This is a genomic window from Streptomyces regalis, from assembly GCF_001509475.1.
In the GTDB taxonomy this organism is placed as follows: domain Bacteria; phylum Actinomycetota; class Actinomycetes; order Streptomycetales; family Streptomycetaceae; genus Streptomyces; species Streptomyces regalis.
Window position 1 is genome coordinate 1 of sequence record NZ_LLZG01000417.1, and the last position, 57,033, is coordinate 57,033.

The window sequence follows — 57,033 nt, forward strand, 5'->3', positions numbered from 1 at the left end:
TCCGGCGTTTGAGGACGAGGCCCGTTCAGGGCCGAAGCGGGGGTCTGGGGGCGGCAGCCCCCAGGGACGGGACGGGTAGGGGCGGCGGGGGCGAGAAACTACGTCAGGTCCGCCACCGGCAGCCGGCGGAACTCGATCGTCTCGTACGGCCCCGACTCCCCCGTCTCGTACAGGATCCCGACCGTCCGCCGCCCGAGCGGCACAAGGTCGGAGTACGCCGCCCGCTGCTGAGACAGCGTCAGCGCCTTCGTGAAGGTCGCTCCCCCGTCCCCACTACGCCACACGGCCATCGACTGACGGGCGGTCGGGACGGACGGACCCGAGAAGAGCAACGGGGCTCCGGAGCCGGGGAGTTGGAGGACGCTGCCCTCCACCACCGGGACGTCGTTCAGCGTCGGCTGGACGGTGTACGGGTGGTCCAGGGTCTCGCCGCCGTCACTCGAGTGACTGTCGAGCCGGTTCCCCGCGCTCGTGCCGAGCTGATCGCGGGAGTTGAAGTACACCCTGCCGTCGGCGAGTTCGGCGGCCGTGGACTCGTTGGCGTTGCTGACACCGTCGTACGAATCGTCCACGAAGCCCAGCTGCCACGTACGCCCGCCGTCGTCGCTGTAGATGGCGTGGGCGCCGTAGTACTTCGGCTCCTGCCCGGTGTCGGCGGACCCGGCCGCGGGGGCCACCGAGTGGTTCGACGGGACCACCAGCCGCCCCGCGTACGGGCCCCGCCGGAGCGCGATCGCGTGGCCCGGGCCCGTCGCGTACCACCGCCAGTTCGGCGGCTTCACCGCACCCGTGATGTCCCGCGGCGAGCTGAAGTGGCGGCCGTCGTCCAGGCTCCGCTGGACGAACACCCGGCGGCTCTCCGCCGGCGACGCCTCCCCCCGCATTATCTGCGCCTCCGTCACATCCCCGCCGTTGTAGGAGGTGACCAGCACGACCGCGCCGGTGAGCGGATCCACCACGGGGGCCGGGTTGCCCCGCGTGTCCCCTTCCCCGGCGGCGACCACCGTCACCGGCCCCCAGGTGCAGCCGCCGTCGTGCGAGCGTCTGAGGACGACATCGATGTCACCGGTGTCCCCCGCACTGTTGTGCCGGCCTTCGGCGAAGGCCAGCACCGTGCCTCGCGAGGTCGTGATCGTCGCCGGGATGCGGTAGGTGTCGTAGCCGTCCTCGCCCGAGACGTACGGGACGGACGAGGTGCAGGCGGTGCCCGCCGAGGCGGTCCCGGCGGTGGTGAGCGGTGTGGTCAGGAGTACTGCGGTGGCCAGGACTGTGCGGCTCAGGATGGTCATCGAGCTCCTTTGACGGAGGGTCAGACATTGACCTGTCCGTCACAGGTTCCCCGGTGTCACCATCCCTGACTCATACGCCACGATGACCAACTGCGCCCTGTCCCGCGCCCCCAGCTTGCCCATGATGCGGCTCACGTGCGTTTTCGCCGTCAGTGGGCTCAGTCCCAACGCCTCGGCGACTTCCGTGTTGTTGAGGCCGCGTGCGACCAAAGTCAGCACTTCGCGTTCACGTTCGGACAGGCATTCGGGCCCGCCCGTCGTGGGTGCGCAGGGGCTGCGCAGGAACCGCTCGATCAGCCGTGCCGTAGGGCCAGGCGACAGCAACGCCTCCCCTGCCGCCACCGTACGGATGGCGTCGAGGAGTTCGGCCGGGCGAGTGTCCTTGACGAGGAATCCGGAGGCGCCGGCGCGCAACGCGTCCACGATGTTCTCGTCGGTGTCGTAGGTGGTCAGGACCAGGACCCGCACCCCGGCCAGGTCCTCGTCGGCCGCGATGAGGCGGGTCGCCTCAATGCCGTCGAGGTCGGGCATGCGGATGTCCATCACGACGAGGTCGGCGCGTGAGCTCCGGGCCAGTTCCGCGGCCTCCCGGCCGGTGGCCGCCTGACCGACGACCTCCATGTCCGGGGCCGACTCGACCAGCATGGCGAACGCCTCGCGTACGAGGGTCTGGTCGTCGGCGAGCAGTACGCGGATCATCGGTTCTCCTCCCGGCCGGTTCCGATCGGGAGTACGGCACTGACCTCGAACCCGCCCCCCGCACGCGGTCCGGCGCCGAGTGTGCCACCCACGCTGCGCGCCCGCTCCCGCATGCCGACGAGCCCGAAGCCGGAGGTCCCGCCGGGGCCGGGCCCCGTGCCGTCGTCGGTCACCGACACGCGCAGGGCGCCCTGCCCCTCGTACAGCTCCACGCGGACCGTCGGTTCCGGCCCCGCGTGCCGCACGGCGTTCGTCAGCGCCTCCTGCACGATCCGGTACGCGGCGGCCCCCACGGCGGGCGGCGCCTGACGCACCCGTACCTCCGACTCGACCCGGGCTCCCGCCAGCCGGGCGGCCTCCACCAGGTCGGGCAGCCCGTCGAGGCCGGGCAGCGGGCCGCGTGTCTCGCCCGCGGCGCCCTGTTCGCGCAGTACCTCCAGCGTCGTACGCAGCTCACCGCGCGCCGTGCGGCAGGTCTCGGCGATGTCGTCGAGGGACTTGGCGATCGTCTCGCGGTCCAGCCGCTCCGGGTCGGCCGCAAGGACATGTGCGGCCACCGACGTCTGCACGCCGATCAGGGTGATGCTGTGGGCCAGCAGATCGTGCAGGTCGCGGGCGATGCGCAGGCGTTCCTCGGCGACCCTTCGGCGGGCCTCTTCCTCGCGGGTGCGTTCGGCGCGTACGGCGCGTTCGACGATGGCGGCGACGTACTGCCGGTAGTAGCGCACGTCGATGCCGATGAAGAGCACGGCGATGATCCAGCCCGAGACGCGCAGGAGCTCGAAGGCCTGGTGGGTGTTGACGGTGAGCATCACGCTCATGGAGAGACCGAGCACGGTGGCACCGGTCAGGATCGTGCGCAGCGGGCGCTGGGTGACGGCGACCGTGTAGAGCGCAACGTAGCCGGCCGGGACCGGCGCGATGTGGTTGTTGTCGAGACCGTGGTACGGCACGGTCGCCGCGACCACCGCGGCGAGCACGAGCAGCGGATGGCGCCGCCGCCACACCAACGGGACGAAACAGCCCAGCAGCAGCGTCCAGCCGAGGGCGTCGGGGCGGCGGCCGTCGTCGGTGAGCAGCGCGGAGAGCACGGCGAAGACCGCGAGCGCCCCGGCGAGCAGGGCGTCGTTGCGGGTGCCGTGCGGGGCGGTGCGGGGGTCGCGGTTGATCGCCGCCATGATCCGCTCGCCGAGGCGGGGACGCGCCGCTGTCGTGGTTTCCTGCACGAGCTCATCTTCCGTGAGCGGGGCGCCCCTCGGGGAGAGAGGGGCGCCGGTCGGGTCAGTGGGCGGATACGGCCACGCGCTCCGGTTCCTTCGGCGGAACGGGCGGTTCGGGCGCCCGGGAGAGTCGGCCCGGCCACCACACCCGCCGCCCCAGCGCCACGCTCGCGCTGGTGACCAGGTAGGTGCGGACCAGGAAGGTGTCCAGCAGCACCCCGACCGCGATGACGAATCCGAGTTCGACGAGCTGCACCAGCGGCATGTTGGTGAGCACCGCGAAGGTCGCCGCGAGGACGAGTCCGGCGGAGGCGATGACCCCGCCCGTGGTCCGCAGCGCGGTGAGCGCGGCGGCGACGGGTTCGGCGCCGTTCAGGCACTCCTCGCGCATGCGGTGCATCAGGAAGATGCCGTAGTCGACGCCGAGGGCCACCAGGAACACGAAGGACAGCAGGCCGAGACCGGGATCGGTGCCCTCGAAGCCGAACACCGGCCCGAAGACGAGCCCGCCGATGCCGAGCGCCGCACCCCACACCGCGACCACGGCGGCGACCAGCAGCAGCGGCGCGACGAGCGACCTGAGCAGGGCGACCAGGATCAGCAGCACGGACAGCAGCACGATCGGTACGACGACCATGCGGTCGCGGCCACTGGTGTCCTTCAGATCGAGCTGTTCGGCACTGGTCCCGCCGACATAGGAGCCGTCGAGCCGGTCGCGCAGGGACTCGATGGTGGCGGTCTCGCCCGCGGACTGGGGCGGGGAGTCGGCGATGACGGCGAGCTCGGTCCAGCCGTCCCCGCTGCGGCCGCGCTCGGCGCTGTCGACGCCCCGGGTCTGCCGCACCTCGGTCAGGGTGGCGTCGGCACGGCCGGTGGGCGTGACGACCGTGAGGGGCCGGGTGCCGCGCTCGGGGAAGGCCGCGGCGAGGGTCTCCATGGCGGCGACCGAGTCGGGCTTGCTGGTGAAGGAGTCCTGCTGCTTGAGGCTGCCGGGCAGGTTCAGGGTGCCGAGGGCCAGCGCGCCCAGCAGTACGAGGCCGCCCGCGAGCACCGCCAGCGGCCGGCGCCCGGCGGAGCTTCCCATCGCGGTGAACAGGGACCGGCGGGCCTTGGGCGTGCTGCCGTAGCGGGGCACCAGCGGCCAGAACACGCGCCGGCCGAGCAGGACGAGGATCGCGGGCAGCAGGATCAGCATGGCGGCCAGCGCGCACAGCACGCCGACGGTGCCGAGCGGGCCCATCCCGCGGGTGGAGTTGAGGTCGGCGGCGAGCAGGCAGAGCAGGCCCGCGGCGACGGTGCCGGAGGAGGCGAGCACGGCCGGCCCGCAGCCACGCAGCGCCGCGACCATGGCGTCGTAGGGCCGCTCGATGCGGCGCAGCTCCTCGCGGTACCGGGAGACGAGCAGCAGCGCGTAGTCGGTGCCGGCGCCGAAGACGAGGATCGTCATGATTCCGGAGCCCGCACCGGAGACCGGGGTGTCGAACCACCGGTTCAGGCCGTAGGCGACGGCCATCGACAGATAGTTGGCGACGCCCGCGACGGCGAGCGGCACCAGCCACAGGAAGGGGCTGCGGTAGATGATGATCAGCAGGAGCGCGACGACCGCGACGGTGGTGTAGAGCAGCGGGCCGTCGAGGGACTGGTAGACCTCGCGGGAGTCGGTGAGCAGCGCCGCCTCGCCGCCGACCTCGACGCTCAGTCCGTCACCGCCCTTCGCCACGTCCCGTACGTCGCCCACGAGCGCGTCGCGGGCGTCCTCGTCCTGGCCGGGTTCGGTGCTGGCGACCGGGTACATCACCGTGGTGCCGTCCTTGGACGGGACGCCCTGCGGGGTGCCGGTGAGCGTGTGCGCGCCCGCGATCCGGTCGATCTGCTCGGCGGCGGTCGCCTTGTCGGCCGCGGTCAGTCCACCGTCGCGGTGGTAGACGACGACCATCTCGGTGGCCTCGCCCCCGGGCAACCGGTCCTGGATCTCGGCCACTTGAGTGGAGTCGGCGTTCACCGGCAGATAGTCGACGGCCCGGTCGCGCTGGACGTCCGCCAGCTGCGACGCGAACGGCGACGCGATCGCGAGCACCGCGATCCACAGCCCGAGCACGAGCCAGGGCACGGCCCGCCGTCGCCGCGCACTTGTCCTTACGGCCCTCATGAGACGGGCCCCCCTCCGGATCGGGTGTCTGGGTCGCTTCCAGACTCCCGGCGCGGCGGGCCCGGATCGTCGGGCGAGAGGGCGACTTCGGAGGTACCGCCGGGGGCGGCGCAATGGCGGGATTACTCCCCCGGGAGTACTGCGGAACGCCCGAGTGAGTATCCGTACTCAGGCCCCGGCCCGGCTTTGGGGGGAAGCTGGCGACCGTGATCGACCCCGCCACTCGACAGCGCTCCGGCCTCCCGCAGTTCCGCGGTGCCAACGTGCCGGCCCCGCGCACCGGACGCCGGTCGCTGCCCGCCGCCGGGGACATGGCCCTGGCCGTCGGGCTGCTCGTCCTGGACGTCGTCGCGGTCGTGGCGGCCTTCCTGCTCGGCATCGACGTCAGCGGCGACTGGGAGCCGTTCGATCCGGGCGCGGACAACTCCGACGTCACCCTCACGCTGAACTGGCTCTACGTGGGCATCGCCGGCGGCCTCGTGCTGCTGAGCGCCGCGCCGCTGTACTGGCTCCGTGCCGTCGTCAGCGCCGGTCTGCAGGTGCTCGTCGGCATAGCCGTCCTGATCGTCGCCGTGAGCGGCGCGCAGTACGACGAGGAGCAAGGCGCCCGGACGGACGCGTCCGTGGCGTACCGCTGACCGTCCGGGCCTACGAGGGTGTGCGTGCCGCTGCCGCCAGCAGCCGGGTCACGTCCTCGCCGCAGATGGTGAGGGCGGCGCCGACCGTCGCGAGGACGTCCCGCTCGGCGGGTGTGTAGGGACCGTCGGCCAGGGCGATACGCGCCCCCTGGAGGAGGATCGATTCCCGCCCGGCCGGTGCGAGGTGCGGGGCCAGCGGGTCCAGCGCCTCGTGGAGCTCTATGGCCAGCCCGGCCCCGCAGGGCTCGGAGAAGACCCGCCCGGTGTCTGCCGCCAGCGCCTCGACGAGGGCGCCCAGCTGTTCCTCCGTGCAGTCGTCGAAGCCGGCCGCGCGCACCGTGGCCGCCGCGGCCTCCAGGGACGGACGGGCGCAGGTACCGCCCGCGGCCAGTACCGCGAGGGCGACGGTGTGGACGGCGTCGCGGAGCATCGCGGAGAAGCGGGTGGTGGTCGGATGGTCCAGGACGTCGGTGCCGAAGTGGCGGCGGCAGGCCGCGCACTCCACGACGGGGCCGGTCTCGCCGCGCGGCAGGACGGGCACGCCGAGGAAGACGAAGCGGCGATGCCCGGTCAGCCGCTGGTAGTTGCGGTCGCCACCGCAGCCGGGGCAGAAGAACTCGCCGTCACCGACGGCCGACCACGCGGTGCGGGTGCCCAGGATGCGCGCAAGCCTGGCGGCACGGCCGTCTTGTCCCCGTCCTGGCAGCACGTCGCACCTCCGTAACGCCGCGGCAACATCGCCGCGCTTGCGTGATGTTAGCCACATCACGGACGCGGAGTCAGCACCCTGGACGAGACCTTTCCGTGACCTGCACAGGTCAATGGCCGGAAACAGACGGGCCCCGCCCACCAAAAATGGCAGGCGGGGCCTCTGAAACACTGGGTCCGGCAACGTCCCTAAAGGGGCGCGGGGCTGTGACATATGCGGCTCCGCCGCGTGGGCGCGACAAGCCACGACGAACCCGCACGCGCCCACTCTCCAGTGGACCTACGGCGAGAGCGAACCGTCAACGAGCGGCCCGGTTGACGGCGGAGACGACCGCCTTCAGCGACGCACGCGTCGTGTTGGCGTCGATCCCGATCCCCCACAGAACCTTGCCGTCGATCGCACACTCGATGTACGACGCGGCCTGCGCCGACGCACCCTCGCTCATCGTGTGCTCCTGGTAGTCCAGCAGCCGTACGTCGATCCCGATGGACTGCAGCGCGTCGAAGAAGGCCGAGATCGGACCGTTGCCGGAGCCGGTCAGGACAGTGTCCTGACCATCCACCGTGGCCTCCACCTTCAGCGTGTCCACGCCGTCGGTGTCGGTGGTCGACTGGTTGTTCTTGACCTGGATCCGACCCCACGGGTTCTCCGGGTTCGGCAGGTACTCGTCCTGGAAGACCGCCCAGATGTCGCCGCCGGTGACCTCGCCGCCCTCGGCGTCCGTCTTGGCCTGGATGAGCTTGGAGAACTCGATCTGCATCCGGCGCGGCAGGTCCAGCTTGTGGTCGTTCTTCAGGACGTACGCGATACCGCCCTTGCCGGACTGCGAGTTGACGCGGATGACCGCCTCGTACGACCGCCCGACATCCTTCGGGTCGATCGGCAGATAAGGCACGGCCCACTCGATGTCATCGACCGTGACGCCCTTGGCCGCCGCGTCGGCCTCCATGGCGTCGAAGCCCTTCTTGATGGCGTCCTGGTGGGAGCCGGAGAAGGACGTGTAGACCAGGTCGCCCACGTACGGGTGGCGCGGGTGGACCTCCATCTGGTTGCAGTACTCCCACGTACGACGGATCTCGTCGATGTCGGAGAAGTCGATCTGCGGGTCGACGCCCTGCGAGAACAGGTTCATGCCCAGGGTGACCAGGTCGACGTTGCCGGTGCGCTCGCCCTGCCCGAACAGACAGCCCTCGACGCGGTCGGCGCCGGCCATCAGCGCCAGCTCGGCGGCGGCGACGGCCGTACCGCGGTCGTTGTGCGGGTGGACGGAGACGCAGACGTACTCGCGGCGCGACAGGTTGCGGCTCATCCACTCGAAGCGGTCCGCGTGCGTGGAGGGCGTCGAACGCTCCACCGTGGCAGGCAGGTTGAGGATGATCTCGCGGCCCGGACCCGGCTGGTAGACGTCCATGACCGCCTCACAGACCTCCAGGGCGAAGTCCAGCTCGGTGTCGGTGAAGATCTCCGGGCTGTACTGGTAGCCGAACTCGGTCTCCGGGCCCAGCAGCTTCTCGGCGTACTCCATGACCAGCCGCGTACCGTCGACGGCGATCTGCTTGATGTCGTCCTTGGAGCCGCGGAAGACGACCCGGCGGAAGACGGGGGCCGTGGCGTTGTACAGGTGGACCGTGGCGCGCTTGGCGCCCTTCAGGGACTCCACCGTGCGCTCGATCAGGTCCTCGCGGGCCTGGGTCAGTACGGAGATGGTGACGTCGTCGGGGATCGCGCCCGGCTCTTCGATGATCGAGCGTACGAAGTCGAAGTCCGTCTGTCCCGACGCCGGGAAGCCGACCTCGATCTCCTTGTAGCCCATCTTGACCAGCTGATCGAACATCCGGCGCTTGCGCTCGGGCGACATCGGGTCGATCAGGGCCTGGTTGCCGTCGCGCAGGTCGGTGGAGAGCCAGCGGGGGGCGACGGTGATCCGGTTGCCCGGCCAGGTGCGGTCGGGGATCTCGACCTGCTCGTACTGGCCGTACTTGTGGATCGGCATGGAACTGGGCTGCTGGCGGTTCGCCATGTTTGCGGGGCTCCTCAGGATGTCCGGAAGGACGGCCGACGACGCAACGCGAAGCTCCGCGGGGAGGGAGTCGACCTGGACTACAGGCCCTCGCCGCGGCAGCTAAGAAGAAGCAGCCCGAAACGCATGATGCGCAGCATGCTAGCCGAGCCGCTCCCCGTGCGGGGCGTCGTATCAGTATGCGGGACCCGCAGGACGAATGGGACAAAAAGTGCGCCATACCACTTCGTCACGGAGCGTGCGGCTCCCTGTCCGCATATTTCACCAATCATGGTTGCGGGTAGTGACACGCCCATGACTCAGTGCAAGGGTTCCCGGCATGACGACCCACGGGGGCTTCGAGCCCGTCTTCTGCACCGTCGTCCCGCCACATGTCCTCGACAAACTGGCCCGGAACGACGACCCCGCACTCTCCGGTCCCGCCCAGCGGACCCTGATGCGCGACAGCGAGCTGCGCGGCAGGCGCCGCGTCACGGCCGAGTTCGCCCTCGCGGCCGCCCCGACGGCGAAGGCACCGTCGGACCAGCCGCTGCGCACCATCTACGACGCCGAGCACAAGACGAATCTGCCCGGCACCATGGTCCGCGGCGAGGGCGCCGACCCGGGCCAGGACGCCACGGTCAACCGCGCCTACGCCGGCCTCGGCGCCACCTTCGAGCTGTTCCTCAAGGCCTACACCCGCCACTCCATCGACGGCGACGGCCTGCCCCTGGACGCCACCGTCCACTACGACGAGAACTACAACAACGCCTTCTGGAACGGCGAGCAGATGGTGTTCGGCGACGGTGACGGCGAGATCTTCCTCGACTTCACCATCCCGATCGACGTCATCGGCCACGAGCTCACCCACGGCGTCACCCAGTACACGGCGAACCTGACCTACTACGGCCAGCCGGGCGCCCTGAACGAGTCGATGTCGGACGTCTTCGGCGCCCTCATCAAGCAGTACACGCTCGGCCAGACCGCCGCCGAGGCCGACTGGCTGATCGGGGCCGGGCTCCTCGCGCCCAGTGTCTCCGGCAAGGCCCTGCGCTCCATGAAGGAACCGGGCAGCGCGTACGACGACGACGTCCTCGGCAAGGACCCGCAGCCCGCGACCATGGACGACTACGTCCGCACCGGCCGCGACAACGGCGGCGTCCACATCAACTCCGGCATCCCCAACCACGCCTTCTACCTGGCCGCCACCGCGCTCGGCGGCCACGCCTGGGAGAAGGCGGGACAGATCTGGTACGACGTCCTGACCGGCGGCGAGCTCGGCGACCGCGCCCTGTTCACCGACTTCGCGGGGCTGACCGTCAAGGCCGCGCGAGAGCGCTTCGGGGACGGCGGCGAGGAGCTTCAGGCCGTATCGAAGGCATGGGAGCAGGTCGGGGTGCGGATCCTGTAAGTCCGTACTAGACAGGAACCCATGCGTATTCAGGTACGGCGCACGGGCGGATTCGCGGGTATCGAGCGGCACGCCGAGGTGGACACCTCGGGGCGGCCCGACGCCCAGGAGTGGCAGGCCCTGGCCGAGCGCGCGGTCGCGTCCGGCCGGGGCACGCCCCCCATCGGGGTTCCGGACGGCTTCAGCTACCAGATCACCGTGGACGGCAAGACGGTGTACTGCTCCGATCCCCGGCTCACGGACGAGCAGCGCAAGCTGATCTCACGGGTGCTGAAGGAAGGGGCGTAACTGGCACTTCACGCCAGGGCGTTGACTTCCGTTACCGACGGTACGGATGATCCGGCGCATGGCGACTGACCCGATACCCCAGTTCCCGGCCGGCTTCCTGTGGGGCGTCTCGACCTCGGCCCACCAGATCGAGGGAGCGGCGGACAAGCGCGAACCATCCGTGTGGGACGCCTTCACGGCCGAGCCGGGAAGGGTGAAGGACGGCTCCACGGCCGCGGTGGCCTGCGACCACTACCACCGCTACGCCGAGGACGTGGCGCTGCTCGCCGGCCTGGGCGTGGGCGCGTACCGCTTCTCGATCTCCTGGCCGCGGGTGAACGCGCCGAAGGGCCTCGACTTCTACGACCGTCTGGTGGACGAGCTGTGCGCGGCGGACGTACGCCCGGTGCCCACCCTCTTCCACTGGGACCTGCCGGTCACGCTGGACTGGCTGGAGCGGGACACGGCGGCCCGTTTCGCCGAGTACGTGTCGGTGGTCGCCGAGCGCCTTGGCGACCGGGTCGGCAAATGGATCACCCTCAACGAGCCCGCTGAGCACACGTTGCTGGGCCACGCCCTGGGCACGCACGCCCCGGGTCGCCAACTCCTCTTCGACGCCCTCCCGGTCGCCCATCACCAGCTGCTGGCGCACGGTCTCGCCGTACGGGCCCTGCGCGCGGCCGGCGCGACGGACATCGGCATCGCCAACTCGCACGGCCCGACCTGGCCGGCGTCGAAGGAACAGCCGGACCTGGAGGCGGCGGACTTCTACGACCTGCTCCTCAACCGACTGTTCGCCGACCCCCTCCTCCTCGGCCAATACCCGGAGGGCATCGGCGAGTTGATGCCCGGGGACGTCGAGGCGGACCTGAAGGTCATCGCGGAACCCCTCGACTTCTACGGCGTCAACTACTACGCCCCGACCCGTGTGGGCGCCCCGCAGGGCGCCGAGATCGAGTTCGGCGGGGTGACGATGCCGGCCGAACTCCCCTTCTCGGTCCAGCAGATCGAGGGCGTACCGGTGACGGACTTCGGCTGGCCGGTCGTGCCGGAGGGCCTGACGGAACTGCTCACCACCTTCCGCGACCGCTACGGCGACCGGCTCCCGCCGATCGTCATCACCGAGAACGGCTGCTCGTACGAGGGCATCGACGACCAGGAGCGGATCGCCTACCTGGACGGCCACATCCGCGCGCTGCACCGGGCGGTGGAGGCGGGCGTGGACGTACGCGGCTACTTCGTCTGGTCCCTGCTGGACAACTTCGAGTGGGCGGAAGGGTACGCACGCCGGTTCGGTCTGGTGCACATGGACTACGAGACGCTCGTCAGGACCCCGAAGAGGTCCTACGGCTGGCTGCGGGACATGCTCCGGGCGCAGAGATGACGGCCGAGGCCCTCGCCGAGCCGACACAGCGGGTCGGCAAGGGCTGGACGGCGGCGCTGTCGCTGGCCAACGTGGCGATCTGGGTGGGCTGGTACGGCCCGCTGCAGATCCTGCTGGCCCGGCAGGCGGAGGACTTCGCACCCGGCACGGGGATGTCGAAGGAGACGCTGCTGGCGTGGGTGACGGGCGTGGGCGCGGCGGTGTCCCTGGCCGCGAACCCGTTCTTCGGCGCGCTGTCGGACCGCACCACGGCCCGCTGGGGCCGCCGTACCCCGTGGATCGTGGCCGGTGCGGCGGGCGGCGCGCTGTCGCTGCTGCTGCTCGCCGGGGCGGGCGGGCTGTGGACCATGGCGGTCGGCTGGTGCCTGGTCCAGCTGACCCTGAACGCGGCCTTCGCGGCGGTGACGGCCGCGGTGCCGGACCGCGTGCCGCGGCTTCAACGGGGCGTGGTCGGGGGCTGGTTGGGGGCGGCGCAGATCCTCGGGGCCGTCGCCGGGACGGGGCTGGCGACGGCGGCGGGCGGGATCGCGGCGGGGTACGCGGCGTGCGCGGTGTTCGCGGTGGCGGGGGTGCTGCCGTACGTCCTGCGGTACGGGGATCTCCGACTGGAGGTCGCGGACCGGCCGGCGTGGTCCTGGCGTTCGTTCGCCCGCGGCTTCTGGCTGAGCCCGCGCCGCTACCCCGACTTCGCCTGGGCCTGGCTGACCCGCTTCCTGATCAACCTCAGCAACGCGCTGGTGATCCTCTACCTGCTCTACTACCTGCGCGACCGCCTCCACCACAACGACCCCGAGCAGGGCGTGCTGATCCTCACCGCGGTGGACAGCGTGGCGCTGCTGGCCACGGTCGTGGTGGGTGGCATCTGGTCGGACCGCGTGGGGCGCCGCAAGCCGTTCGTGATGTGGTCCGGGGTCCTGATGGCGGCGGCCACCGCCCTGCTGGCCGCCTGGCAGACCTGGCCGGGCGCGATCGTCGTGGCGGCGTTGCTGGGCGTGGCCCTGGGGGTGTTCATGTCGGTCGACTTCGCACTGATGACGGACGTACTGCCGAAGGCGGGGGACCGCGGCAAGGACCTCGGCGTCATCAACGTGGCCAACGCCCTGCCCCAGGTGGCGGCCCCGGCCCTGGCCGCCCCGATCGTCACTCACCTCGGTGGATACCGGGTGCTGTATCTGGTGGCGGCGGTAGTGGGGCTGGCGGGGGCGGTGCTGGTTGGACGTATCAGAGGCGTCGACTAGACGCCCTTAGGGGCGCGGGGCTGTGTCGATATGCGGCTCCGCCGCGTGGGCGCGACAAGCCACAACGGACCCGCAGACGCCCAACCACCCACCGTGGCACCCCCTCAGAGCGCTCCAGCATCCCTCGCCGCGTAGACCGACGGATACACCGGCCGATAACCCAGGTCCCGCCGAATCCGCTCCGTGGAGGTAATCGCGACCCACGGATCGGGGTCGGTCCGGCTGTACAGCTCCTCCGGAATCTCCACCCCGTTGAGCTGATGCAGTTCGACCGCCGTCACGGGCGCATCGTCGGCGATGTTGTAGACCCGCCCCGCGACGCCCGGCGCATTCAGAATCCGCAGCAACCCCTGAGCGACATCCACGTGATGCCCCATATGCAACCGCTGGGTCGCCGCCCAGTTCCCGGCCCACATCAGGGACTGGGCAAGGTGCGGATCCCCCTCGCCGTACACGAAGGGAAGTCGGCCAACACGCACGTCCAGACCATCCAGCGCGAGCAGCTCCCGCTCGGCCTCGGCCTTGGACTCGGGGTACGCACCCCACATCGCCCCGCCGGGCCGGCTCTCGTCGTCCTCCGTCAACGGGCGCCCCCGCCCGACGCCGTACACCAGCCCCGTGCTGACCTGCACGAACCTCTGCACACCGGCCGCCTGTGCGGCACGGCCCAGCTCCACGGCCGCGTCCCGGTTGACCGCCCACGCCTCCTCGTCCGGCACCCCGCGGAAGGACGCCGCGACGTTCACGACCGCGTCGGCCCCGGCGACCGCCTTGCCGAGCGCCTCGGTGTCCCGCAGATCTCCTACGACGACCTGGGCGCCGAGCTCGGCGAAGGGTTCGCCGCGGGAGGCGTCACGCACGAGAACCCGTACCTCCTCCCCCGGCCGCCGCTGGGCCAGCAGCCTCGGGACGAAGCGTCGGCCGACCTGCCCCGTCGTGCCTGTCACCAGTGTCAACATGATCTGTTCCTCTCGGTCTGGTGCCACCAGCCTCGGCCGGTGTCGCGCCGGCCGGGAGAGACCCGTTGATCAGGGGATCGGCAGTCCCTGGATAAGCCGGGCGGCGTAGAGGAGCCTGGAGAGGTGAACCGAGCCGAACTCGCCGACTTCCTGCGCCGTGGCCGTGCCCGGCTGACCCCGTCGGACGTGGGCCTGACGCCGGGCGCCCGGCGTCGCACGCCCGGCCTGCGCCGCGAGGAGGTGGCGCAGCTGGCGGGGATGTCGGTGGACTACTACACCCGCCTCGAACAGTCCCGGGGCCCGCGCCCGTCCCGCCAGATGCTGACGGCACTGGCCCGCGCGCTGCGCCTGAGCGACGTCGAGCAGGACCACCTGTTCCATCTGGCCGGCGAGGAGCCGCCGCGGCGCGAGACGGCGTCGGGGCATGTCCGCCCCGGGCTGCTGCTGATCCTGGACCGGCTGCACGACACCCCGGCGCAGGTGGTGAACGACTGCGGCGAGGTGCTGGCCCAGAACGCGATGGCCAGGGCACTGGTCGGCGACGTGATGTCCCGCCCGCGCCGCGAGCGCAATCTGACCCGCCTCTTCTTCCTGGACCCGGCCGCGCGCACGCTCTTCCCCGAGGAGGACCTCGCGGGCCACGCGCGCGCCCACGTCGCCACCTTGCGCGCGGTGGCCGCGGCCCGCCCCGACGACCCGGAGCCGGCCGCGCTGGTCGCCGAACTCCGGGCGTCCAGCGAGGAGTTCGCGCACCTGTGGGACGAGCACGAGGTGTCCCAGCGCAACCGGGCGACGAAACGCTTCGTGCACCCGGTGGTCGGTCTCCTGGAACTGGACTGCGAGGTCATGGTCAGCCACGAGCACCACCACCTCCTGGTCGTCCACACCGCCCGGCCGGGCACGGAGGCCTACGAGCGCCTTCAACTCCTGCGCGTGGTGGGCCTGCAGGACATGTCACCCAGCAAGGCCTGACCGGACCGAGGCCGCCGCCCGCTCCGGATCGTCGCCAGCCGCCACCGCGAAGTCCCTCAGTGTCCCGGCGAGGACGTCGTCCGGGCCGTAGACGCCGATGATGTAGCCGGCGTGGGCGAGTTGGGCGAGCCCGTGCATCTGGGCGAACAGCTGCCGTACGAGGAGATCGGCGTCGGCGTCCGAGCGGAACCGCCCGGCCGCGGCGCAGCGCCGGATGGCGTTGCGCGGATAGCGCAGGAGCCGTACGCCCATCTGCCGGTCGTCCTCGGTGAGTTCGAACCCGGCCATGGCCGAGCCGCCGAACATCACGGCGTACACCTCGGGCTCGGCGCGGGCGAACTCCTGGTAGACGCGGCAGAGTTCGACGAGCTCGCGCACGGGATCGTCACCCTCCCCCACGACTCCCACCCGGTCCTCGAAACGGCCGATCCCCTCGCGCATCACCTCGCGCACCAGCCCCGGCATCGACCCGAAGTGGGTGTACACGGCCATGGTGGAGGCCCCGACGGCCTTCACGAGGCGGCGGGCGCTGAGGGCAGCGGGGCCCTCCTCGGCGAGGACGCGGGCGGCTTCGTCGAGGAGGAGGCGGCGGGTGTTCGGGGGATTCGGGGTGTTCGCGGTTGACACGGGGCGAGGATAACGCTGTTATGGGCATAACGCTGTTATGACGCCGTTATGGCGACGACGGACGGGGGTTCGACGTGTTCGCGAAAGGCATGCGGGGGCGGCTGATACGGCTGCCCGAGGCGGCGGGGGCCGACACCGGCACGACCGACGGCAAGGAACCGGCGCTGCGGATGGCCGTGATCGGGGACTCGGTGGCGGCGGGCGTGGGGGCCGCCGAGCACCGGGAGGCGATGGCCGGCCGGCTCGCGGAGGCGGTTACGGCCATGACCGGCAGGGCGGTGTCCTGGAGGGTGGCGGCGAAGGCGGGGGCGACGCTCGCGGTGGTGCGCCAGGGCCTGCTGCCCGGCCTGACGGACCCGACGACTCACTGGCGTCCCGACGTGGTCGTGGTGGTGGCCGGCACGAACGACGCCCTGCGCCTGCGCCGGCCACGCACCGTCCGCCGGGACGCGGAACGCCTGATCCGTGACGTCCGGCTGCGCCTCGGCGAGGACGTGCCGATGGCGTTCGCGGGGCTGCCGTCGGTCGACCGGCTGACGGCACTGCCGCGCCGGGTCCGGATCCCGCTGTCCTGGTACGTCCGCGTGCTCGACCATCAGCTGAAGACGGCGGCCACGAGGGGAGTCGCCGTCTTCCACCTCCCTTCCGGAGGCCCGCCGGAGCACGCGGGCGACTGGCTGGCCCCGGACCGCTTCCACCCGTCGGCGGAGGGCTACCGGGCGTGGGCGCGGGTGCTGGGGGCGCGGTTGGCGACGCTGACCGAGGCGACGTTGCAGGTGAAGGGGCTTGAGGGGGCCGGTAGTTGACTCGTGGGTAGTTGAGGCCGGAAATCACCCTTGCCGACCCCCGCCCCACGCGCATCAATGGAAACGGCGGTTCCGACGGACCGTCAGATTCAGCTTCTTCAGCTGTGCACGCAGTGTGTCCGCATCCACCTGCCGAGCAATTCCCCCACCCCCCACAGCAGGAATTCCCCCACCTCGAAAGGGAGCGGATCCCCATGAGACGCAAGCGCATTGGAGCAGGTGCGGCGCTGGTGACCGGAGCCCTCGCGGTCACCGGCCTGGCCTTCGCACCCGCCGCCCTCGCCGTCGCCCCCGGCAGCGCCACGATCACCGCCGACTGCGGCAGCTTCGGCGGCGGCGAGGCCACGCTCACGGCGACGCAGGACGGCACCACCGCCACCATCACCGTCAACTCCTCCGCGATCACCGCGCCGATAGCGCTCGGGGAGGACTCGATCTCCTCGACGCTCACCCTGGTGAAGGCGAGCGGCGGCACCACCAGCTTCACCGGCACGGAGAACCCGGCGATGGCCGCCGGTGACCCCGTCCAGGTCGGCCCGCTCAGCGGCACCGTGGCCTCCGGCGACAGCCTGGAGGCCTTCGGCGGCTCGCTGCAGATGACCGTCCTCGGCATCACCATCACCTGCACGGCGACCGGGCCGCAGTCGCCGGGCCCGTTCGTGTTCGACTGATGCTCCGACGGGCGCGGTCCCGGTGCCCGGCCGACGGCGTCGGCTACAGCGCGTCGGGGCCGCGCTCGCCCGTCCGTACGCGTACGACCGTCTCGACCGGCAGCGCCCAGACCTTGCCGTCGCCGATCTTGCCGGTCTGGGCGGCCTTCACGATGGCGTCGATGACGTCGTCGGCCGCTGCGTCGTCCACGACGACCTCGATCCGGACCTTCGGTACCAGGTCGACCTGGTACTCGGCGCCGCGGTACACCTCGGTGTGGCCGCGCTGACGGCCGTAGCCGCTCGCCTCGGTCACGGTCAGACCGTGCACACCGATCTCCTGGAGGGCGGTCTTGACCTCGTCGAGCCGGTACGGCTTGACGATCGCGGTGATGAGCTTCATACCTGCTTCTTGACCTTCTGCGCGGCGGCGGGGACGGGGGCGGCGATGGACGCGGTGACCGGGGCGCCGTGCCCCAGGACCCCGTGATCGTAAGCGGTCTCGGCGTGCACCGTAAGGTCCAGGCCGGTGTGCTCCTGTTCCTCGCTCGCGCGAAAGCCCATGGCCTTGTCGATGACCTTGCCGATGCCGTACGTGACGGCGAACGCGTACGCGGCCACGGCGACGACGGCCACCGCCTGCTTGCCGAGCTGCGCGAGCCCGCCGCCGTAGAGGAGACCCTCGGCCCCGCCGGTCATCGAGGCCGTCGCGAAGACGCCGATCAGCAGGGTGCCGATGATGCCGCCGACGAAGTGGACGCCGACGACGTCCAGGGAGTCGTCGTAGTTGAGCTTGAACTTCCAGCCGACGGCGTAGGAGCAGACGACGCCGGCCGCGAGGCCGACGACGAGCGCGCCGAGCAGGGAGACCGAGCCGCAGGAGGGCGTGATGGCGACGAGGCCGGCGACCACGCCGGAGGCCGCGCCCAGCGTCGTCGGGTGGCCGTCGCGCTTCTGCTCGACGAAGAGCCAGCCGAGCAGGCCGGTGCAGCCCGCGGCGAGGGTGTTGAGGAAGGCGGCTGCGGCGAGGCCGTTGGCGCCGAGGGCCGAACCGGCGTTGAAGCCGAACCAACCGAACCAGAGCAGCCCCGCACCCAGCATGACCATCGGCAGGTTGTGCGGGCGCATGGCATCCTTCTTGAACCCGAGCCGCGGGCCGAGGACCAGGCACAACGCCAGGCCCGAGGCGCCGGAGGTGATCTCGACGGGGAGACCGCCGGCGAAGTCGAGGGCGCCGAGGCGGTCGAGGATCCAGCCGCCCGGGCCCCAGGTCCAGTGGGCGACGGGAACGTATACGACCAGCGCCCACACGGGCACGAACACCAGCCACGCCCCGAACTTCGCGCGGTCGGCGACGGCACCGCTGATGAGCGCGGCGGTAATGATCGCGAAGGTGAGTTGGAAGGTGGCGAAGAGGAGGGTCGGGACCGTCCCCTGGACACTGTCCGGCCCCAGACCGGACATGCCGGCGAGGTCGAGACCGCCGATGAGACCGCCGAACGCGTCGTCGCCGAAGGCGAGGGAGTAGCCGCAGGCCAGCCACACGACGGTGACGAGCGCGATCGACACGAAGCTCATCATCAGCATGTTGAGGACGCTCTTCGTGCGGACCATGCCGCCGTAGAAGAGGGCCAGGCCCGGGGTCATCAGCAGCACGAGGGCGGTGGCGGCGAGCAGCCAGGCGGTGTCGCCGGTGTCTGCCTGCGCGGCGGCGAGGGTCACGGTCGTCTCCATCGAGGTGGGGGCTCGTCAGAGATTCACCGGCATGCGTTTCCGGACGCGTACGGGTGTGTTTCGGTGAGGTTTCATTGCGCCGGGGTTTCCGAAATCTCACGGGGCGATGCGTGGGGTGGCCGTGGTGCGGCGGGCGCTTGTGGATCAGGGAGAATGGGCCCCATGAGCGTTCGAACCCAGTCATCCGAGCAGTCGCCCGAGGCCATCCACCGCGCCGGCTTCGCCTGCTTCGTGGGCCGCCCCAACGCGGGCAAGTCCACCCTCACGAACGCTCTGGTCGGGCAGAAGGTGGCGATCACCGCCAACCAGCCGCAGACGACGCGGCACACGGTGCGGGGCATCGTGCACCGGCCCGACGCCCAGCTGATCCTGGTGGACACCCCCGGGCTGCACAAGCCGCGCACGCTGCTCGGCCAGCGGCTCAATGACGTCGTGCGGACCACGTGGGCCGAGGTCGACGTGATCGGTTTCTGCCTCCCGGCGAACGAGAAGCTCGGTCCCGGTGACCGCTTCATCGCGAAGGAACTGGCGTCCATCAAGAAGACGCCGAAGATCGCGATCGTCACGAAGACCGACCTCGTCGACAGCAAGACGCTCGCCGAGCAGCTCATCGCGATCGACCAGCTCGGCAAGGAGCTCGGATTCGAGTGGGCCGAGATCGTCCCCGTCTCGGCGGTCGGCGACAAGCAGGTGGACCTGCTGGCCGACCTGATCGTCCCGCTGCTGCCGGAGGGGCCCGCCCTCTACCCCGAGGGTGACCTCACCGACGAGCCGGAGCAGGTCATGATCGCCGAGCTCATCCGCGAGGCCGCCCTGGAGGGCGTCCGCGACGAGCTCCCGCACTCCATCGCCGTCGTCGTCGAGGAGATGCTCCCCCGCGAGGACCGCCCCGCCGACAAGCCCCTCCTCGACATCCACGCCTTCGTCTACATCGAGCGCCCCAGCCAGAAGGGCATCATCATCGGCCCCAAGGGCAAGCGCCTGAAGGAGGTCGGCATCAAGTCCCGCAAGCAGATCGAGGCGTTGCTCGGGACGCCGGTGTTCCTGGACCTCCATGTGAAGGTGGCGAAGGACTGGCAGCGGGATCCGCGGCAGCTGCGCAAGCTGGGTTTCTGAGGGCAGTTCCTCGCCCCCGCCGCCCCTACCCGTCCCATCCCCCAGGGGGCTCCGCCCCCTGGACCCCCGCTCCTCAAACGCCGGAGGGGCTGGTTTTTCAGCCCGTCCGGCGTTTGAGGACGAGGCCCCTTCAGGGCCGAAGCGGGGGTCTGGGGGCGGCAGCCCCCAGGGGACGGGAATGGGTAGGGGCGGCGGGGGCGAGAAAAGGACCCGGCGTAATGGGCTTCGTACCGGCCGTGACCAGCCCCGCGCGCCCGTGAAAACCTCCCCGCCGAAAAGGCCTACGGCGTTGTCAGTCCCCCGGCGTACCCTGGAATTCGCCAGGCCGCCCCTGTGGCGGAGGAGTCGTATCGAGGAGGACGAGCAAGGCCTACGAGCCGGCCCATGACTCAGACACCCACAGCTCACACACCCGCGCAGGGACAGGCGAGAGCACAGTTCACCGTCCCCGCCCAGCACCCCATGGTGACCGTGCTGGGGTCCGGCGACTCCCTGCTGCGTGTGATCGAGAAGGCCTTCCCGGCGACCGACATACACGTCCGGGGCAACGAGATCAGCGCGGTCGGCGACGCTCACGAAGTCGCCCTCATCCAGCGCCTGTTCGACGAGATGATGCTGGTGCTCCGCACCGGGCAACCGATGACGGAGGACGCAGTGGAACGCTCGATCGCCATGCTCAGAGCGAGCGAGAACGGCGAGGGCCCGGCAGAGACCCCGGCCGAGGTGCTCACCCAGAACATCCTCTCCTCCCGCGGCCGCACGATCCGCCCCAAGACCCTCAACCAGAAGCGGTACGTCGACGCGATCGACAAGCACACGATCGTCTTCGGCATCGGCCCCGCGGGCACCGGCAAGACCTATCTCGCCATGGCCAAGGCGGTGCAGGCTCTGCAGTCCAAGCAGGTCAACCGCATCATCCTGACCCGGCCTGCGGTGGAGGCGGGCGAGCGGCTGGGCTTCCTGCCGGGCACGCTCTACGAGAAGATCGACCCGTATCTGCGGCCTCTGTACGACGCCTTGCACGACATGCTCGACCCGGACTCGATTCCGCGGTTGATGGCGGCAGGGACTATTGAGGTGGCGCCGCTGGCATACATGAGAGGCCGTGCGCAACCTGTTTTCACGAATGTCCTGACGCCGGACGGCTGGCGCCCCATCGGCGACCTCCAGGTCGGTGACCTTGTCATCGGCTCGAACGGTGAGCCGACCCCGGTCCTGGGCGTCTACCCGCAGGGCGAGAAGGACATCTACCGTGTCACCGCCCAGGACGGCTCCTGGACGCTGTGCTGCGGCGAACATCTGTGGACCGTACGGACTGCCTCGGACAAGCGTCGGAACAAGCCATGGCGGGTCCTGGAGACCCAGGAGATGATCGGCAACCTGCGGGCGGCGCATGCTCGCCGGTACGAGCTGCCGCTGCTGACAGCGCCGGTTTGCTTCCCGGAGCGCGAGATCCCCATGGACCCGTACGCGCTGGGGCTGCTGCTGGGCGATGGTTGTCTCACGGGCTCCACCACTCCTTCCTTCGCGACAGAGGATCCGGAGCTGGCCGAGGCGCTGGAAGCCGCGCTTCCCGGTGTCGCGGTTCGCCACAGGGGCGGACCCGACTACGTCCTCAACCGGATCAAGTCCCCGGGCGACGTGATCACCTTGGAGAACCCCGTCACGCAGGTTCTTCGAGAGCTGGACCTGCTGCGTACTCGCTCGCACACCAAGTTCGTCCCGGACGACTACTTGATCAACTCCGCCGAAGTCAGGCTGGCCGTCCTGCAAGGCCTGCTCGACTCCGACGGGGGGCCGGTCACCCAGGCGGATCGCACCTGCCGTATCCAGTACGCGACAACATCGATCCTCCTGCGGGACGACGTGATCTCGCTGGTGCAGTCGCTGGGGGGTGTCGCCTACGCCCGTCGTCGCATGGCCAGGGGCCGCAAGCCCGGTCTTGCGAAGGGACGTGAGGTCGGTTACCGGCACGACGCCCACATCATCGACATCCGCCTCCCCGAAGGCATAGAGCCCTTCCGTCTCGCCCGCAAGCGCGACAAGTACCACGCGGCCGGGGGCGGCGGACGCCCGATGCGGTTCATCGACAGCATCGAGCCCGCGGGCCGCCGGGAGACCGTCTGCATCCAGGTGGCAGCCGAGGACTCGCTGTACGTCACGCAGGACCACCTACTGACGCACAACACGCTCAACGACGCCTTCATCATTCTCGACGAGGCCCAGAACACGAGCGCCGAGCAGATGAAGATGTTCCTCACCCGCCTCGGCTTCGACTCGAAGGTCGTGGTCACTGGTGACGTGACGCAGGTCGACCTCCCGAGCGGGACGAAGTCGGGTCTGCGCCAGGTCCAGGAGATCCTCGAGGGCCTCGACGACGTCCACTTCTCGCGCCTCACGTCCCACGATGTCGTACGGCACAAGCTCGTCGGCCGTATCGTCGACGCGTACGAGAAGTACGACAGCAAGCACGGCACCGAGAACGGCACCCACAAGGGTGGCCGGGGCAGGCAGTCCGGGCACAAGGGGAAGTAGACACAGCACGACCATGTCGATCGACGTCAACAACGAGTCCGGAACCGAGGTCGACGAGCAGGCGATCCTCGACATCGCCCGCTACGCGCTCGCTCGGATGCGCATCCACCCGCTCTCCGAGCTCTCGGTGATCGTCGTGGACGCCGACGCCATGGAGCAGCTCCACATCCAGTGGATGGACCTGCCCGGGCCCACCGATGTCATGTCCTTTCCGATGGACGAGCTGCGGCCGCCGTCCAAGGACGATGACGAGCCCCCGCAGGGGCTGCTCGGTGACATCGTGCTGTGCCCCGAAGTCGCCGCGAAGCAGGGAGCGGAATCGCCGACGCAGCACTCCATGGACGAGGAGCTGCAGTTGCTCACCGTCCATGGGGTGCTGCATCTGCTCGGGTACGACCACGAGGAGCCCGATGAGAAGGCCGAGATGTTCGGCCTGCAGGCCGCCATCGTGGACGGCTGGCGTTCGGAGAAGGGGCTGACGGGGCCCTCCCCGGCCCCGACCGTGTCATGAGTCTCGCCCTCGTCTTCGGCGCGATCGCCCTCGTGATCGTCGCCTGGCTCGCCGCCTGCGCCGAGGCGGGCCTGGCGCGCGTCTCCAGCTTCCGCGCCGAGGAGGCCGTACGCAGTGGCCGCCGCGGGAGTGAGAAGCTCGCGCTCGTCGCGGCCGACCCGACGCGCTATCTGAATGTGGCGCTGCTGGTGCGCGTGGCCTGCGAGATGGCCGCCGCCGCGCTCGTCACGTACGCCTGCCTCCAGGAGTTCGACAGCACCACCGAGGCCCTCCTGGTCGCGATAGCGGTCATGGTGCTGGTGTCGTACGTCGCCGTCGGGGTCTCCCCGCGCACCATCGGCCGCCAGCATCCGCTGAACACGGCGACGGCGGCGGCGTATGTCCTGCTGCCGCTCGCCCGGATCATGGGCCCGATCCCCTACCTGCTGATCCTCATCGGCAACGCCCTCACTCCCGGCAAGGGCTTCCGCCGCGGTCCCTTCGCCTCCGAGGCGGAGCTGCGGGCGCTGGTCGACCTCGCCGAGAAGGAGTCCCTGATCGAGGACGAGGAGCGCCGCATGGTGCACTCGGTCTTCGAGCTGGGCGACACGCTCGTGCGGGAGGTCATGGTGCCGCGCACCGACCTGATCGTGATCGAGCGCTACAAGACGATCCGCCAGGCCCTCACCCTCGCCCTGCGCTCCGGTTTCTCGCGCATACCGGTCGTCGGGGAGAGCGAGGACGACGTGGTCGGGATCGTGTATCTGAAGGACCTGGTCCGCAAGACGCACATCAGCCGGGACGCGGAGAGCGAGCTGGTGTCCACGGCCATGCGGCCCGCCGCCTTCGTCCCGGACACCAAGAACGCCGGTGACCTGCTGCGCGAGATGCAGCAGGAGCGCAACCACGTCGCCGTCGTCATCGACGAGTACGGCGGCACCGCCGGCATCGTCACCATCGAGGACATCCTCGAGGAGATCGTCGGCGAGATCACCGACGAGTACGACCGTGAGCTGCCGCCGGTGGAGAAGCTGGGCGAGGACCGCTACCGGGTCACCGCCCGCCTGGACATCACCGACCTCGGCGAGCTGTACGGCCTCGACGAGTACGACGACGAGGACGTGGAGACCGTCGGCGGTCTGCTGGCGAAGGCGCTGGGCCGGGTGCCGATCGCCGGGGCGTCGTCCCTGGTCGAGCTGCCGGACAGCCGCGAGCTGCGGCTGACGGCGGAGGCGGCGGCCGGCCGTCGGAACAAGATCGTGACCGTGCTCGTGGAGCCGGTGGGCCCCGCCGGGCCCCTGGACGAGGAGATGAAGCCGGAGTGACCCCTCAGGAGCTGCGTGCGTTCTGCCTGTCGTTCAACGCGACCGTGGAGGACTTCCCGTTCAACCCGGAGACCTCGGTCTTCAAGGTGCTGGGCAAGCTCTTCGCCCTGACGAACCTGGACGCGCGGCCCCTGACGGTCAATCTGAAGTGCGATCCGGAGGACGCGGTTCGGCTGCGCGACGAGCACCCGGGCCTGATCGTCCCCGGCTGGCACATGAACAAGCGCCACTGGAACACGGTGACGGTCGACGGCGAACTCCCGGACCGTCTCGTCCGAGAGCTCGTCGAGGACTCGTACGACCTTGTCGTGGCGGGCCTCCCGAAAGCCGACCGGCTTCGTCTCGACCGCGCCTGAGCCGGCCGTCCCTTACCCAGCCGCCCGCGGGGTCCGCAGGACCACGAGGACCGGCCGCAAGGGTCACGCATTCGATGCGAGAACTTCCGTTCCCCCGCCACTCCGCGCGGGAGCCGCGGTGCTCACTCATGCACGCCGGCACGCCCAAGCGCTGTCAACCGGCAGCAGCTCCCCACCCCGTGGCCGGGTAGGGGGGCGGCGCTTCGTATGCTCAGGTCATGACCGACAACAGCGCGCTTGACCCCGAGGACCGCAAGATCGTCACCCTGGCCCGTTCCGCTCGGGCCCGCAACGGTGTGCCCGAGGGGGCGGCCGTACGGGACGAGACGGGCCGTACGTATGTCGCCGGGACCGTGGCCCTGGACTCCCTGAAGCTGAGCGCGCTGCGCACGGCGGTGGCGATGGCGGTGGCGTCGGGGGCGACGTCGCTGGAGGCGGCGGCGGTGGTGACGGAGGCGGAGTCGCCGTCGGCGGAGGACCGGGCGGCTGTGCGGGATCTCGGGGGGCCGGGGACGCCGGTGTTGGTGGCGGGCCCGGACGGGGCGGTGCGTTCTACCGTGTCGGCGGGCTGAGGTCAGAGGCGCCCGCGGCGGAGCCGCTGAATGGATGCAGCCGCCTCCGCCGCCCCTACCCGTCCCATCCTTGAAGGGGGCGCTGCCCCTCAGACCCCGCTCCTCAAATGCCGGAGGGGCTGGAATACCCGAGGTTCAGGCTCGCGCAGCCGCCGTGATGTGGCTCAGTACGCAGCGCCAGCCCTCGTCCCGCCGTACGAAGACGTCGGTCGTCCACTCGTCGGCGTCGAAGCGCTCGCCCTTGTAGTGGGCGGTGTTCGTGATGCGTGCCGTCACGACGGCCGAGTCGCCGTGCATGCGGATCCTGGGCTCGTCGACGAGTCGGAACGACGAGTGGGTCAGCTCGCCGGACTCTACGAACGACAGAAACTGTTCCCTGGTGGAGATGCCCGACTCGGAGACGATGACCCAGTCCTCGGCCATGAAGTCGGCGATCCGGGCGGGGTCGTTGGAAACCATAGCCGCCGCCCAGTCGTGGGCGACGGTGGCGAGGGCCTGTCGGTCGTGAGGCGCATCGTCGCTCATGGCCGGATCGTAACCAGAGCCGACTGACACGGCACCCTGTCGCGCCACGACGGGCGATTGTCAGTGCCGGATGTCACGCTGAGGTCATAGAGGATCTGCGAAGGGAATCGTCATGATCACCACTGACCTCACTCCCGGCTCCCCCTGTTGGCTCGACCTCGGCGCTCCCGACGTCCGCGGCGCCGCGGCCTTCTACGGCGCGGTGCTCGGCTGGGAGTACGAGTCCATGGGCGAGGCGGAGGACTTCGAAGGCGGGATGTTCAAGAAGGACGGCAAGACCGTCGCCGGGCTCGGCAAGCTCACCGAGGAGGGGGCACGCTCGGCCTGGATGATCTACTTCACCGTCGACGACGCGGACGCCACGACCCAGGCCGTCGAGCGCGCGGGCGGCACGGTGCGGGTGGCGCCGAGGGACCTGGACGACTGGGGCCGGATGGCGCAGTACAACGACCCGCTGGGCGGCCAGTTCGCCGTCTGGCAGCCGGGAAAGAACTCCGGCTTCGAACTGGCGGACAAGCCGGGCTCGCTGTCGTGGACCGAGCTGTACACGAGCGACGCCGCGGGCGCGAAGGAGTTCTACGGCGGTGTCTTCGGCTGGCAGTTCAGCGACATGGCGCTGCCGGGCGGCGGGGGCGCGTACACGCTCATCACCCCGGCCGGGCTGCCCGAGGAGCGCATGCAGGGCGGCCTCATGGAGCTTCCCGCGGAGAACCTCGCGCTGACGAACGGACGGCCGTACTGGCACCCGGTGTTCAACGTCACCGACTGCGACGCCGCGGTCGCCAAGGTCACCGAGAACGGCGGCAGTGTGCAGATGGGGCCGGAGGACGCGGAGGGCGTCGGCCGCCTGGCCGTCTGCGTGGACCCGTCGAACGCGGACTTCGTGGTGCTGACGCCGACCACCCCCAGCTGAGACCCCTCAAGCCGACCGGCGGAACCCGATCGTCGGCACCGCCCGCCGCAGCGGCCACGGTCTCCCCTGTTCCTCCGGCACCAGGTCCGCCAGGAACGCGTACCGGCGCAGGGCCTCGGGGTCCTGCCGGTCGAGGGACTGGACCTTGCGCCACCAGGCGCCGATCTCGGCCCAGCCGGGGGCCGAGAGGGAGCCGCCGAACTCCTGGACCGAGAGGGCGGCCGTGAGGCCGGCGAGGGCGAGGCGGTCGGCCAGCGGCCAGTCGGCCAGGGTGCCGGTGACGAAGCCGGCCACGAAGACGTCGCCGGCGCCCGTCGGGTCGAGGGCCTCGACGGCGATCGCGGGCACCACGGCCGTCTCCCCGGTCCGGCCGTCCACCGCGTACGCGCCCTCCGCGCCGAGGGTGACCACCGCGACCGGGACGTACTCGGTGAGTGCGTGGGCCGCCTCGCGCGGGCAGTCGGTGCCCGTGTACCGCATGGCCTCCTGAGCGTTCGGCAGGAAGGCCTCACAGTGCTCCAGGTCGGCCAGCCCCGCCAGGTCCCACGCCCCCGTGTCGTCCCAGCCGACGTCGGCGAAGATACGGGTGCCCTTGCTCGCGGCCTGCGCGATCCAGGGGGCCCGCTTGCCCGGTTCGAGGGAGGCGACCGCGGCACGCGCGCGGGGCGGGCAGTCCGGCGCCGGCTCCTCCGGGGGCGGTTCGTGGCCGTGGGAGACCATCGTGCGCTCCCCCTCGTATGCCATCGAGACCGTCACCGGGGAGTGCCAGTCCGGCACCGTGCGCGACGGCGAGAGGTCGATGCCCTCGCCGTGCTCCAGCGCGTCCCAGCAGTACTCGCCGTAGTGGTCGTCGCCGAAGGCCGCCGCGAGCGACGTCTTCAGGCCGAGGCGGGCCAGGGCCGTCGCCATGTTCGCCACGCCGCCGGGGCTCGACCCCATCCCGCGCGCCCACGACTCGGTGCCACGCACCGGGGCGGAGTCGAGGCCGGTGAAGATGATGTCGAGGAAGACCGTGCCCGTGAGATACACGTCCCAAGGCGGGTCGGCGGGCGTGCGCAGGCCGGCGAGGGGGTCGACCTGGCTGCGGCGGTACGGCTTCCCTGCCCTGGACGACGGCCCCTGGGGCGAGGCTCCCTTTCCGTTGGGCGCGGTGGGCGTGGTCACGGTGCGCTCCCTGACGTGGTGCTGATCTGGCCAGTGTGCACCACGCCACTGACAACGCCACTGGATCACCGACAACACACCCCAACACCCCACCGCCACCGCGATCTCGCCCGGGCCTCCGGTGGACGCCCTCACCGGGCGGTCGGCGAGGCGCTACTACCAGCGAGGCACCGACGGCGTGACCCAGCCGGGGTCGGCGACCCGCATGGCGGCCGCGTCGTCGCGGTCCCTCAGCGAGCCGCCGTCATCCAGCCACCGCCGGTGCAGCTCCGCCAGCCTCTCGCGGTCGACCTCGACACCGAGGCCGGGCGCGTCGGACACGACGACCTTGCCGTCCTCGAAGGTGAGGCGCTCGGTGAGGACGTCCTCGGACTGCCAGGGGTAGTGCGAGTCGCAGGCGTGGTGCAGGTTCGGGACGGTCGACGCCACGTGGGTCATCGCGGCCAGCGAGATGCCCAGGTGGGTGTTGGAGTGCATGGACACCCCGACGCCGAAGGTGCGGCAGATCGCCGCCAGCTGCTGGGTGTTGCGCAGTCCGCCCCAGTAGTGGTGGTCGGAGAGGACGACCTGCACGGCGTCCTTGGTGAACGCCTCCTTGATCTCCGCGAACGTCGTCACGCACATGTTGGTCGCCAGCGGCACCCCGGTCCGCGCGGCGACCTCGGCCATGGCGGCCGTTCCGAGGGTCGGGTCCTCCAGGTACTCCAGGACCTCCCCGAGTTCCTGCGCCACCTTCAGCGAGGCCTCCACGGACCAGGCGCCGTTGGGGTCGAGGCGCAGGGGGTGCCCGGGGAAGGCCTCCGCAAGGGCCCGTACGGCAGCGATCTCCTCGTCCGGCGGGAAGACGCCGCCCTTGAGCTTGAAGGAGGTGAACCCGTACCGCTCGGTGAACTTCCGCACCTGCTCCACGACTCCGGCCGGGTCGACGGCGGCACCCCAGTCGTCCTTCTCGGCCGCGACGCCCGCCGGATGGCCGGCCCACTTGTAGAAGAGGTACGCGCTGTACTCGACCGCGTCCCGCACCTTGCCGCCGAGCAGTGTGTGCACGGGCAGCCCGAGCGCCTTGCCGAGCGCGTCGAGGCAGGCCACCTCGAAGCCGGAGACGACGGACAGCCGCAGCTTGTCGGCGGTCTGGACGCCGCGCAGCCCGCCGACGTCGACCTGCCCCGACACCCGGGACTGATCGACGGCCACTTCCTCCGCGACGACGAACAGCCCGTTGAGATCGCCGACTTGACGGCCGATCAGCTTCTCCGCGAACGGCCGGGCGAGCTCCAGGTACTTGGTGTCGCCGTACGTCTCACCGACCCCGGTGATCCCGTCGGCCGTCACGACCTCCACGATCAGGCGAGGCGTGTACGGCTGATGCACCCCCTGGGTGTTCAGCAGCGGCGGGTCGGCGACCAGGATCGGCGTCAGGCGGACATCGGTGATCGTGAGGTTCACAGGGCGGCTCCTACGAGGTCGAGTCCGGCGGCGAGGAGGGTGCGCAGGTCGGCCAGGTCGGCGGCCGACGGGTCGGTGAGCGGGGCGCGTACGGGGCCGACCGGGCGGCCTCGCAGCCGGGCCGCCGCCTTCACCAGGGACACGGCGTATCCGGGCACCCGGTCGCGGAGTTCGACGAGCGGGACGTAGAAGTCGCGCAGCAGCTTGTCGACCGTGCCGTGGTCGCCGTTCTGGAGGGCGGTGAAGAAGGCGTTCGCGAGCTCGGGGGCGAAGGCGTGGACGGCGGAGGAGTAGGCGGGGACGCCGACGGCGGCGTAGGCGCGGGCCTGGATCTCGGCGGTGGCGGCCCCGTTGAAGAAGAGGAAGCCCTCGGGGGCGGCGAGGGTGAGGCGCTGGAGACGGTCGAGGTCGCTGTGGCCGTCCTTGAGGCCGATGACGTTCCGAATGCCGGCGATGCGCTTCAACGACTCGGCGGTGAAGGCGACTTGACCGCGCTGGTAGGCGATGAGCGGGAGTCGGGTGCGGGCCGCGAGCTGCTCCAGCTGGGCGACGAGGCCGTCCTGCGGGGCGGCGACGAGGTAGTGCGGCAGGACGAGGAGGGCGTCGGCGCCTGCCTCCTCGGCGATGCGCGCGAACCGGGCCGCCTGCGCCCAGCCGTAGCCGACCCCGGCGACGACGGGCACGCGCCCGCCCGCTTCCTCGACTGCGACCGAGACGACGACGCGGTACTCGTCCTCGTCCAGCGAGAAGAACTCGCCGGTGCCGCAGGCCGGGAAGACGGCGCCGGGGCCGGTGGCGATCTGGGCGGCGACGTGGGCGCGGAAGCCGTCCGGGTCCAGCGAGCCGTCCTCGTGGAAGCTCGTGAGCGGGAACGACAGCACTCCTTGCGCCATGCCGTCCCTCAAGCGCCGGGTGGTGTCCGTGTCGATGCCGATGCTCGTGTCCGTGTCGAGGCTCGCCCTCGCCATATCCCCATCCCCCATCTTCATCTTCCCATGTAGACGTCATCCACGTATGAAAATGGAGATTAGATACGCGAACCGCGACCGTCAATGGCACGGTCGATCCCATTCGCTCCGATTGCCGCTCCGATTACCATCGCCCCATGTCAGAGACAGGCGGCGTCCGCGAGGTGAAGTCCGCGGCGCGGACGGTCGAGTTGCTGGAACTCCTCGCCGCGCGCGGCGACCGCCCCGCACGCCTGCAGGAGCTGGCGGACGAGCTGGAGGTGCCGCGCAGCTCCATGTACGCGCTGCTGCAGACCCTGATCTCCCGCGGCTGGGTCCGCACCGACGTCACCGGCTCGCTCTACGGCATCGGCATCCACGCCCTGCTCACCGGCACCAGCTACCTCGACTCCGACCCGCGCGTGCGCGTCGTCCGCCCGTATCTGGACGAGGCGTCGGAGGCGCTGGGCGAGACGATCCACATGGGGCGGCTGGACGGCCGGGACGTGGCGTATCTGGCGACGCGCGAGTCGCACGAATACCTGCGGACGATCAGCCGGGTGGGCCGCCGCCTCCCGGCGCACGCGGGAGCCCTGGGCAAGGCGCTGCTCGCCGAACGCCCCGACGGCGACCTCCCCGAGGGCCCGTACGAGTCCCTCACCGCCAACACCCACACCACCCGGGACGCACTCGCCGCCGACCTCACCGAGGTACGGGCGCGCGGCTACTCGGTCGACCGCGAGGAGGGCGTCCTCGGCATCATCGGCTTCGGCTTCGCCCTGCGCTACGACTCCCCGGCCCAGGACGCGATCAGCTGCTCGGTGCCGGTGGCCCGGTTGTCGGCGGGGCATGAGGAGCGGATCGTCGCGGTGATGCGGGAGATCAGGGTGAAGATCGAGGCGACGGTTCCCGGCGGGGGCGGGTCGGTGCACTGGCGGTAACCCGGCACTTGGCGCTGCTGAGCACCTGCGAGGTTCCTGGGGAGGTGGATGCGGCCCACACCTCGCAGCGCTGCCCGCGCTGCGGGCACACCGAGAAGGCCAACCGGCCTGGACTACCCGAACTCGTACGCCTCCACCTCGGCCAGATACTGCCCCCGCAGCTCCTCGTCGTCCTCCAGGAAGGAGGCGAGGAACGAGTTGCGGGCGAGCTCCCGGAGCCGTTCGTCGGTCAGGCCGAGGGTCTGGCGTACGGCGTCGAAGTTGTCGCCGGCGTACCCGCCGAAGTAGGCCGGGTCGTCGGAGTTGACCGTGCACATCAGCCCGGCGTCGAGCATGGCGGGCAGGGGGTGCTCGGCGAGGACGTCGACGGTCCGCAGCCGTACGTTCGACAAGGGACACAGCGTCAGCGGCACCCGCTCCCGCACCAGCCGCTCGACCAGCGCCGGGTCCTCCATGCACCGCAGCCCGTGGTCGACGCGCTCGACGCCGAGGACGTCGAGGGCCTCGGTGATGTAGGCGGGCGGCCCCTCCTCGCCCGCGTGCGCGACGCGCCGCAGGCCGAGGGCGGCGGCGGCCTCGTACACCTCGCGGAACTTCACCGGCGGGTGGCCGACCTCGGCCGAGTCGAGGCCGACGCCGGTGATCCGGTCGAGATACGGCTCGGCGGCCCGCAGCGTCTCCATGGCCGACTCGGCGGAGTCGTCGCGCAGGAAGCACATGATGAGCCGGGTGGAGACGCCGTGGTTCGCCTCGCTGCTCCCCAGCGCCCGCCACAGCCCCTCGACGACCGTCCCCAGCTCAAGCCCCCGCTTGGTGTGCGCCTGCGGGTCGAAGAAGATCTCCGCGTGCCGCACGCCCTGCGCGGCGGCGCGGGCGAGGTAGGCGTTCGCGAGGTCCTCGAAGTCCCGCTCGGTGCGCAGGACGGCCATGAGCTCGTAGTACAGGTTCAAGAAGGACTGGAGGTCCTCGAACTGATAGGCCTTGCGGAGCTCTTCGGTATCGGCGTACGGCAGCTCGACACGGTTGCGGTCGGCCAGTTCGAAGGCGAGCTCGGGTTCGAGGGTGCCTTCGATGTGGAGGTGCAGTTCTGCTTTCGGGACGGACATCAAAGCATCGTACGGCCGTCTTACCGCCGTTTCGGCAGCGGCACCCGCAGCAGGTCGTGTGCGACCGTCAACTCCCCGTCGAAGCCGGCGGCCCGTGCCTGCCGCTCGAACTCGTCCGGCTCGGTGTAGCGCTGGCTGAAGTGGGTGAGCACGAGATGCCGTACGCCGCAGTCGAGCGCGACACGAGCGGCCTGACCGGCGGTCAGATGGCCGTGCTCCACGGCGAGTTCGACGTCCTCGTCGAGGAAGGTGGACTCGATGACGAGCATGTCGCAGCCGTCGGCGAGGGTGTACACCCCGTCGCACAGCCGGGTGTCCATGACGAACGCGAACCGCTGTCCGCGCCGGACCTCGCTGACGTCCCTGAGGGAGACGCCACCGAGCACCCCTTCCCGCTGCAGGCGCCCGACGTCCGGCCCCTTGATGCCGTGCGTGGCGAGCCGTTCGGGCAGCATGCGGCGCCCGTCGGGCTCGACGAGGCGGTAGCCGTACGACTCGACGGGGTGCGACAGCCGGGCCGTCTCCAGCCGGTAGCCACCGGTTTCGGAGATGACGCCGTCGGCGCTGACCGGGGCCTGTGTGAGGTCGACGGTCTCGCGGTAGGCGGTGGCGTAGCGCAGCCGGTCGAAGAAGCGCTGACCGGAGCGCGGGTAATGGGCGGTGACGGGGTGCGGGACCTTGTCGAGGTTGATCCGCTGGATGACGCCGGCGAGGCCGAGCGAGTGGTCCCCGTGGAAGTGGGTGACGCAGATCCGGTTCAGGTCGTGCGCCGCGACTCCGGCACGCAGCATCTGCCGCTGTGTGCCCTCGCCGGGATCGAAGAGGATCCCCTCCCCGTCCCAGCGCAACAGATACCCGTTGTGGTTCCGGTGACGGGTCGGCACCTGGCTCGCTGTCCCGAGGACAACCAATTCACGTACGGACACGGTGACTTCGGCTTACCTCGACCTATCCGGGGGGCCACTGCATGCCGCGGCCGCCGAGGATGTGGGCGTGGGCGTGCCAGACGGTCTGGCCGGCGCCGGCGCCGGTGTTGAAGACGATGCGGTAGCTCTCCAGCTTGTCCTCGTCGGCGACGGCCTTGGCCTCGCGCAGGACGTCCGCGGCGAGGGTGGGTTCGGCGGTGGCGAGGGCGGCGGCGTCCCGGTAGTGGGCCTTCGGGATGACCAGGACGTGGGTGGGCGCCTGGGGGTTGATGTCCCGGAACGCGACGGTCGTGTCCGTCTCCCGCACGATCGTCGCCGGGACGTGGCCCTCGGCGATCTTGCAGAACAGACAGTCGGCCTGCGGCTCCCCAGCCATTTTCCCTCCGGGGGTTGGGCGGCGTGGTTTACGGGGGGCATCGTATCGTCGTCGGGTGCGGGTGATCGTGGGCTGGTCGCGCGCACGCGGCGGAGCCGCATATCGATACAGCCCCGCGCCCCTTAGGTGGGCAAGGTCGGCGGCGTTTTAGCCGGATGTTCCTCCAGCCCAGCCAACGCGATGCGGATCGCCTCGTCCAATTGTGCGTCCCGCCCTGCCACCCAGTCCTGCGGGCGTTGGAGTACTTCCACGTCCGGGTCGACGCCGTGGTTCTCCAGGTTCCAGCCGTAGCCCTCCAGCCAGATGGCGTACTTCGGCTGGGTGATGAGGGTGCCGTCGACCAGCTGGTACCGGCTGTCGATCCCGATGACGCCGCCCCACGTCCGGGTCCCCACCACCGGTCCCAGGCCCAAGGCCTTGATCACCGCGTTGACGATGTCTCCGTCGGAGCCGGAGAACTCGTTCGCCACCGCCACCACGGGGCCGCGCGGTGCGTCCACCGGGTAGCTGTACGGGCGCATTCCGCGCGGCACCTCCCAGCCGACGATCCGGCGTGCCAGCTTCTCCACGACCAGTTGTGAGGTGTGCCCGCCGCCGTTCTCCCGGATGTCCACGACGAGGCCCTCCCGGGCCACCTCGACGCGCAGGTCGCGGTGGATCTGGGCCCAGCCCGGTGCCTGCATGTCGGGTACGTGGAGGTAGCCGAGCCGGCCGCCGGACTTGTCGTGGACGTAGGCTCGCCGGTCCGCCACCCAGGCGTGGTACCGGAGTGGCTCTTCGTCGGCGATCGGGATGACGACCGCATGGCGTACGTCCCCGCCTCCGGCCGGCGAGATCGTCAGCTCCACCGCCTTGCCCGCCGTACCGACGAGCAGGGGCCCGGGCCCCGTCACCGGGTCCACCGGCACCCCGGCCACCGCCACGATCGCGTCCCCGGCCCGCACCGCGACCCCGGGCGCGGCCAGCGGTGCCCGCGCCTCGGGGTCGGAGGTCTCGGACGGCAGGATGCGGTCGATACGCCAACTGCCGTCCGGGTGGCGGGAGATGTCGGCGCCGAGCAGGCCCTGGCGGGCCCCGCCGCCGTACCCGCCGCGCGGTGCGACGTACGCGTGCGAGGTGCCGAGCTCGCCCTGCACCTCCCACAGCAGGTCCATCAGGTCGTCGTGGGTCGCCACCCGGTCGACGAGCGGGCGGTAGCGGTCCAGCACCCCGGTCCAGTCCACGCCGTTCATGTCCGGCCGCCAGAAGTGGTCCCGCATGATGCGGCCGGTCTCCTCGAACATCTGCCGCCACTCCGCCGACGGGTCGACCCGCTGCCGTACGCGTGTCAGGTCCACGGTGATGTTCGAGTCGCTGTCGTCGTCGCCGGAGGCCCGCCGGTCGCTGGGGACGACCTTGAGCCGGCCGTCGGCCCACAGCAGCAGCCGCTTGCCGTCGCCGCTGACCTCGAAGTGGTCGGCGTCGTCGGCGAGATGCTCCACGCGCCGCTGGAGAAGGTCGTAGCGCTCCATCTCGGTCTTGGGCTCGGGGTCGTCGGGCGTCGCCCGGGAGGCGCCGAGCGCGCCCCGCACGGGATGCCGTAGCCACAGCACGCCGTCCTTCGCGGCCCGCAGGTTGGTGTAGCGGGCGGCCTCGACCGGGAACGGCACGATCCGGTCGGCGAGCCCCTCGAGGTCGATGCGTGTGGTCGGGGTGCCCTCGCTGTCGGGCGTCTCGTCCTTGTCGGGCGCGTCGAAGGGGCGGCCGTGCCGCTGCGGGCCGAAGGGGGACGGGGTCGTGGCCGCCAGGGTGATCAGGTGAGGGCGGGAGCCGACCACGAAGGCGAGGTCGAAGACGTGCTCGTCGTAGACGGGGTCGAAGGCCCGGGTCGACAGGAAGACCAGGTGCTTGCCGTCCTGTGTGAACGCCGGCGCGTAGTCCTGGAAGCGCAGCGGGGTCGCCTCCGAGACCGACAGGTCGGTGGTGTTGGCGAGCTTGAGCTGGCTCAGCGGGCGCGGGCCGGGGTGCGACCAGGCGAGCCAGGCCGAGTCGGGCGAGAAGACCAGCCCGGACACGTCCCCGTCCTCGCTGCGGTCGACCTCGCGCACCTCGCCGGTCTCCCGCTCGACGAGCAGCAGGCGTCCGTCGTGCGCGGCGACCGCCGCCCGGCTCCCGTCGGGCGCCATGGCGAGCTCCAGGACGCGGCCCAGCTGCCCGGCGCCGAGCCTGCGCGGTGTGGCACCCGGGGCGAGCCCGGTCGCCGGTGCGAACTCCAGGGCGTCGTCGCCCTCCGCGTCCGTCACCCACACCACCCACTCCTCGCCCTCCGCCCGGAAGGTGCGCGGCAGCCGGGCCCGCATGCCGGGCTCGGCGGCGAGCGCACGGGCGGGACCGGAGCGGTGGGTGACCCAGTGCACGGCGCCCCGGACGGCGACCGCGCTGCCGCGCGCGGTGTGGTCGGGCGCCGCCTCCCCGAACGAGCGGGCGGCGTTCAGCGGGTACGGCTGCCGGTCGGTGCGCTGCCCGCCGAGCCGGATGTCGAGCGGGCGCGGCTCGGACCCGTCGAGGTCGTCCAGGAGCCACAGTTGCCCGGCACAGGCGTAGACGACACGGGTGCCGTCGCTCGCGGCGTGCCGGGCGTAGAAGCTGTCGACCGGCGTGTGGCGGCGCAGATCGGCCCCGTCGGCGAGGGACGAGTACACCGCCCCCACCCCCTCGTGGTCGGAGAGGAACGCAACCCTCTCCCCCACCCACACGGGGTACTCGATGTTCCCGTCCAGTTCCTCATGCAGCCGTACGAAGTCCCCGTCGCCCGCACGGTCGATCCACAACTTGCCCGCCGTACCGCCCCGGTAGCGCTTCCACCGCGCCGCCTCCAGCCCCATCGGCGCGGACGCGAGCACGAGCTGTGGCCCGTACACGACATCGGCGACGGGGCCGTACGGCAGCGTGGTGGCCGGTCCGCCGTCGAGCGGGACCGTGTGGGCCCAGGTGCGGCGGCTGCCCGCCTGGCCCTGGGCGCTGATCGCGAGGACCTCGCCGTCGGGGGTCCAGCCGCGTACCCGGGTCTGCCGACTGCCCCAGTGGGTGAGGCGTTTCGAGGCGCCGCCGTCGACCGGCGCGATGTGCACCTCGGGGGCGCCGTCGCGGGTGGACGTCCAGGCGACGGTCGTGCCGTCGGGCGAGATGCGCGGCAGGGTGACCGGCACGTTGTCGGCGCTGACCCGCCAGGCGCGACCGCCGTCGAGAGGAGCGAGCCATACATCGTCCTCGGCGGTGAAGGAGACCAGGTCGCCGTGCAGATGCGGATACCGGAGATACGAAGACGATCCGGACGTCGCGGACTGAGTCACCCGATCACCATAAGCAGGGGCGGCGTCCGGGGACAGGCCTTTGGATCACTTGCCCGACTCCCGCCGCGGCGCGGTCACTTGCCCTCCGGCCAGCAGTTCGGGTGCTCCTTGCAGTAGACGGTCTTGGTGACGGTGACCGTGACGGTGGGCCCCGGCTGCTGCCCGCCGCCCGGATTGACGGGCGAGGGCGTGGCATCGCAGTTGCCCAGCCCGTTCACGTGGAACCACTCCTTGCCGCCGACCTTGGCGACGAGGTCACCGCGCACGCAGGAGCCGCTGACGGCCCGGGTGATCCTGCCGGTGACGGTGATGTCCTTGCCGTCCTTGGTCTCGCCCTCGCAGTCGACCTTGACCACGGTGTTCTCCCTCGCCGTCGGCGCGGCGGAACCGCCCTTGCCGCCCTCGTACGAGCCGGTGCAGTTGAGCCACTGCACGTCGGCCTTCTGCCGCTCCAGCTCCGCGGTCACCGTCTGGTCGGTCGTGAACGCCACGGTCGCACTGCTCAGCCCGCCCGGATCACAGGCGACCATCCCGCCGACGGCAACCACGGCGAGACCCGCCACACCCGCCACCCGTGCCACACGCGTGCGCTCCGTACGACCGGCGCGACCCCAAACCCTCCTGAACGCCCCCATGGAGGGCAGCCTGCCACTGTCCCCGCCGACGCGGTAGGGCACATACGGCCACTCCCTGCTCGCGCACGGCACCATCGAGTACTGCTGTCCTCAGCCGCGCAGCAGCAGCCACTCCTGCAGCTCCACCAGGTTCCCCTCCGGGTCCTTGAGGTGGGCGACGCGCATGCGGTCGGTCATCGGGGCGGGGCCGTGCAGGAGGGTCGCGCCGCGTGCGGAGATCCGCTCGCAGCAGGCGTCCAGGTCGTCCACCCGCAGCACCACCAGGGAGCGGTGCCCGTTGGCGGTGTCACCCAGTTCGCCCAGGACCTCGGCCATCATCGCCCGGTCCTGAAGGGCGATGCCCGCCGAGCCGACGGCGGGGCTGAACTTCTCGTACGGCCCGTTCGTCGCGCCCGACTGCGGCTTGAGGCCGAGGACGTCGGCGTAGAACCGGTAGCAGGCGGCGAAGTCGCTGACCAGCAGCCGTACTTGGGCGAGTTCCAAGGCGGACGTCCCTCCGGGTGTCAGGGCCGGGACCAGCGGCCGGTGCGGCCGAGGAGCAGTGCCGTCGCCGCGGTTCCGGCGGTGGAGGTGCGCAGGACGGTACGGCCCAGACGGTACGTCTTGGCGCCCGCCTCCTCGAAGAGGGCCAACTCCTCGGGGGACACGCCGCCTTCGGGTCCGACGACGAGCATGATCTCGCCCTCGGCGGGCAGTTCGGCCGTCGCGAGCGGCTCGCTGCCGTAGTCGCGTTCCTCGTGCAGTACGGCGGCGAAGTCGGCCTTGGCGAGAAGTGCCGCGACCTGCTTGGTCGTGGCCAGGTCCGCGACCTGGGGGAAGCGCACCCGGCGCGACTGCTTGCCGGCCTCGCGGGCGGTGGCCCGCCACTTGCCGAGGGCCTTCGCGCCCCGCTCGCCCTTCCACTGCGTGATGCACCGGGCGGCCGCCCAGGGCACGATCGCGTCGACGCCGGTCTCGGTCATGGTCTCGACGGCCAGCTCACCGCGGTCGCCCTTGGGAAGGGCCTGGACGACGGTGATACGAGGCTGCTCCGCGGGCTCCTCGGCCACCGCACCGAGCTGCAGCACCAGCCGGTCCTTGCCCTCGGTGTCGACCACCTCGCCCTCGGCCCAGCGGCCGTCGCCGTCCGTGAGGACGACGGGCTCCCCCGGCCGCAGCCGCTTGACGGAGACGGCATGCCGGCCCTCGGGCCCGTCGAGGACGTACCGCTCCCCGCCGCCGGCCGGGAGGTGCTCGACCACGAACACAGGAGCGGTCATCGGCTCGCACCGCCCTTGGGCAGAGCCGACAACGCTGTCGCCGCGCTTTCGAGCTCCGCGGCCAGCACCTCCACCAGCTGCCCGGCGGGCAGTTCACGCGCCATCCGGTGCCCCTGCCCGGCCCACAGCGCCATGCCCTGCGCGTCACCGGACGCGGCGGCCTTCTTGCGCAGGGGCGAGGTGAGGTGGTGGACCTCGGGGTAGGCGGCGGGGGCGTACGGCCCGTGCTCGCGCAGGAAGCGGTTGACGAGGCCGCGGGCGGGCCGCCCGGAGAAGGCGCGCGTCAACTCGGTCCGTACGAACAGGGGGTTGGTCAGCGCCTGCTTGTGCAGGGCGTTGGCGCCGGACTCCGGGGTGGCGAGGAAGGCGGTCCCAAGCTGGGCGGCACTGGCGCCGGCGGCGAGCGCGGCGGCGATCTGGCTGCCGCGCATGATGCCTCCGGCGGCGACGATGGGCAGGCTCACGGTCTCACGGACCTGCGCGACGAGCGACAGCAGCCCGATGCCGGTGCCGTCGGTCTCGGGGTTGTCGCGATGGGTGCCCTGGTGGCCGCCGGCCTCGATCCCCTGCACGATCACGGCGTCCGCGCCGGCCCGCTGCACGGCGAGGGCCTCGTCCGGGGTGGTGGCGGTGACGAGGGTGAAGGTGCCGGCGCGCCGAAGCGACTCCAGCACCTCACTCGTGGGCGCACCGAAGTGGAAGGAGACGACGGGCACGGGATTGTCGAGCAGCACGGCGAGCTTGGCGTCGTACCCGTCGTCCCGCCCGCTGTCCGGGTCCCCCAGCTCGATCTCGTACCAGGCGGCCTCACCCGCGAGCTGATGGGCGTAGACCTCCACGGCCGCGGAGTCGGCGTACTCGGGCTGCGGCATGAACAGATTGACCCCGAAGGGCCGCCCGGTCAGCCCCCGCAGCTGCTTGATCTCCTGGTACATCCCGTCGGCGGTTTTGTACCCGGCGGCGAGAAACCCCAGCCCACCGGCCTCGGACACGGCAGCGGCGAGCTGCGGCACGGAGACGCCGCCTGCCATGGGGGCCTGCACGATCGGAAGCGGGAAGAGATCGGTCAGTGCGGAGGACATGACGGCATGTTGTCACGTCCCCCGAACAAGTCCGAATCGGCCCTTCCCCTTGGCAGGGACCAACGTTTTCCCCAGGGGTTCAGCGACCGTTGAACGCATCCTTCAGCCGCGAGAACAACCCCTGCTGCCCCGGCTGGAACTGCCCCTGCGGCCGCTCCTCGCCCCGCAGCTTGGCCAGCTCGCGCAGCAGTCGCTCCTGTTCGGGGTCCAGCTTGGTCGGGGTCTGCACCTCGACGTGGACGATCAGGTCGCCGCGTCCGCCGCCGCGCAGATGGGTCACGCCACGCCCGTGCAGCGGAATCGACTGACCGGACTGGGTACCCGGCCGGATGTCGACCTCCTCGAGACCGTCCAGCGTCTCCAGCGGCACCTTCGTGCCGAGAGATGCCGCGGTCATCGGAATCGTCACCGTGCAGTGCAGGTCGTCGCCGCGCCGCTGGAACATCGCGTGCGGCAGCTCGTGGATCTCGACGTACAGGTCACCGGCGGGACCGCCGCCCGGGCCGACCTCGCCCTCACCGGCGAGCTGGATCCGCGTGCCGTTGTCGACACCGGCCGGGATCTTGACGGTCAGGGTCCGACGGGACCGTACGCGCCCGTCGCCGGCGCACTCCGGGCACGGCGTCGGGACGACGGTGCCGAAGCCCTGGCACTGCGGGCAGGGCCGGGACGTCATGACCTGGCCCAGGAAGGACCGCGTCACCTGCGACACCTCGCCGCGGCCGCGGCACATGTCACACGTCTGGGCGGAGGTGCCGGGGGCGGCCCCCTCACCGTTACAGGTGTTGCAGACGACGGCCGTGTCGACCTGGATGTCCTTCGTCGTGCCGAAGGCCGCCTCGTCGAGCTCGACCTCCAGCCGGATCATCGCGTCCTGGCCCCGCCGCGTACGCGAGCGCGGGCCGCGCTGGGACGCAGTACCGAAGAAGGCGTCCATGATGTCCGAGAAGTTACCGAAGCCGCCCGCGCCGAAGCCGCCGGCTCCCGCGCCGCCCGCCTGGGACAGCGGGTCGCCGCCGAGGTCGTAGACCTGCTTCTTCTGCGGGTCCGACAGCACCTCGTAAGCGGCGTTGATCTCCTTGAACCGCTCCTGGGTCTTCGGATCCGGATTGACGTCCGGGTGCAGCTCGCGCGCGAGCCGCCGGAAGGCCTTCTTGATCTCTTCCTGCGACGCGTCGCGACGCACGCCGAGAACGGCGTAGTAGTCCGTGGCCACTTACGACTCCGCCAGGATCTGTCCGACGTACCGTGCCACTGCGCGTACCGCTCCCATCGTTCCCGGGTAATCCATGCGGGTCGGTCCGACCACGCCGAGCTTGGCGACTGCCTCGCCGCCCGAACCGTAGCCGACCGACACGACGGACGTGGAGTTGAGTCCCTCATAGGCGTTCTCGTGCCCGATGCGCACGGTCATGCCCGAATCCCCCGCCTCGCCAAGGAGTTTGAGGAGCACGACGTGCTCCTCGAGGGCCTCCAGGACGGGCCGGATGGTGAGGGGGAAGTCATGTCCGAAGCGGGTGAGATTGGCGGTGCCGCCGATCATCAGCCGCTCTTCGTTCTCCTCGACGAGCGTCTCCAGGAGGGTGGAGAGCACGGCCGAGACAGTGCCGCGGTCCTCCAGGTCGAAGGCCTCGGGAAGGTCCTCGACGAGCGTCGGCACATCGCTGAAGCGCCGCCCCGCGACCCGGCTGTTGAGCCGCGCGCGCAGATCCGCGAGCGACGCCTCACCGAAGGGTGCGGGACAGTCGACCATCCGCTGCTCGACCCGCCCGGTGTCCGTGATCAGCACGAGCATCACACGCGCGGGCGCGAGCGACAGCAGCTCGACGTGCCGGACGGTGGACCGGGTCAGCGACGGGTACTGCACGACGGCGACCTGCCGGGTGAGCTGCGCGAGCAGCCGCACGGTCCGGGCCACGACATCATCAAGGTCTACGGCGCCGTCGAGGAAGTTCTGGATCGCGCGCCGCTCCGGCGGGCTCATCGGCTTGACGCCGGCGAGCTTGTCGACGAACAGCCGGTAGCCCTTGTCGGTCGGGATCCGTCCGGCGCTGGTGTGCGGCTGGGCGATGAAGCCCTCGTCCTCCAGGGCCGCCATGTCGTTGCGCACGGTCGCCGGGGAGACGCCGAGGTTGTGCCGCTCGGTGAGCGCCTTGGAGCCCACCGGCTCCTCGGTCCCGACATAGTCCTGGACGATGGCGCGCAACACCTGAAGCCTGCGTTCACTCAGCATCTCGCGCACACCTCCAGTTTCGTCCCCTTGGCGCCTTGCCTGGCACTCTGTCCGCCCGAGTGCCAGCCGTCCCCGGCCAGTGTACGGCGGTGGGGTACACCCCGGGCAAGGCCGGTCCAGCACCGCCGTGCCGGACGGTGGTGTCGATTAGCGTCGCCGTATGACGGTGACTTGGGAAGAGCTGGGGTGGGAGCGGCTGGCAGCCGGGGTGGGGCGGTGCCGGCTTCCGGGCTGGGACTGCACGGCGGGGCTGGTCGTCGGGGAGGGCGGCGCGCTGATCGTCGACGCCGGGTCGAGCCTCGCGGAGGGCGTGCGGCTGCGGACGCAGGCGCAGTGGCTCGCGGGTCACCGTGTGACTCATCTCGCGCTGACGCATCCCCACTTCGACCATGTCTTCGGGGCGGCGGCGTTCGCGGGCGCGCAGGTGTACGGGGCGGTGGGCCTGGACACGGTGTTCGCGCACGAGCGGGCGGAACTACGCGCGGACGCCATGCGCAACGGCCTGGACCAGGACGCGGCGGACGAGGCGATCGACGCCCTGGTCCGCCCGCACCACCAGGTGAGCGGCGAGTGGACCCTCGACCTGGACGCCGACCGCCAGGTCCTCCTGGCGAATGTGGGCCCGGCCCACACGGCCCACGACCTGGTCGTGCTCGTGCCGGGCGGGCCCGGCTCTCCCGAGGTGGTCTTCTGCGGCGACCTGGTGGAGGAGTCCGGCGAACCCCAGGCCGGCCCCGACGCCGTACCGTCGCACTGGCCGGCGGCCCTGGACCGCCTGCTGGACCTGGGCGGCGAGGACGCGCTGTACGTGCCCGGTCACGGAGCGGTGGTGGACGCGGCGTTCGTCCGGCGCCAGCGCGACGCCCTCGCGGCCCGCTTCGGCGTGTCGCGTTGATCTGCGCTCCCTGACGGCCGGGCTTCTCCTATCGTCACTCGAATGCGCCAGTACTCACCCGACCTGACTCCCCCCTGGAAGAAGCCCAAGCCGGTCCCCGAGGTGCCGGCGGAACCGGGCCTGGTGGTCGAGGAGCCGGGTACGGGATTCTGCGGCGCGGTGATCCGCTGCGAGGCGGGCACGGTGACGCTGGAGGACCGCTTCGGCAAGCACCGGGTGTTTCCGCTGGAGCCGCGGGGGTTCCTGCTGGAGGGCAAGGTGGTGACCCTCGTCCGGCCGTCGTCGTCCGCTCCGGTACGTCCCACCCGTACGGCCTCCGGTTCGGTCGCCGTCCCGCAGGCACGCGCACGCGTGGCCCGCGCCGGCCGAATCTATGTCGAGGGCCGGCACGACGCCGAACTGGTCGAGAAGGTGTGGGGCGACGACCTGCGCATCGAGGGCGTGGTGGTGGAGTACCTGGAGGGCGTCGACGACCTGCCGTCGATCGTGGCCGACTTCGCGCCGGGGCCGGATGCGCGGCTGGGGGTTCTCGTCGACCACCTGGTGCCGGGCACGAAGGAGTGGCGCATCGCCGAGGCCGTGACCAGTGAGCATGCCCTGGTCGTGGGCCACCCGTACATCGACATCTGGGAGGCGGTGAAGCCGTCGTCCCTGGGGATCGCGGGGTGGCCGCGGGTGCCGCGCGGGCAGGACTGGAAGACGGGGGTGTGCCGGGCGCTGGGGTGGCCGTCGGAGAACACCGGAGCGGTGTGGCAGGCGATTCTGGGGCGGGTGGGGTCTTACAAAGACCTGGAGCCGGAGTTGTTGGGGCGGGTGGAGGAGCTGATCGACTTCGTCACGGCAGCGGATAGCGGTGGGGCTTGACGTCGGGCAACGTCCCGAACGCGCTGGTGTCCAGTTCAACCCCCAGGGCGTCAATCATCAGCGTCTCACCGAACTTCCTCTTCACCTGCCCCTTGTAGTCCGCCCTCTCCCCCTCGCCTTCGGGCCGCGTCAGCAGGACGCACTGCGCCATGATCGGATCGACGATGAGGTAGACGGGGATACCGCCTGCGGCATAGATCGATCGTTTGACGCTGTAGTCCCGCTCCACGCTGGTCTTGGAGACCACCTCGACGACCATCGTGACAAGGCCGGCCGGGAGAAGGCGGCCCGAGGCAGGCAGGATCTCGGGCGCAACCACAACGAGATCCGGAACAGGCTCGCTGGCTTCGTCGACGATGTCGACGTCCTGGGTCTGCATGCGCGCCCAATGCCTGCGCGGGACCTGGTCCTGCACATCACTCACGATCAGGTTGTGCACCAGATCAGGGCTGGCCATCATGACGATTTCCCCCCGCAGAAGCTCCACTTTGAGTCCGTCGGGCGGCTCAAAACCCTCGAAGAACTCTGCGACTGCACGTTCGTCCACAGCGGTCATCTCCGTGGCCTCCACATTCGCCGCCTACTGTTGGCGGCAGCCTACGAACCAGGTTAGGGGCCGAACCGTCGTTTCGTAGTGATTCACCCTCCGGAGTGATCAGTCCACCAGATCGCGCACCACGGCATCCGCCAGCAACCGCCCCCGCAGCGTCAACACCGCACGCCCCTCCTCGTACGGCCCCTCCTGAAGCAGCCCGTCCCCCAGCGCGCGCCGCGACGCCGCGAGCCCTTCCTCCCGCAACAGCTCCAGCGGCACCCCCTCGCGAAGCCGCAGCTCCAGCAGGATGCGCTCCACCCGCCGATCCTCCTCGGACAGCAGCTCCCGCCCGGCACCCGGCGACCGCCCCGCCGCCAGCGCGGCCGCGTAGGCCCCCGGATGCTTCACGTTCCACCACCGCACCCCGCCCACGTGCGAGTGCGCTCCCGGACCCGCGCCCCACCAGTCCGCACCCCGCCAGTACAGCTCGTTGTGCAGGCAGCGGCCCGCTTCCGAGTTCGCCCAGTTCGAGACCTCGTACCAGTCGAAACCGGCCGCCGTGAGCGCCTCCTCGGCGATCAGGTAGCGGTCCGCGTGCACGTCGTCGTCCGTCATCGGCACCTCGCCGCGGCGGATCCGACGGGCCAGCTGAGTGCCTTCCTCGACGATCAGGGCGTACGCCGACACATGGTCCGGCCCGGCACCCAGCGCCGCCTCCAGCGACGCCCGCCAGTCGTCGTCCGACTCCCCCGGCGTGCCGTAGATCAGGTCCAGGTTCACGTGCTCGAAGCCCGCCGCGCGGGCCTCCGCCACGCAGGCCTCCGGACGCCCCGGCGTGTGGGTCCGGTCCAGCACCTTCAGCACATGCTGCCTCGCGCTCTGCATGCCGAAGGACAGCCGGTTGAAGCCTCCCTCCCGCAGCCGGGCCAGATACGCCGGGTCCACCGAGTCCGGGTTCGCCTCCGTGGTGATCTCCGCGTCCGGCGCCAGTCCGAACTCGTCGCGGATCGCGCCCAGCATCCGTACGAGATCGTCGGCGGCCAGCAGCGTGGGCGTACCGCCGCCGACGAAGACCGTGCGGACCTCGCGCGGGTCGTCGCCGAGGACCTTGCGGGCCAGGCGGATCTCGTCGATCAGCGTCTCGGCGTAGTTGTCGCGGGACGCCAGCACGCCGCCCGTGCCACGCAGCTCGGTCGCCGTGTAGGTGTTGAAGTCGCAGTAGCCGCAGCGGGTCGCGCAGTACGGGACGTGCAGGTAGAAGCCGAGGGGGCGGTCGGCGGACCCGGCGAGCGCGGACGCGGGGAGCGTGCCGTCGTCGGGGACGGGCTCGCCGTCGGGGAGTGCGGAGGGCATGGGTTCTATTGTCCCGTACCCCGCCGGTTACTCGGCCCCGCAGCATCGGCAGCTACTCGGCCTGAAGCACCAGCAGCGCCAGATCGTCCTCCGGCGGACGGCCGCTGAACTCGTGCACCAGCCTCCGGATGCGTTCCGCGATCAGCTGGGCGTTCAGGCCCGCGCACCCGGCGAGCGCGGTCGCGAGGCCGTCGCCGTCGTCGAACTGGCGGGAGCCGCTGCGCCGCTCCGTCACGCCGTCGGTCACGCACAGCAGGGTGTCGCCGGAGCGCAGCTCGAAGGTCTCGCTGGTGTACGTCGCGTCCTCGACGACCCCGAGGAGGGTCTGCGGGTGCGCGGCCGTGTGGACCTCGCCGCCCGCGCCCAGCAGCAACGGCAGCGGGTGTCCGGCGGAGGCGAGGGTGCAGCGGATGCCGCCGTCGAAGGGGGTGAGTTCGCCGTACAGCAGGGACAGGAAGCGGGTCTGCGGGCCGTCTCCCGGGGGGACCGGGCCGACCAGCGCACGAGCCGCGGCGTCGGCGGCCTCCGTGGCGTCGTCGAGGAGGAGCTGGTTGAGGCGGTCGAGGACGTCGGCGACGCGGTACCCCTCGCGGGCGAGGAGCCGCAGCCAGGGCCGCGCGATGCCGATCACCACGGCCGCCTCGGGGCCTTTGCCCTGGACGTCGCCGATGGCGAAGCACCAGCGGCCGTCGCCGGCCGGGAAGAGGTCGTAGAAGTCGCCGCTCGGGCCGCCCTTGTCGCACGGCTCGTACACCAGGGCGCTGGCCACTCCGGGGATCTCCGCGACGGCGCCGGGCAGCAGTCCGCGCTGCAGGACCCGGCTGATGGTGGCCTGCCGGGCGTACTGGCGGGCGGCGCCGATGGCGAGGGCCACCCGGCGGGCGAGGTCCTCGACGAGTCCGGTGACCTCGTCGGGGAAGCGCATGAGGTCGGCCCGCCCGATGACCAGCGTGCCCAGCGGGCGGCCACCGGCGATCAGGCGGTACGCGAGCGCGGTGCCGCGCACCCCGCGCGCGCCGAGCGCCTCGCCGGGCCAGGGATAGGGGACGGGCCCGGTGCGGTGGCTGTCGGGGGACTGGTGGCTGTCGGGGGAATGCGGCGGCTCCTTCTCCAGGGCGCGCCGGAGTTCCTCGATGAGGTTCTCGGAGCCGTGCCAGACGCGGGCGAGCCGGGGCCCGGCGCCGGCGACGACGTCCGCCGTCCAGCCTCCCGCGCCGTCGGCGTCACCGGATCGGGGGTATCCCCAGCGTCCGGCCATCTCGTCCTCCAGCCACACCGCGCACCAGTCCGCCAGCCGCGGCACGATCAGCTGGCCGGCGAGGGCGGCGACCAGGTTCTCGTCGAGCTGCCCGGCGAGCAGGTCGGAGGCCTCGGCGAGGAAGGACAGGGCGCCCCGGTTGAGCCAGTCGCGGTCCCGCTCGGCGCGCTGGGGCTCCGGGGCGAGGATCTCGGCGACGCGCAGCCCGCGCTCCAGCGCGCGCTCCTCGGCGTACGCCTCGATGTCGTCCCTGGTGGCCATGGGGTCCTCGGCGGGCAGCCGCGCCCACACGATCTTGGCGCCGGTGCGGTAGGTGACGCCCCAGGACTCGGCGAGCCGGGACACCAGCCGCAGACCGCGCCCGTACTCCGGTGTCTCGTACGGCGCCTCGATCTCCCCGTCGCGCGGGGCGCGGGAGGGGTGGTGGTCCAGGACCTCGACGACGAGGGCGCCGGTGTCCTCCTCCAGCCGGCAGGTGAGCTCGACATCGGTACCGGCGTGTACGACGGCGTTGGTGACGAGCTCGCTGACGGCCACGACGGCGTCGTCGACGAGACGGTCGGTGAGGTGTTCGGTGCCGGGGAGACCGGAGGCGGCCCATTCGGTGAGGGCGGAGCGCACGACGGTGCGGGCGGAGCCCGGGGAGAGGGGGCTGCCGGGGAGGGTGGTGCGGGTCTCGGGGCAGCCTCGCTCGTGCCCAGGCACACCAGAGGCACGGGTAACGGTCTCCCGTTGCGCCGGAATGGCCCCCATGGACAGCTCCCCGAACGGTTCGGACGAATACTCCTCAGTCGACGCCGACAGAGTGACAGACTGGCCACGCCCATAAGCACCGAGTTACCGAAGTGGGCCGCCATGAGTGAGAACCGTGCTACGCGTGTGCTCAAGGACGGACAGATAGACGGTCAAATTCGAGCATCGGAGTTGCGCCCGCTGCTCGCCGCGATGACCGCGGCCCGGGACGGCGACTTTCGCAGACTGCCGGAGGCCGGTGAGGGAGTGGTCGCCGAACTGACGGCGGTGTTCAACCAGGTCATGGACCGCAGCACCCACTTCAACGCCGAAGTGCAGCGGGTCAAGCGGGAGCTGGTGCGCCACGGCAGACTCGACGAGCGGCTCTCGGCGAGCCCGGGTCAGGGCGACTGGACGACCCGAGTCAACGACGTCAACCACGTGCTCGACGCCCTGGTGGCCCCGGCGGCGAACGCGACGCGCGTGCTTGACGCGGTGGCCGGCGGCGACCTCACCCAGCGCGTCGATCTGCACGACGGCAGCCGCCAGTTACGCGGCGACCTGCGCCGCCTCGGCCGGGCCGTGAACAAGATGGTCGACCAGCTCTCCCTGTTCACCGGCGAGGTCACCCGCGTCGCCCGCGAGGTCGGCACCGAGGGCCGGCTGGGCGGCCGGGCCAAGGTGCAGGGCCTGTCGGGAAGTTGGCGGGACGTGACCGAGGCCGTCAACACGATGGCGTCCCGGCTGACGGCGCAGGTGCGTGACATCGCCCTGGTGACCACGGCGGTGGCCCGCGGCGACCTGACGCGGACGGTCACCGTCGAGGCGACCGGCGAGCTGCTCGAGCTGAAGCTGACCGTCAACACGATGGTGGACCAGCTCTCCGCGTTCGCCGACGAGGTGACGAGGGTCGCCCGCGAGGTGGGCACGGAAGGGCAGCTGGGCGGTCGGGCGCAGGTGCGGGGTGTCTCCGGCGTCTGGAAGGACCTCACCGACAACGTCAACTTCATGGCGTCGAACCTGACCTCCCAGGTCCGCAACATCGCTCAGGTGACGACGGCCGTGGCCAACGGCGACCTGAGCCAGAAGATCACCGTCGACGCCCAGGGCGAGATCCTCGAACTGAAGTCGACCATCAACACGATGGTGGACCAGCTCTCCGCCTTCGCCGACGAGGTGACCCGCGTCGCCCGCGAGGTCGGCACCGAAGGCAACCTCGGCGCGCAGGTGCGAGGCGTGTCCGGCGTCTGGAAGGACCTCACCGACAACGTCAACTTCATGGCGCTGAACCTGACCTCCCAGGTCCGCAACATCGCCCAGGTGACGACGGCCGTCGCCAACGGCGACCTGTCGAAGAAGATCACCGTCGACGCGCGCGGCGAGATCCTGGAACTGAAGGACACCGTCAACACGATGGTGGAGCAGCTGCGCGCCTTCGCCGACGAGGTGACGAGGGTCGCCCGCGAGGTCGGCACCGACGGCCGGCTCGGCGGCCGTGCCCAGGTGCTGGGCGTCTCCGGCGTGTGGCGGGACCTGACGGACAACGTCAACTACATGGCCGACAACCTCACTTCCCAGGTGCGGAACATCGCCCAGGTGACGACGGCCGTCGCCAACGGCGACCTCTCCAAGAAGATCGACGTGGACGCGCGCGGCGAGATCCTGGAGCTGAAGACCGCCATCAACACCATGGTCGACACCCTCTCCTCCTTCTCCTCCGAGGTCACCCGCGTGGCCCGCGAGGTGGGCTCCGAGGGCCAACTGGGCGGCCAGGCACGGGTGGAGGGTGTATACGGCACCTGGAAGCGCCTGACGACGAACGTGAACGAACTCGCGTCGAACCTGACCACCCAGGTCCGCGCGATCGCCGAGGTCGCCTCCGCCGTGGCTCAGGGCGACATGTCCCGCTCGATCACCGTGGAGACGCAGGGCGAGGTCGCCGAGCTGAAGGACAACATCAACCTGATGGTGGCCAACCTGCGCGAGACGACCCGCGCGAAGGACTGGCTGGAGTCCAACCTGGCCCGCCTCGCCGCGCTGATGCAGGGCCACCGCGACCTGATGGAGGTCGCCGACCTGCTGCTGCGCGAACTGACGCCGCTGGTGAACGCCCAGTACGGCGCGTTCTTCCTGGCCGACCCGGACGAGGAGAGCGCCGGGCTGCGCACCAGCGTTCCCGCGAAGGGACTCGCGTTCATCGCCGGATACGGCTCGGCCCAGGGCACGACCATCGAGACCGGCGGCCTCCCGGTGCACGGCCTGGTCCGGCAGGCGGCCCGCGAGAAGAAGCGGATCCTCGTCGAGGAGGCCCCACCGGACTACATCAAGATCAACAGCGGGCTCGGCGAGGCGGCCCCCACCAGCGTCGTCATCATCCCGATCCTCTTCGAGGACAAGCTCCTCGGGGTGATCGAACTGGCGTCATTCTCCCGCTTCTCCGACGTGCACCTGGCGTTCTTCGACCAGTTCGTGAACACCATCGCCGTCGCGATCAACACGATCATCGCCAACTCCCGTACGGAGTCCCTGCTGGGCGAGTCCCAGCGCCTGGCCATGCAGCTCCAGGAACGCTCGGACGAACTGCAGATGCAGCAGGCGGAGTTGCAGCGCTCCAACGCCGAGCTGGAGGAGAAGGCCGCCCTGCTCGCGACGTCCTCGCAGTACAAGTCGGAGTTCCTGGCGAACATGTCGCACGAGCTGCGCACACCCCTGAACTCCCTGCTGATCCTGGCGAGGTTGCTGTCGGACAACCCGGACGGCCACCTCTCCGACCAGGAGGTGCAGTTCGCGACGACGATCCACCGCTCCGGCTCGGACCTCCTCCAGCTGATCAACGACATCCTGGACCTGTCGAAGATCGAGGCCGGCCGGATGGACGTACGCCCGAAGAAGCTGCCGCTCATCAAGCTGCTGGACTACGTCCACGCCACCTTCCGCCCGCTCACCCTCGACCGGGGGCTCGCCTTCGAGCTGTCCGTCGGCGAGGACGTGCCGCGCGAGATGTACTCGGACGAGCAGCGCCTCCAGCAGATCCTGCGCAACCTCCTCTCCAACGCGATCAAGTTCACCGCGTCGGGCCGGGTCGAGCTGCGGGTGAACCGGGTGAAGGACCCCGAGCACCAATGGGGTTCCCCCCGCTCGAGCGAAGTCGAGAGTGGGGGAGTCCGCGAGGGCGACGAGGTGATCGCGTTCGCGGTGTCCGACACCGGTATCGGCATCGCGGCGGAGAAGCTCCCGGTGATCTTCGAGGCGTTCCAGCAGGCCGACGGCACCACCAACCGCAAGTACGGCGGCACGGGCCTCGGCCTGTCCATCAGCCGGGAGATCGCGGGCCTGCTGGGCGGCCGTATCGTCGCCGAGAGCGAACCCGGCAAGGGCTCCACCTTCACGCTGTACGTCCCGGTCGTCAGCCCCGGCCACGCGGCGACCGGCCCGGTGCCCGAGAACCGTCCGCTGCCGGTGCCGGAGCAGCTGTCGGCCGAGCGCTTCTCCACCGCCCACGACGCGGACGACGCCTGGCCGACACCGACCAAGCTGGAGTCATGGCAGACGGGCCGGGCGGGCCAGGTGCTCCCGGGCCGACGGGTGTTGATAGTGGACGACGACATCCGCAACGTCTTCGCGCTCACCCATGTCCTGGGCCGGGTCGGCATGCCGGTCCTGTACGCCGAGAACGGCCGCGAGGGCATCGAGACGCTGGAGCGCAACCCGGACGTCGAACTCGTCCTGATGGACATCATGATGCCGGAGATGGACGGCTACGAGACCATCTCCGCCATCCGCCGCACCCCGCGCTGGACGGACCTGCCCATCGTCGCGCTGACCGCCAAGGCCATGCCCGGTGACCGGGAGAAATCCATCGCGCGGGGGGCCAACGACTACGTACCGAAACCGGTGGACGTGGATCAGCTCCTGACCGTCGTCTGCGACCTCCTGGACCCCGAGGGCGCGGACGGTACGGCGACGGACGCCACGGACGCCCCCACCGAGGAACCGGCGGCTGCGCCGACGACTGAATGAGGACTGCTCACCATGACCGCTGAGGCAACGACCGACGAGCGTGCCGGCATCCTCCTGGTCGACGACATGGAGGACAACCTGATAGCGCTCGAGGCCGTACTGGGGTCCCTCAACGAGCCGCTCGTGCGCGCACGTTCGGGCGAGGAGGCGATGAAGGCGCTGCTCCGGCAACGCTTCGCCCTCGTCCTGCTCGACGTCCGCATGCCCGGTATGGACGGCTTCGAGACCGCCACGAACATCAAACGGCTCGACCAGACCAAGGACGTCCCGATCATCTTCCTGACCGGCACGGAGGACGAACCGGGCTACGCCTTCCGCGGCTATGCGACGGGCGCCGCGGACTACTTGACCAAGCCGTTCGATCCGTGGGTGCTGCGGGCGAAGGTCAGCGTTTTCCTCGACCTGCACCGCAAGAACCAGCAGCTGGCACGGCTACTGACACAGAAGCCAACGCACAGTGCCGAGTTCCTCATACGACTGGCAGCCCTGGAGAAAGAGCTGGACAGGGGGAACCCTCCGGACGTCGCCAAGCTGCGCAACCAGGTCCGGGAATTACGGCAACTGGTAAGCGGACGGCCAGTGTCCTGACCTCTAGGGGCGCGGGGAACTGCGCGACCAGCCACGACGAACCGTCAGCCGCCACGCAGTCCCCCAGCACCCCTCCGCTACGGCGCTACGCCTCCCGCGTACCCGCGTACATCTCCTCGATAAGCCCCTTGTACTCCCGCTCCACAACCGGCCGCTTCAACTTCAGACTCGGCGTGATCTCCCCGTGCTCCACATCGAGATCCCGCGGCAGGAGCCGGAACTTCTTGATCGTCTGCCACTTCTGAAGCCCCTCGTTGAGCTTCCTGACGTACCCGTCGACCATCTCGACGGTGGCCGCCGCGGCGACGACCTCCGCGTACGACTTCCCGGAGAGCCCGTTCTCCTCGGCCCACGCCAGGATCGAGGGCTCGTCCAGCGCGATCAGCGCCGTGCAGAAGTTCCGGTCGGCCCCGTGCACCAGGATGTTGGAGACGTACGGGCACACCGCCTTGAACTGCCCCTCGACCTCGGCCGGCGCGATGTACTTGCCGCCCGACGTCTTGATGAGGTCCTTCTTGCGGTCGGTGATGCGCAGGTACCCGTCCGGGGACAGCTCGCCGATGTCGCCGGTGTGGAACCAGCCGTCGGCCTCCAGCACCTCCGCGGTCTTGTCCGCCAGCCCGTGGTAGCCCTCCATGATCCCGGGGCCTCGCAGCAGGATCTCCCCGTCATCGGCGATGCGGACCTCCGTGCCGGGCAGGGGCTTGCCGACCGTGCCGGTGCGGTAGGCCTCGCCGGGGTTCACGAAGGACGCGGCCGAGGACTCCGTGAGCCCGTAGCCCTCCAGGATGTGGATGCCGGCGCCGGCGAAGAAGTAGCCGATCTCCGGGGAGAGGGCGGCGCTGCCCGACACACAGGCGCGCAGGTTGCCGCCGAAGGCCTCGCGGATCTTGGCGTACACGAGCGCGTCGGCGACCTTGTGCTTGGCGGCGAGACCGAAGGGCGCGGAGTGGGTGCCGGTGCGCCGGAAGTTGTCCTGGGTGACCTTGGCGTACTCGCGGGCGACCTCGGCGGCCCACTGGAAGATCTTGTACTTGGCGCCGCCGGCCGCGCGGGCCTTGGCGGCGACCCCGTTGTAGACCTTCTCGAAGATGCGCGGCACGGCCGCCATGTACGTCGGCTGCACGACCGGCAGATTCTCGATGATCTTGTCGACGCGGCCGTCGACGGCGGTGACGTGCCCGACCTCGATCTGGCCGGAGGTGAGCACCTTGCCGAAGACGTGCGCGAGCGGCAGCCACAGGTACTGCACGTCGTCGGGGCCGACCAGCCCGGTCGCGGCGATCGCCTTCGCCATGTACGCCCAGTTGTCGTGCGGCAGTCGTACGCCCTTGGGGCGGCCGGTGGTGCCGGAGGTGTAGATGAGGGTGGCGAGCTGGTCCTTGGTGATCGCGCCGACCCGCTCCTTGATCAGGTCGGCGTCCTTCTCCAGCCGGGCCGCGCCGCGCTTCTCCAGCTCGTCGAGGGTGAGGATCCAGTCGGCGGTCTCGACGCCGGCCGGGTCGATGACGACGACGTGGGTCAGGTTCGGCAGCTCGGCGCGCTTCTCCTGCGCCTTGGCCAGCTGCGCCGCGTCCTCGGCGATCAGCACCCGGCTCTCGGAGTCGGAGAGGATGAACGCCGACTCGTCGGCGTTGGTCTGCGGATACACGGTGGTGGTGGCCGCGCCGGCGCACATGATGCCCAGGTCGGCGAGGATCCACTCGATCCGGGTCGAGGAGGCGAGGGCCACCCGCTGCTCGGGCTGGACGCCCAGCTCGATGAGGCCGGCCGCGATCGCGTAGACCCGCTCGGCGGCCTGCGCCCAGCTCAGCGACTTCCACTCGTCCGGGCCCTGCCCCGAGGCCGCCGGTACAGGATGGCGATACGCCTCGGCCTCCGGTGTGGCCGTCACGCGCTCCAGGAAGAGGGTCGCCACGCTCGGCGGACGGTTCTCGATCAGTGTCTGTGTGTCGCTCACGACATCCTCCGGGCCCGCGACTGTGCGGCTGGCTCAATAGCCGGCTTTGCGGCCGGCTCATTACGGCGGTCTTCACTCGCGAGTCGTTGTTTAACTCGCGAGTAACTATCGAGCAGGCATCAGAGTAAAGGTCGACCGGCCACCGCGTAAGGGTCTGCGGCCTGTCACTTCCACCAGATGGCTACCCCCTGTACGTACAGAGGCCCGCCGCACTTGCGTACGACGGGCCCCTGTTGCACCGGTTTGCCGGGTCACCGAGTATTACCGGCGGTTACTTCTTGCCCTTGCCCGACCCCGCGCTGTCATCACTGCTCAGTACGGCGATGAAGGCCTCCTGCGGAACCTCCACGGAACCCACCATCTTCATCCGCTTCTTGCCTTCCTTCTGCTTCTCCAGCAGCTTGCGCTTACGGGAGATGTCACCGCCGTAGCACTTGGCGAGGACGTCCTTGCGGATGGCGCGGATGGTCTCGCGGGCGATGACCCGGGAGCCGATGGCGGCCTGGATGGGCACCTCGAAGGCCTGCCGCGGGATGAGCTCGCGCAGCTTGGCGACGAGCCGCACGCCGTACGCGTACGCCGCGTCCTTGTGCGTGATCGCCGAGAAGGCGTCGACCTTGTCGCCGTGCAGCAGGATGTCGACCTTGACCAGGCTGGAGGTCTGCTCGCCGGTGGGCTCGTAGTCGAGTGAGGCGTACCCGCGGGTCTTGGACTTCAGCTGGTCGAAGAAGTCGAAGACGATCTCGGCGAGCGGCAGGGTGTAGCGGATCTCGACCCGGTCCTCGGAGAGGTAGTCCATGCCGAGGAGGGTGCCGCGCCGGGTCTGGCACAGCTCCATGATCGAGCCGATGAACTCGGTCGGCGCGAGGATCGTGGCGCGTACGACGGGCTCGTACACCTCGTTGATCTTGCCCTCGGGGAACTCGCTCGGGTTGGTGACGGTGTGCTCGCTGCCGTCCTCCATCACCACCCGGTAGACCACGTTCGGCGCGGTCGCGATGAGATCGAGCCCGAACTCACGCTCCAGACGCTCCCGGATCACGTCGAGGTGAAGGAGCCCCAGGAAGCCGACGCGGAAGCCGAAGCCGAGGGCGGCGGAGGTCTCCGGCTCGTAGACCAGCGCGGCGTCATTGAGCTGGAGCTTGTCGAGGGCCTCGCGCAGCTCGGGGTAGTCGGAGCCGTCCAGCGGATACAGGCCGGAGAAGACCATGGGCTTCGGGTCCTTGTAGCCGCCGAGGGCCTCCGTCGCGCCCTTCTGCTGGCTGGTGACGGTGTCACCGACCTTGGACTGGCGGACGTCCTTCACACCGGTGATCAGATAGCCCACCTCGCCGACGCCGAGGCCGTCGGCGGACAGCATCTCGGGCGAGTTCGTCCCGATCTCCAGCAGCTCGTGCGTGGCGCCCGTCGACATCATCTTGATGCGCTCGCGCTTGTTGAGCTGGCCGTCGATGACACGGACGTACGTGACCACGCCCCGGTAGGAGTCGTAGACCGAGTCGAAGATCATCGCGCGGGCGGGGGCGTCCTTGACGCCGACCGGCGCGGGGACCTCCTTGACCACCCTGTCGAGCAGGGCGTCGACACCGACACCGGTCTTGGCGGAGACCCGCAGCACGTCGTCGGGCTCGCAGCCGACCAGGTTGGCGAGCTCCTCGGCGAACTTCTCGGGCTGCGCGGCCGGCAGGTCGATCTTGTTCAGTACGGGGATGATCGTGAGGTCGTTCTCCATCGCCAGGTACAGGTTGGCGAGGGTCTGGGCCTCGATGCCCTGGGCGGCGTCCACGAGGAGGATGGTCCCCTCGCAGGCGGCGAGCGACCGCGAGACCTCGTAGGTGAAGTCGACGTGCCCCGGGGTGTCGATCATGTTGAGGATGTGCGTGTTGCCGGGTTCGTGGGTGGGAGCCCACGGCAGCCGCACCGCCTGGGACTTGATCGTGATGCCGCGCTCGCGCTCGATGTCCATCCGGTCGAGGTACTGAGCACGCATCTGCCGCTGCTCGACCACACCGGTCAGCTGGAGCATCCGGTCGGCGAGCGTGGACTTGCCGTGGTCGATGTGCGCGATGATGCAGAAATTGCGGATCAGAGCCGGGTCGGTACGGCTCGGCTCGGGCACATTGTTAGGGGTCGCGGGCACGCAGGGTCCTGTCTCTTGAGGCGCCTTATGCCTCGGGTCGGATCGATACGTAGCTTCCATGGTCCCACGGGCGGCGACCGAGGACCGTTTTGGGCCGTCCGCTGAGCCACTGGTAGTCTGGGTGGCTGTGTCTCATGCCCTCTCAGCGCGAGGCACACTCCAGAAAATCACCGGTACGGGTCCCGTGCGGCCCCGTGCCAGAACCTGAAAAGGCTCATTCGTGGCGAACATCAAGTCCCAGATCAAGCGGATCAAGACCAACGAGAAGGCTCGGCTGCGCAACAAGGCCGTCAAGTCCTCCCTGAAGACCGCGATCCGCAAGGCCCGTGAGGCTGCTGCCGCGGGTGACGTCGAGAAGGCCACCGAGTACCAGCGCGCTGCTGCGCGTCAGCTCGACAAGGCCGTCTCCAAGGGCGTCATCCACAAGAACCAGGCTGCCAACAAGAAGTCGGCGCTGGCTTCGAAGGTCGCGTCCCTCAAGGGCTGACACTTGATTTGATCGCCGGAGGGAATCGAGCGGGCCCTCTCTCATCCGCTCCCGTCCGGCACCCCGAGCCTGTACGCGGCCTGCGTTCGCCACGCGGGTACGGGCTCAGCAGCTTGAATCGAAGGCCCCGGCACCTCGCCCTTCCCCAGGGCGGGTGCCGGGGCCTTCGGC

Annotated in this window: 50 protein-coding genes; 21 read left to right on the forward strand and 29 right to left on the reverse strand. The window is 70.6% G+C overall.

What is annotated here, in order from left to right; genetic code table 11:
* Positions 1–98: 98 nt before the first annotated feature.
* Genes ADL12_RS47520 through ADL12_RS47535 form a run of 4 tightly spaced genes read right to left on the reverse strand, consistent with a single transcriptional unit; the run spans position 99 to position 5,357 of the window.
* Positions 99–1,289, reverse strand: a complete 1,191-nt coding sequence (locus ADL12_RS47520) for a sialidase family protein (RefSeq protein ID WP_062715347.1) — start codon at positions 1,287–1,289, stop codon at positions 99–101.
* Between the two features lie 39 nt (positions 1,290–1,328).
* Positions 1,329–1,988: a response regulator gene (locus tag ADL12_RS47525; protein ID WP_062715349.1), complete on the reverse strand. Its 660-nt coding sequence runs from the start codon at positions 1,986–1,988 to the stop codon at positions 1,329–1,331.
* Positions 1,985–3,214 carry a sensor histidine kinase gene (locus ADL12_RS47530; protein ID WP_079052680.1) on the reverse strand — a complete coding sequence of 410 codons (1,230 nt, stop codon included), beginning with the start codon at positions 3,212–3,214 and terminating at the stop codon, positions 1,985–1,987. Before ADL12_RS47530 ends, ADL12_RS47525 begins: the two co-directional genes overlap by 4 nt.
* Positions 3,215–3,269: 55 nt before the next feature.
* A complete protein-coding gene (locus tag ADL12_RS47535; RefSeq protein WP_107120225.1) occupies positions 3,270–5,357 on the reverse strand; it encodes an MMPL family transporter in 2,088 nt (695 codons plus the stop codon).
* A gap of 206 nt (positions 5,358–5,563) precedes the next feature.
* Here ADL12_RS47535 and ADL12_RS47540 point away from each other — a divergent pair, with 206 nt between their 5' ends.
* Positions 5,564–5,995, forward strand: coding sequence for a DUF6234 family protein (locus ADL12_RS47540; protein ID WP_062715352.1), 432 nt, complete (start codon positions 5,564–5,566; stop codon positions 5,993–5,995).
* 10 nt (positions 5,996–6,005) lie between these two features.
* On the opposite strand, the gene ADL12_RS47545 is transcribed toward ADL12_RS47540, so the two are convergent.
* Both ADL12_RS47545 and leuA read right to left on the reverse strand, forming a co-directional pair.
* Positions 6,006–6,704, reverse strand: a complete 699-nt coding sequence (locus tag ADL12_RS47545; protein ID WP_062715353.1) for a TerB family tellurite resistance protein — start codon at positions 6,702–6,704, stop codon at positions 6,006–6,008.
* Between the two features lie 298 nt (positions 6,705–7,002).
* Positions 7,003–8,724: a 2-isopropylmalate synthase gene (gene leuA / locus ADL12_RS47550; RefSeq protein WP_062715354.1), complete on the reverse strand. Its 1,722-nt coding sequence runs from the start codon at positions 8,722–8,724 to the stop codon at positions 7,003–7,005.
* A 319-nt stretch (positions 8,725–9,043) separates the two neighbouring features.
* Between leuA and ADL12_RS47555 the strand changes: the two genes are divergently transcribed.
* The 4 genes from ADL12_RS47555 to ADL12_RS47570 are packed head-to-tail and all read left to right on the forward strand — an operon-like array spanning position 9,044 to position 13,003.
* On the forward strand, positions 9,044–10,114 hold the full coding sequence (locus ADL12_RS47555; protein ID WP_062715355.1) for a M4 family metallopeptidase: 1,071 nt from the start codon (positions 9,044–9,046) through the stop codon (positions 10,112–10,114).
* Between the two features lie 21 nt (positions 10,115–10,135).
* Positions 10,136–10,402: a protealysin inhibitor emfourin gene (locus tag ADL12_RS47560; RefSeq protein WP_062715356.1), complete on the forward strand. Its 267-nt coding sequence runs from the start codon at positions 10,136–10,138 to the stop codon at positions 10,400–10,402.
* 46 nt (positions 10,403–10,448) lie between these two features.
* On the forward strand, positions 10,449–11,765 hold the full coding sequence (locus tag ADL12_RS47565) for a GH1 family beta-glucosidase (protein ID WP_425265225.1): 1,317 nt from the start codon (positions 10,449–10,451) through the stop codon (positions 11,763–11,765).
* Entirely contained in the window at positions 11,762–13,003 is a 1,242-nt protein-coding gene (locus ADL12_RS47570) for an MFS transporter (RefSeq protein WP_062715362.1), read from the forward strand. The genes ADL12_RS47565 and ADL12_RS47570 overlap by 4 nt, the downstream gene beginning before the upstream one ends.
* A gap of 104 nt (positions 13,004–13,107) precedes the next feature.
* On the opposite strand, the gene ADL12_RS47575 is transcribed toward ADL12_RS47570, so the two are convergent.
* Complete coding sequence (locus ADL12_RS47575) at positions 13,108–13,962, reverse strand: NAD-dependent epimerase/dehydratase family protein (protein ID WP_062715364.1); 855 nt, start codon at positions 13,960–13,962, stop codon at positions 13,108–13,110.
* Between the two features lie 123 nt (positions 13,963–14,085).
* Between ADL12_RS47575 and ADL12_RS47580 the strand changes: the two genes are divergently transcribed.
* Positions 14,086–14,934: a helix-turn-helix transcriptional regulator gene (locus ADL12_RS47580; RefSeq protein ID WP_062715366.1), complete on the forward strand. Its 849-nt coding sequence runs from the start codon at positions 14,086–14,088 to the stop codon at positions 14,932–14,934.
* Here ADL12_RS47580 and ADL12_RS47585 read toward each other — a convergent pair.
* Positions 14,917–15,561, reverse strand: a complete 645-nt coding sequence (locus ADL12_RS47585; protein ID WP_062715368.1) for a TetR/AcrR family transcriptional regulator — start codon at positions 15,559–15,561, stop codon at positions 14,917–14,919. The two genes, ADL12_RS47580 and ADL12_RS47585, sit on opposite strands and share 18 nt — an antisense overlap.
* A gap of 74 nt (positions 15,562–15,635) precedes the next feature.
* Here ADL12_RS47585 and ADL12_RS47590 point away from each other — a divergent pair, with 74 nt between their 5' ends.
* Both ADL12_RS47590 and ADL12_RS47595 read left to right on the forward strand, forming a co-directional pair.
* On the forward strand, positions 15,636–16,367 hold the full coding sequence (locus ADL12_RS47590) for an SGNH/GDSL hydrolase family protein (RefSeq protein WP_062715370.1): 732 nt from the start codon (positions 15,636–15,638) through the stop codon (positions 16,365–16,367).
* Between the two features lie 194 nt (positions 16,368–16,561).
* Positions 16,562–17,038 (forward strand): hypothetical protein, encoded by a 477-nt coding sequence (locus ADL12_RS47595; protein WP_062715371.1) that lies wholly within the window; start codon positions 16,562–16,564, stop codon positions 17,036–17,038.
* A 43-nt stretch (positions 17,039–17,081) separates the two neighbouring features.
* Here ADL12_RS47595 and ADL12_RS47600 read toward each other — a convergent pair whose 3' ends face one another.
* Together ADL12_RS47600 and ADL12_RS47605 are read right to left on the reverse strand one after the other, a co-directional pair.
* Positions 17,082–17,420, reverse strand: a complete 339-nt coding sequence (locus ADL12_RS47600; RefSeq protein WP_062715372.1) for a P-II family nitrogen regulator — start codon at positions 17,418–17,420, stop codon at positions 17,082–17,084.
* Positions 17,417–18,751, reverse strand: coding sequence for an ammonium transporter (locus ADL12_RS47605; protein WP_208614771.1), 1,335 nt, complete (start codon positions 18,749–18,751; stop codon positions 17,417–17,419). Before ADL12_RS47605 ends, ADL12_RS47600 begins: the two co-directional genes overlap by 4 nt.
* Before the next feature lie 153 nt (positions 18,752–18,904).
* Between ADL12_RS47605 and era the strand changes: the two genes are divergently transcribed.
* The 6 genes from era (at position 18,905) to ADL12_RS47635 (ending at position 25,145) form a co-directional block, all read left to right on the forward strand.
* Entirely contained in the window at positions 18,905–19,867 is a 963-nt protein-coding gene (gene era, locus ADL12_RS47610; protein WP_208614772.1) for a GTPase Era, read from the forward strand.
* A 384-nt stretch (positions 19,868–20,251) separates the two neighbouring features.
* Positions 20,252–22,402: a PhoH family protein gene (locus ADL12_RS58815; RefSeq protein WP_062715374.1), complete on the forward strand. Its 2,151-nt coding sequence runs from the start codon at positions 20,252–20,254 to the stop codon at positions 22,400–22,402.
* Between the two features lie 13 nt (positions 22,403–22,415).
* A complete protein-coding gene (ybeY, locus tag ADL12_RS47620) occupies positions 22,416–22,913 on the forward strand; it encodes an rRNA maturation RNase YbeY (RefSeq protein WP_062715375.1) in 498 nt (165 codons plus the stop codon).
* Positions 22,910–24,217 (forward strand): hemolysin family protein, encoded by a 1,308-nt coding sequence (locus ADL12_RS47625; protein WP_062715376.1) that lies wholly within the window; start codon positions 22,910–22,912, stop codon positions 24,215–24,217. Before ybeY ends, ADL12_RS47625 begins: the two co-directional genes overlap by 4 nt.
* Positions 24,214–24,573 (forward strand): MmcQ/YjbR family DNA-binding protein, encoded by a 360-nt coding sequence (locus tag ADL12_RS47630; RefSeq protein WP_062715377.1) that lies wholly within the window; start codon positions 24,214–24,216, stop codon positions 24,571–24,573. Before ADL12_RS47625 ends, ADL12_RS47630 begins: the two co-directional genes overlap by 4 nt.
* A 218-nt stretch (positions 24,574–24,791) precedes the next feature.
* On the forward strand, positions 24,792–25,145 hold the full coding sequence (locus ADL12_RS47635) for a cytidine/deoxycytidylate deaminase family protein (RefSeq protein WP_062715379.1): 354 nt from the start codon (positions 24,792–24,794) through the stop codon (positions 25,143–25,145).
* A gap of 135 nt (positions 25,146–25,280) precedes the next feature.
* On the opposite strand, the gene ADL12_RS47640 is transcribed toward ADL12_RS47635, so the two are convergent.
* Positions 25,281–25,670 (reverse strand): nuclear transport factor 2 family protein, encoded by a 390-nt coding sequence (locus ADL12_RS47640; RefSeq protein ID WP_062715380.1) that lies wholly within the window; start codon positions 25,668–25,670, stop codon positions 25,281–25,283.
* Positions 25,671–25,782: 112 nt separating this feature from the next.
* On the opposite strand from ADL12_RS47640, the gene ADL12_RS47645 reads away from it, so the two are divergent.
* The gene (locus ADL12_RS47645) at positions 25,783–26,583 is read left to right on the forward strand and encodes a VOC family protein (RefSeq protein ID WP_062715382.1); all 801 of its coding nucleotides are present in this window, start codon (positions 25,783–25,785) and stop codon (positions 26,581–26,583) included.
* A 6-nt stretch (positions 26,584–26,589) separates the two neighbouring features.
* Here ADL12_RS47645 and ADL12_RS47650 read toward each other — a convergent pair whose 3' ends face one another.
* From ADL12_RS47650 to ADL12_RS47660, 3 genes are all read right to left on the reverse strand, one after another.
* Positions 26,590–27,747 carry a carbohydrate kinase family protein gene (locus ADL12_RS47650; protein ID WP_062715385.1) on the reverse strand — a complete coding sequence of 386 codons (1,158 nt, stop codon included), beginning with the start codon at positions 27,745–27,747 and terminating at the stop codon, positions 26,590–26,592.
* Between the two features lie 156 nt (positions 27,748–27,903).
* Positions 27,904–29,193 (reverse strand): glucarate dehydratase family protein, encoded by a 1,290-nt coding sequence (locus tag ADL12_RS47655; RefSeq protein WP_062715387.1) that lies wholly within the window; start codon positions 29,191–29,193, stop codon positions 27,904–27,906.
* On the reverse strand, positions 29,190–30,161 hold the full coding sequence (locus ADL12_RS47660) for a 5-dehydro-4-deoxyglucarate dehydratase (protein WP_208614773.1): 972 nt from the start codon (positions 30,159–30,161) through the stop codon (positions 29,190–29,192). Before ADL12_RS47660 ends, ADL12_RS47655 begins: the two co-directional genes overlap by 4 nt.
* Before the next feature lie 137 nt (positions 30,162–30,298).
* Here ADL12_RS47660 and ADL12_RS47665 point away from each other — a divergent pair, with 137 nt between their 5' ends.
* Complete coding sequence (locus ADL12_RS47665; protein WP_062715389.1) at positions 30,299–31,081, forward strand: IclR family transcriptional regulator; 783 nt, start codon at positions 30,299–30,301, stop codon at positions 31,079–31,081.
* Positions 31,082–31,194: 113 nt separating this feature from the next.
* Here ADL12_RS47665 and ADL12_RS47670 read toward each other — a convergent pair whose 3' ends face one another.
* The 10 genes from ADL12_RS47670 to hrcA form a co-directional block, all read right to left on the reverse strand.
* Positions 31,195–32,187 (reverse strand): adenosine deaminase, encoded by a 993-nt coding sequence (locus ADL12_RS47670; RefSeq protein ID WP_062715391.1) that lies wholly within the window; start codon positions 32,185–32,187, stop codon positions 31,195–31,197.
* A gap of 20 nt (positions 32,188–32,207) precedes the next feature.
* Complete coding sequence (locus tag ADL12_RS47675) at positions 32,208–33,113, reverse strand: ribonuclease Z (RefSeq protein WP_062715393.1); 906 nt, start codon at positions 33,111–33,113, stop codon at positions 32,208–32,210.
* Between the two features lie 22 nt (positions 33,114–33,135).
* Positions 33,136–33,489 (reverse strand): histidine triad nucleotide-binding protein, encoded by a 354-nt coding sequence (locus ADL12_RS47680; protein ID WP_062715395.1) that lies wholly within the window; start codon positions 33,487–33,489, stop codon positions 33,136–33,138.
* A gap of 122 nt (positions 33,490–33,611) precedes the next feature.
* A complete protein-coding gene (locus tag ADL12_RS47685) occupies positions 33,612–36,821 on the reverse strand; it encodes a S41 family peptidase (protein WP_062715397.1) in 3,210 nt (1,069 codons plus the stop codon).
* A 74-nt stretch (positions 36,822–36,895) separates the two neighbouring features.
* The gene (locus ADL12_RS47690; RefSeq protein ID WP_062715428.1) at positions 36,896–37,456 is read right to left on the reverse strand and encodes a hypothetical protein; all 561 of its coding nucleotides are present in this window, start codon (positions 37,454–37,456) and stop codon (positions 36,896–36,898) included.
* Between the two features lie 90 nt (positions 37,457–37,546).
* Positions 37,547–37,939: a VOC family protein gene (locus ADL12_RS47695; protein WP_062715399.1), complete on the reverse strand. Its 393-nt coding sequence runs from the start codon at positions 37,937–37,939 to the stop codon at positions 37,547–37,549.
* Positions 37,940–37,959: 20 nt separating this feature from the next.
* Complete coding sequence (locus ADL12_RS47700) at positions 37,960–38,715, reverse strand: 16S rRNA (uracil(1498)-N(3))-methyltransferase (RefSeq protein WP_062715402.1); 756 nt, start codon at positions 38,713–38,715, stop codon at positions 37,960–37,962.
* Complete coding sequence (locus tag ADL12_RS47705) at positions 38,712–39,797, reverse strand: nitronate monooxygenase (RefSeq protein ID WP_062715404.1); 1,086 nt, start codon at positions 39,795–39,797, stop codon at positions 38,712–38,714. Before ADL12_RS47705 ends, ADL12_RS47700 begins: the two co-directional genes overlap by 4 nt.
* A 79-nt stretch (positions 39,798–39,876) precedes the next feature.
* Positions 39,877–41,013, reverse strand: coding sequence for a molecular chaperone DnaJ (gene dnaJ, locus ADL12_RS47710; RefSeq protein ID WP_062715406.1), 1,137 nt, complete (start codon positions 41,011–41,013; stop codon positions 39,877–39,879).
* Positions 41,014–42,030, reverse strand: coding sequence for a heat-inducible transcriptional repressor HrcA (gene hrcA, locus ADL12_RS47715; RefSeq protein WP_062715430.1), 1,017 nt, complete (start codon positions 42,028–42,030; stop codon positions 41,014–41,016).
* 160 nt (positions 42,031–42,190) lie between these two features.
* Between hrcA and ADL12_RS47720 the strand changes: the two genes are divergently transcribed.
* Together ADL12_RS47720 and ADL12_RS47725 are read left to right on the forward strand one after the other, a co-directional pair.
* A complete protein-coding gene (locus ADL12_RS47720; RefSeq protein ID WP_062715408.1) occupies positions 42,191–42,925 on the forward strand; it encodes an MBL fold metallo-hydrolase in 735 nt (244 codons plus the stop codon).
* A 42-nt stretch (positions 42,926–42,967) separates the two neighbouring features.
* Complete coding sequence (locus tag ADL12_RS47725) at positions 42,968–43,789, forward strand: DUF3097 domain-containing protein (protein ID WP_062715410.1); 822 nt, start codon at positions 42,968–42,970, stop codon at positions 43,787–43,789.
* Here ADL12_RS47725 and ADL12_RS47730 read toward each other — a convergent pair.
* The 3 genes from ADL12_RS47730 to ADL12_RS47740 all read right to left on the reverse strand — a co-directional run bounded on the left by ADL12_RS47730 (position 43,761) and on the right by ADL12_RS47740 (position 47,688).
* A complete protein-coding gene (locus ADL12_RS47730) occupies positions 43,761–44,345 on the reverse strand; it encodes a Uma2 family endonuclease (RefSeq protein ID WP_062715412.1) in 585 nt (194 codons plus the stop codon). The genes ADL12_RS47725 and ADL12_RS47730 overlap by 29 nt on opposite strands.
* Positions 44,346–44,444: 99 nt before the next feature.
* Positions 44,445–45,677, reverse strand: coding sequence for a radical SAM family heme chaperone HemW (gene hemW, locus ADL12_RS47735; RefSeq protein ID WP_062715413.1), 1,233 nt, complete (start codon positions 45,675–45,677; stop codon positions 44,445–44,447).
* A gap of 52 nt (positions 45,678–45,729) precedes the next feature.
* Entirely contained in the window at positions 45,730–47,688 is a 1,959-nt protein-coding gene (locus tag ADL12_RS47740) for a SpoIIE family protein phosphatase (RefSeq protein ID WP_062715414.1), read from the reverse strand.
* Positions 47,689–47,790: 102 nt separating this feature from the next.
* Here ADL12_RS47740 and ADL12_RS47745 point away from each other — a divergent pair, with 102 nt between their 5' ends.
* Both ADL12_RS47745 and ADL12_RS47750 read left to right on the forward strand, forming a co-directional pair.
* Positions 47,791–51,687 carry a HAMP domain-containing protein gene (locus tag ADL12_RS47745; RefSeq protein ID WP_107120226.1) on the forward strand — a complete coding sequence of 1,299 codons (3,897 nt, stop codon included), beginning with the start codon at positions 47,791–47,793 and terminating at the stop codon, positions 51,685–51,687.
* A 12-nt stretch (positions 51,688–51,699) separates the two neighbouring features.
* Complete coding sequence (locus ADL12_RS47750) at positions 51,700–52,275, forward strand: response regulator (protein ID WP_062715415.1); 576 nt, start codon at positions 51,700–51,702, stop codon at positions 52,273–52,275.
* 85 nt (positions 52,276–52,360) lie between these two features.
* Here ADL12_RS47750 and ADL12_RS47755 read toward each other — a convergent pair whose 3' ends face one another.
* Positions 52,361–54,235: an AMP-dependent synthetase/ligase gene (locus tag ADL12_RS47755; protein WP_062715416.1), complete on the reverse strand. Its 1,875-nt coding sequence runs from the start codon at positions 54,233–54,235 to the stop codon at positions 52,361–52,363.
* A gap of 271 nt (positions 54,236–54,506) precedes the next feature.
* Positions 54,507–56,375 carry a translation elongation factor 4 gene (lepA, locus tag ADL12_RS47760; RefSeq protein WP_062715417.1) on the reverse strand — a complete coding sequence of 623 codons (1,869 nt, stop codon included), beginning with the start codon at positions 56,373–56,375 and terminating at the stop codon, positions 54,507–54,509.
* A gap of 220 nt (positions 56,376–56,595) precedes the next feature.
* Between lepA and rpsT the strand changes: the two genes are divergently transcribed.
* Positions 56,596–56,862 carry a 30S ribosomal protein S20 gene (rpsT, locus tag ADL12_RS47765; protein ID WP_015660447.1) on the forward strand — a complete coding sequence of 89 codons (267 nt, stop codon included), beginning with the start codon at positions 56,596–56,598 and terminating at the stop codon, positions 56,860–56,862.
* Positions 56,863–57,033 lie beyond the last annotated feature (171 nt).

Excerpts from the sequence above, each read along its gene's own strand:
- ADL12_RS47750 (WP_062715415.1), top strand. The coding sequence starts at position 51,700 with ATGACCGCTGAGGCAACGACCGACGAGCGTGCCGGCATCCTCCTGGTC.
- hrcA (WP_062715430.1), bottom strand. The coding sequence starts at position 42,030 with ATGCTGAGTGAACGCAGGCTTCAGGTGTTGCGCGCCATCGTCCAGGAC.
- ADL12_RS47665 (WP_062715389.1), top strand. The coding sequence starts at position 30,299 with ATGTCAGAGACAGGCGGCGTCCGCGAGGTGAAGTCCGCGGCGCGGACG.
- ADL12_RS47640 (WP_062715380.1), bottom strand. The coding sequence starts at position 25,670 with ATGAGCGACGATGCGCCTCACGACCGACAGGCCCTCGCCACCGTCGCC.
- ADL12_RS58815 (WP_062715374.1), top strand. The coding sequence starts at position 20,252 with ATGACTCAGACACCCACAGCTCACACACCCGCGCAGGGACAGGCGAGA.
- ybeY (WP_062715375.1), top strand. The coding sequence starts at position 22,416 with ATGTCGATCGACGTCAACAACGAGTCCGGAACCGAGGTCGACGAGCAG.
- ADL12_RS47635 (WP_062715379.1), top strand. The coding sequence starts at position 24,792 with ATGACCGACAACAGCGCGCTTGACCCCGAGGACCGCAAGATCGTCACC.
- ADL12_RS47745 (WP_107120226.1), top strand. The coding sequence starts at position 47,791 with ATGAGTGAGAACCGTGCTACGCGTGTGCTCAAGGACGGACAGATAGAC.
- ADL12_RS47570 (WP_062715362.1), top strand. The coding sequence starts at position 11,762 with ATGACGGCCGAGGCCCTCGCCGAGCCGACACAGCGGGTCGGCAAGGGC.
- ADL12_RS47645 (WP_062715382.1), top strand. The coding sequence starts at position 25,783 with ATGATCACCACTGACCTCACTCCCGGCTCCCCCTGTTGGCTCGACCTC.
- ADL12_RS47690 (WP_062715428.1), bottom strand. The coding sequence starts at position 37,456 with ATGGGGGCGTTCAGGAGGGTTTGGGGTCGCGCCGGTCGTACGGAGCGC.
- ADL12_RS47525 (WP_062715349.1), bottom strand. The coding sequence starts at position 1,988 with ATGATCCGCGTACTGCTCGCCGACGACCAGACCCTCGTACGCGAGGCG.
- ADL12_RS47555 (WP_062715355.1), top strand. The coding sequence starts at position 9,044 with ATGACGACCCACGGGGGCTTCGAGCCCGTCTTCTGCACCGTCGTCCCG.
- ADL12_RS47725 (WP_062715410.1), top strand. The coding sequence starts at position 42,968 with ATGCGCCAGTACTCACCCGACCTGACTCCCCCCTGGAAGAAGCCCAAG.
- ADL12_RS47575 (WP_062715364.1), bottom strand. The coding sequence starts at position 13,962 with ATGTTGACACTGGTGACAGGCACGACGGGGCAGGTCGGCCGACGCTTC.
- ADL12_RS47625 (WP_062715376.1), top strand. The coding sequence starts at position 22,910 with ATGAGTCTCGCCCTCGTCTTCGGCGCGATCGCCCTCGTGATCGTCGCC.
- ADL12_RS47700 (WP_062715402.1), bottom strand. The coding sequence starts at position 38,715 with ATGACCGCTCCTGTGTTCGTGGTCGAGCACCTCCCGGCCGGCGGCGGG.
- ADL12_RS47660 (WP_208614773.1), bottom strand. The coding sequence starts at position 30,161 with ATGGCGAGGGCGAGCCTCGACACGGACACGAGCATCGGCATCGACACG.
- hemW (WP_062715413.1), bottom strand. The coding sequence starts at position 45,677 with ATGCCCTCCGCACTCCCCGACGGCGAGCCCGTCCCCGACGACGGCACG.
- leuA (WP_062715354.1), bottom strand. The coding sequence starts at position 8,724 with ATGGCGAACCGCCAGCAGCCCAGTTCCATGCCGATCCACAAGTACGGC.
- ADL12_RS47670 (WP_062715391.1), bottom strand. The coding sequence starts at position 32,187 with ATGTCCGTCCCGAAAGCAGAACTGCACCTCCACATCGAAGGCACCCTC.
- ADL12_RS47560 (WP_062715356.1), top strand. The coding sequence starts at position 10,136 with ATGCGTATTCAGGTACGGCGCACGGGCGGATTCGCGGGTATCGAGCGG.
- ADL12_RS47565 (WP_425265225.1), top strand. The coding sequence starts at position 10,449 with ATGATCCGGCGCATGGCGACTGACCCGATACCCCAGTTCCCGGCCGGC.
- ADL12_RS47605 (WP_208614771.1), bottom strand. The coding sequence starts at position 18,751 with ATGGAGACGACCGTGACCCTCGCCGCCGCGCAGGCAGACACCGGCGAC.
- ADL12_RS47680 (WP_062715395.1), bottom strand. The coding sequence starts at position 33,489 with ATGGCTGGGGAGCCGCAGGCCGACTGTCTGTTCTGCAAGATCGCCGAG.
- ADL12_RS47600 (WP_062715372.1), bottom strand. The coding sequence starts at position 17,420 with ATGAAGCTCATCACCGCGATCGTCAAGCCGTACCGGCTCGACGAGGTC.
- ADL12_RS47535 (WP_107120225.1), bottom strand. The coding sequence starts at position 5,357 with ATGAGGGCCGTAAGGACAAGTGCGCGGCGACGGCGGGCCGTGCCCTGG.
- era (WP_208614772.1), top strand. The coding sequence starts at position 18,905 with ATGGGCCCCATGAGCGTTCGAACCCAGTCATCCGAGCAGTCGCCCGAG.
- ADL12_RS47595 (WP_062715371.1), top strand. The coding sequence starts at position 16,562 with ATGAGACGCAAGCGCATTGGAGCAGGTGCGGCGCTGGTGACCGGAGCC.
- ADL12_RS47740 (WP_062715414.1), bottom strand. The coding sequence starts at position 47,688 with ATGGGGGCCATTCCGGCGCAACGGGAGACCGTTACCCGTGCCTCTGGT.
- ADL12_RS47520 (WP_062715347.1), bottom strand. The coding sequence starts at position 1,289 with ATGACCATCCTGAGCCGCACAGTCCTGGCCACCGCAGTACTCCTGACC.
- ADL12_RS47720 (WP_062715408.1), top strand. The coding sequence starts at position 42,191 with ATGACGGTGACTTGGGAAGAGCTGGGGTGGGAGCGGCTGGCAGCCGGG.
- ADL12_RS47705 (WP_062715404.1), bottom strand. The coding sequence starts at position 39,797 with ATGTCCTCCGCACTGACCGATCTCTTCCCGCTTCCGATCGTGCAGGCC.
- ADL12_RS47730 (WP_062715412.1), bottom strand. The coding sequence starts at position 44,345 with ATGACCGCTGTGGACGAACGTGCAGTCGCAGAGTTCTTCGAGGGTTTT.